The sequence below is a fragment of the Streptomyces aureus genome (assembly GCF_000725495.1).
In the GTDB taxonomy this organism is placed as follows: Bacteria; Actinomycetota; Actinomycetes; order Streptomycetales; family Streptomycetaceae; genus Streptomyces; species Streptomyces aureus_B.
The window spans coordinates 1-57671 of record NZ_JNZD01000025.1 but is presented as its reverse complement, the minus strand read 5'-3'; the positions used below and the strand labels follow the sequence as shown (position 1 = coordinate 57671).

At 73.3% G+C, this 57671-nt stretch carries 48 protein-coding genes and 1 riboswitch (1 of these 49 running past the window's edge); of the genes, 14 read left to right on the top strand and 34 right to left on the bottom strand.

Going from position 1 to position 57671, the window contains the following annotated elements; translation table 11 throughout:
• The 3 genes in view from IO36_RS43370 to IO36_RS43365 are tightly spaced (at most 11 nt apart) and all read left to right on the top strand, a layout consistent with a single transcriptional unit that may run on beyond the window.
• On the top strand, positions 1-574 hold the 3' portion of the coding sequence (locus tag IO36_RS43370; RefSeq protein ID WP_051900977.1) for a helix-turn-helix domain-containing protein. It extends 278 nt beyond the left edge of the window; only the last 574 of its 852 coding nucleotides appear in the window; its start codon lies beyond the left edge, outside the window; it ends in the stop codon at positions 572-574.
• An 11-nt stretch (positions 575-585) separates the two neighbouring features.
• A complete protein-coding gene (locus tag IO36_RS26995) occupies positions 586-1449 on the top strand; it encodes a CHAP domain-containing protein (RefSeq protein WP_037623585.1) in 864 nt (287 codons plus the stop codon).
• Positions 1407-2045 (top strand): hypothetical protein, encoded by a 639-nt coding sequence (locus IO36_RS43365; RefSeq protein WP_051900976.1) that lies wholly within the window; start codon positions 1407-1409, stop codon positions 2043-2045. Before IO36_RS26995 ends, IO36_RS43365 begins: the two co-directional genes overlap by 43 nt.
• 173 nt (positions 2046-2218) lie before the next feature.
• On the opposite strand, the gene IO36_RS26980 is transcribed toward IO36_RS43365, so the two are convergent.
• The 14 genes from IO36_RS26980 to IO36_RS26915 form a co-directional block, all read right to left on the bottom strand.
• Positions 2219-2605 (bottom strand): hypothetical protein, encoded by a 387-nt coding sequence (locus IO36_RS26980; RefSeq protein WP_037623584.1) that lies wholly within the window; start codon positions 2603-2605, stop codon positions 2219-2221.
• Between the two features lie 46 nt (positions 2606-2651).
• Positions 2652-3866, bottom strand: coding sequence for a globin domain-containing protein (locus tag IO36_RS26975; RefSeq protein ID WP_037623582.1), 1215 nt, complete (start codon positions 3864-3866; stop codon positions 2652-2654).
• A gap of 45 nt (positions 3867-3911) precedes the next feature.
• Entirely contained in the window at positions 3912-6725 is a 2814-nt protein-coding gene (gene adhE / locus IO36_RS26970) for a bifunctional acetaldehyde-CoA/alcohol dehydrogenase (RefSeq protein WP_078943459.1), read from the bottom strand.
• Between the two features lie 285 nt (positions 6726-7010).
• A complete protein-coding gene (ppdK, locus tag IO36_RS26965) occupies positions 7011-9695 on the bottom strand; it encodes a pyruvate, phosphate dikinase (protein WP_037623581.1) in 2685 nt (894 codons plus the stop codon).
• Between the two features lie 182 nt (positions 9696-9877).
• Positions 9878-10198 carry a DUF3040 domain-containing protein gene (locus IO36_RS26960; protein WP_037623579.1) on the bottom strand — a complete coding sequence of 107 codons (321 nt, stop codon included), beginning with the start codon at positions 10196-10198 and terminating at the stop codon, positions 9878-9880.
• 69 nt (positions 10199-10267) lie between these two features.
• Positions 10268-10735 (bottom strand): Asp23/Gls24 family envelope stress response protein, encoded by a 468-nt coding sequence (locus IO36_RS26955; protein ID WP_037623698.1) that lies wholly within the window; start codon positions 10733-10735, stop codon positions 10268-10270.
• Positions 10736-10877: 142 nt separating this feature from the next.
• Positions 10878-13649, bottom strand: coding sequence for a fumarate reductase/succinate dehydrogenase flavoprotein subunit (locus tag IO36_RS26950; RefSeq protein WP_037623577.1), 2772 nt, complete (start codon positions 13647-13649; stop codon positions 10878-10880).
• Between the two features lie 12 nt (positions 13650-13661).
• The gene (locus tag IO36_RS26945) at positions 13662-14429 is read right to left on the bottom strand and encodes an ABC transporter ATP-binding protein (protein ID WP_037623576.1); all 768 of its coding nucleotides are present in this window, start codon (positions 14427-14429) and stop codon (positions 13662-13664) included.
• Complete coding sequence (locus IO36_RS26940) at positions 14413-15363, bottom strand: ABC transporter permease (RefSeq protein ID WP_078943458.1); 951 nt, start codon at positions 15361-15363, stop codon at positions 14413-14415. The genes IO36_RS26945 and IO36_RS26940 overlap by 17 nt, the downstream gene beginning before the upstream one ends.
• Positions 15360-16703, bottom strand: coding sequence for an ABC transporter substrate-binding protein (locus IO36_RS26935; protein WP_037623575.1), 1344 nt, complete (start codon positions 16701-16703; stop codon positions 15360-15362). Before IO36_RS26935 ends, IO36_RS26940 begins: the two co-directional genes overlap by 4 nt.
• A gap of 15 nt (positions 16704-16718) precedes the next feature.
• Positions 16719-16946, bottom strand: a complete 228-nt coding sequence (locus IO36_RS26930; RefSeq protein WP_037623574.1) for a 4Fe-4S dicluster domain-containing protein — start codon at positions 16944-16946, stop codon at positions 16719-16721.
• A gap of 42 nt (positions 16947-16988) precedes the next feature.
• Positions 16989-17777 carry a GntR family transcriptional regulator gene (locus tag IO36_RS26925; RefSeq protein ID WP_037623573.1) on the bottom strand — a complete coding sequence of 263 codons (789 nt, stop codon included), beginning with the start codon at positions 17775-17777 and terminating at the stop codon, positions 16989-16991.
• A 202-nt stretch (positions 17778-17979) separates the two neighbouring features.
• Complete coding sequence (locus IO36_RS26920; protein WP_037623572.1) at positions 17980-18438, bottom strand: RrF2 family transcriptional regulator; 459 nt, start codon at positions 18436-18438, stop codon at positions 17980-17982.
• A gap of 58 nt (positions 18439-18496) precedes the next feature.
• Positions 18497-19771 carry an acyl-CoA dehydrogenase family protein gene (locus IO36_RS26915; RefSeq protein ID WP_037623571.1) on the bottom strand — a complete coding sequence of 425 codons (1275 nt, stop codon included), beginning with the start codon at positions 19769-19771 and terminating at the stop codon, positions 18497-18499.
• A gap of 997 nt (positions 19772-20768) precedes the next feature.
• On the opposite strand from IO36_RS26915, the gene IO36_RS26905 reads away from it, so the two are divergent.
• The gene (locus tag IO36_RS26905) at positions 20769-21905 is read left to right on the top strand and encodes an LLM class flavin-dependent oxidoreductase (RefSeq protein ID WP_037623569.1); all 1137 of its coding nucleotides are present in this window, start codon (positions 20769-20771) and stop codon (positions 21903-21905) included.
• 201 nt (positions 21906-22106) lie between these two features.
• Positions 22107-22892, top strand: coding sequence for a hypothetical protein (locus IO36_RS26900; protein WP_037623568.1), 786 nt, complete (start codon positions 22107-22109; stop codon positions 22890-22892).
• 87 nt (positions 22893-22979) lie between these two features.
• On the opposite strand, the gene IO36_RS26895 is transcribed toward IO36_RS26900, so the two are convergent.
• From IO36_RS26895 to IO36_RS26880, 4 genes are all read right to left on the bottom strand, one after another.
• The gene (locus IO36_RS26895) at positions 22980-23411 is read right to left on the bottom strand and encodes a hypothetical protein (protein ID WP_037623567.1); all 432 of its coding nucleotides are present in this window, start codon (positions 23409-23411) and stop codon (positions 22980-22982) included.
• A gap of 44 nt (positions 23412-23455) precedes the next feature.
• Positions 23456-24247 (bottom strand): hypothetical protein, encoded by a 792-nt coding sequence (locus IO36_RS26890; protein ID WP_158997525.1) that lies wholly within the window; start codon positions 24245-24247, stop codon positions 23456-23458.
• 124 nt (positions 24248-24371) lie between these two features.
• Positions 24372-25850: a hypothetical protein gene (locus IO36_RS26885; RefSeq protein ID WP_245173499.1), complete on the bottom strand. Its 1479-nt coding sequence runs from the start codon at positions 25848-25850 to the stop codon at positions 24372-24374.
• Between the two features lie 136 nt (positions 25851-25986).
• Positions 25987-27102: a cytochrome P450 gene (locus IO36_RS26880; protein ID WP_051900975.1), complete on the bottom strand. Its 1116-nt coding sequence runs from the start codon at positions 27100-27102 to the stop codon at positions 25987-25989.
• A gap of 629 nt (positions 27103-27731) precedes the next feature.
• Between IO36_RS26880 and IO36_RS26875 the strand changes: the two genes are divergently transcribed.
• The 5 genes from IO36_RS26875 (at position 27732) to IO36_RS26855 (ending at position 34066) form a co-directional block, all read left to right on the top strand.
• Positions 27732-28007 (top strand): hypothetical protein, encoded by a 276-nt coding sequence (locus tag IO36_RS26875; protein ID WP_037623565.1) that lies wholly within the window; start codon positions 27732-27734, stop codon positions 28005-28007.
• Positions 28008-28112: 105 nt separating this feature from the next.
• Positions 28113-29309: a radical SAM protein gene (locus IO36_RS26870; protein ID WP_037623563.1), complete on the top strand. Its 1197-nt coding sequence runs from the start codon at positions 28113-28115 to the stop codon at positions 29307-29309.
• Entirely contained in the window at positions 29306-30754 is a 1449-nt protein-coding gene (locus IO36_RS26865; protein ID WP_037623561.1) for an MFS transporter, read from the top strand. Before IO36_RS26870 ends, IO36_RS26865 begins: the two co-directional genes overlap by 4 nt.
• 52 nt (positions 30755-30806) lie before the next feature.
• Positions 30807-32939 carry a prolyl oligopeptidase family serine peptidase gene (locus tag IO36_RS26860; RefSeq protein ID WP_037623560.1) on the top strand — a complete coding sequence of 711 codons (2133 nt, stop codon included), beginning with the start codon at positions 30807-30809 and terminating at the stop codon, positions 32937-32939.
• The gene (locus tag IO36_RS26855) at positions 32936-34066 is read left to right on the top strand and encodes a glycosyltransferase (RefSeq protein WP_037623690.1); all 1131 of its coding nucleotides are present in this window, start codon (positions 32936-32938) and stop codon (positions 34064-34066) included. The genes IO36_RS26860 and IO36_RS26855 overlap by 4 nt, the downstream gene beginning before the upstream one ends.
• A gap of 278 nt (positions 34067-34344) precedes the next feature.
• On the opposite strand, the gene IO36_RS26850 is transcribed toward IO36_RS26855, so the two are convergent.
• The 6 genes from IO36_RS26850 to IO36_RS26825 are packed head-to-tail and all read right to left on the bottom strand — an operon-like array spanning position 34345 to position 41301.
• Positions 34345-34956: a GAF domain-containing protein gene (locus IO36_RS26850; RefSeq protein WP_037623559.1), complete on the bottom strand. Its 612-nt coding sequence runs from the start codon at positions 34954-34956 to the stop codon at positions 34345-34347.
• Entirely contained in the window at positions 34953-35813 is an 861-nt protein-coding gene (locus IO36_RS26845; protein WP_037623558.1) for a S8 family peptidase, read from the bottom strand. Before IO36_RS26845 ends, IO36_RS26850 begins: the two co-directional genes overlap by 4 nt.
• Positions 35810-38947: an AAA family ATPase gene (locus tag IO36_RS49015; protein WP_037623689.1), complete on the bottom strand. Its 3138-nt coding sequence runs from the start codon at positions 38945-38947 to the stop codon at positions 35810-35812. Before IO36_RS49015 ends, IO36_RS26845 begins: the two co-directional genes overlap by 4 nt.
• A 29-nt stretch (positions 38948-38976) precedes the next feature.
• Positions 38977-39186, bottom strand: a complete 210-nt coding sequence (locus IO36_RS26835; protein ID WP_037623557.1) for an aroma-sacti cluster domain-containing protein — start codon at positions 39184-39186, stop codon at positions 38977-38979.
• Positions 39179-39871, bottom strand: a complete 693-nt coding sequence (locus IO36_RS26830) for an iron-containing redox enzyme family protein (protein ID WP_051900974.1) — start codon at positions 39869-39871, stop codon at positions 39179-39181. The genes IO36_RS26835 and IO36_RS26830 overlap by 8 nt, the downstream gene beginning before the upstream one ends.
• Positions 39868-41301 (bottom strand): radical SAM/SPASM domain-containing protein, encoded by a 1434-nt coding sequence (locus IO36_RS26825; protein WP_245173498.1) that lies wholly within the window; start codon positions 41299-41301, stop codon positions 39868-39870. The genes IO36_RS26830 and IO36_RS26825 overlap by 4 nt, the downstream gene beginning before the upstream one ends.
• A gap of 464 nt (positions 41302-41765) precedes the next feature.
• Between IO36_RS26825 and IO36_RS26820 the strand changes: the two genes are divergently transcribed.
• Positions 41766-43553, top strand: coding sequence for an AfsR/SARP family transcriptional regulator (locus IO36_RS26820; protein ID WP_037623556.1), 1788 nt, complete (start codon positions 41766-41768; stop codon positions 43551-43553).
• Positions 43554-43741: 188 nt separating this feature from the next.
• On the opposite strand, the gene IO36_RS26815 is transcribed toward IO36_RS26820, so the two are convergent.
• Complete coding sequence (locus tag IO36_RS26815; protein ID WP_051900973.1) at positions 43742-44803, bottom strand: helix-turn-helix transcriptional regulator; 1062 nt, start codon at positions 44801-44803, stop codon at positions 43742-43744.
• A 98-nt stretch (positions 44804-44901) separates the two neighbouring features.
• Between IO36_RS26815 and IO36_RS26810 the strand changes: the two genes are divergently transcribed.
• Positions 44902-45090: a hypothetical protein gene (locus IO36_RS26810; RefSeq protein ID WP_037623555.1), complete on the top strand. Its 189-nt coding sequence runs from the start codon at positions 44902-44904 to the stop codon at positions 45088-45090.
• Positions 45091-45282: 192 nt separating this feature from the next.
• The gene (lexA, locus tag IO36_RS26805; RefSeq protein WP_037623554.1) at positions 45283-45954 is read left to right on the top strand and encodes a transcriptional repressor LexA; all 672 of its coding nucleotides are present in this window, start codon (positions 45283-45285) and stop codon (positions 45952-45954) included.
• A gap of 208 nt (positions 45955-46162) precedes the next feature.
• Here lexA and IO36_RS26800 read toward each other — a convergent pair whose 3' ends face one another.
• Positions 46163-47086, bottom strand: coding sequence for a quinone oxidoreductase family protein (locus IO36_RS26800; protein WP_037623552.1), 924 nt, complete (start codon positions 47084-47086; stop codon positions 46163-46165).
• A gap of 112 nt (positions 47087-47198) precedes the next feature.
• Here IO36_RS26800 and IO36_RS26795 point away from each other — a divergent pair, with 112 nt between their 5' ends.
• Positions 47199-47642 carry a MarR family winged helix-turn-helix transcriptional regulator gene (locus IO36_RS26795; protein WP_051900972.1) on the top strand — a complete coding sequence of 148 codons (444 nt, stop codon included), beginning with the start codon at positions 47199-47201 and terminating at the stop codon, positions 47640-47642.
• Positions 47643-48341: 699 nt separating this feature from the next.
• Here IO36_RS26795 and IO36_RS26790 read toward each other — a convergent pair.
• From IO36_RS26790 to IO36_RS26755, 8 genes are all read right to left on the bottom strand, one after another.
• Positions 48342-49394: an LLM class flavin-dependent oxidoreductase gene (locus tag IO36_RS26790; RefSeq protein WP_037623551.1), complete on the bottom strand. Its 1053-nt coding sequence runs from the start codon at positions 49392-49394 to the stop codon at positions 48342-48344.
• 14 nt (positions 49395-49408) lie between these two features.
• The gene (locus IO36_RS26785; protein ID WP_037623684.1) at positions 49409-51079 is read right to left on the bottom strand and encodes a dipeptide ABC transporter ATP-binding protein; all 1671 of its coding nucleotides are present in this window, start codon (positions 51077-51079) and stop codon (positions 49409-49411) included.
• Between the two features lie 249 nt (positions 51080-51328).
• The gene (locus tag IO36_RS26780) at positions 51329-52252 is read right to left on the bottom strand and encodes an ABC transporter permease (protein ID WP_037623550.1); all 924 of its coding nucleotides are present in this window, start codon (positions 52250-52252) and stop codon (positions 51329-51331) included.
• A complete protein-coding gene (locus IO36_RS26775; protein ID WP_037623549.1) occupies positions 52249-53208 on the bottom strand; it encodes an ABC transporter permease in 960 nt (319 codons plus the stop codon). Before IO36_RS26775 ends, IO36_RS26780 begins: the two co-directional genes overlap by 4 nt.
• 2 nt (positions 53209-53210) lie before the next feature.
• Positions 53211-54770: an ABC transporter substrate-binding protein gene (locus IO36_RS26770; RefSeq protein WP_425535553.1), complete on the bottom strand. Its 1560-nt coding sequence runs from the start codon at positions 54768-54770 to the stop codon at positions 53211-53213.
• Between the two features lie 359 nt (positions 54771-55129).
• Positions 55130-55246 (bottom strand): putative leader peptide, encoded by a 117-nt coding sequence (locus IO36_RS49395; protein WP_425535552.1) that lies wholly within the window; start codon positions 55244-55246, stop codon positions 55130-55132.
• A 34-nt stretch (positions 55247-55280) separates the two neighbouring features.
• A riboswitch (SAM riboswitch) is annotated at positions 55281-55394 on the bottom strand.
• Positions 55395-55630: 236 nt separating this feature from the next.
• Positions 55631-56455, bottom strand: a complete 825-nt coding sequence (locus tag IO36_RS26760; protein WP_037623546.1) for a DUF1684 domain-containing protein — start codon at positions 56453-56455, stop codon at positions 55631-55633.
• A gap of 109 nt (positions 56456-56564) precedes the next feature.
• Positions 56565-57488: an LLM class F420-dependent oxidoreductase gene (locus IO36_RS26755; protein WP_037623545.1), complete on the bottom strand. Its 924-nt coding sequence runs from the start codon at positions 57486-57488 to the stop codon at positions 56565-56567.
• Positions 57489-57671 lie beyond the last annotated feature (183 nt).

The following is a 57671-nucleotide window of genomic DNA, read 5'->3' as shown; positions in this document are numbered from 1 at the left end:
GTACGTCCTGCTCGGCGGACTGGTCGGCGAGCTGGGCAAGAGCGTCGTGGATCTCGGTGATCTGTTCGGTCCGGCGGGCCGGGTGCTCGCGGACCGGTTCCGCGGTGCCGACAGCCCTGCGGCCCACCTCGCGGTACTCGACGCCTTCCTGCTGCGCCGGGCCGAGGCGGGAGCCCGGCCGAACCCCGAGGTGATCAGGGCCTGGCACCGCCTGACGCGGTCCGGGGGCAGTGCGCCCGTCGCGCACCTGGCGGCGGAAGCCGGGTGGAGCGCCGACCACTTCGGCCGGGTCTTCCACCGGCAGATCGGTATGGCACCCAAGTCCGCCGGCCGTCTGATCCGCCTCGGACAACTGCTCCGGCACGCCGAACCGGGCCGCTCGCACTGGCCGGAGCTCGCGGCGGAGCACGGGTTCTGCGACCAGCCCCACCTCAATCGCGACATGCGCGAGTTCATGGGAGTGTCCCCGGCGACGTACTTCTCCCGGCTGCGGTCGTGCGGCTGCCTCGTCGCCTCCGCGCCGGAGCGGCGCGGATCGGATACGTCCAAGACGGCGGCCCCCACCCGTCCCTAGCCTCCCTGGCCATGAACTTCCGACGCCTCACCAGACCGCTGCGCCGGGGCGCGGTCGCGGTGACTGCCCTGCTCACCGCCGCCTTCTACGCCGGCGTGTCCGCCCCTCCGGCCCAGGCGGACGACGACACTCCCTGGGAAGCCCTCAACCAGATCGCGAACGTCGCGAACAGCCAGTTGTCGCTCTCCATCAACAACAACGGGCCCGGTACGGTGTGCAGCCCCGGCTACCTGACGAGTTGCAGCGGAAACGGTGGCAAGGGCGAGTACTGGTGCGCCGACTTCGCCCGCTGGGTGTGGGCCTACGCCGGATTCCGCACCGACGGCCTCGACCCCTCCGCGGTCAGCTTCAAGCACATGGCCGGCGCCTACGGCGGTGAACACTCCACGCCCAAGCTCGGCGACGCCGTCCTGTTCCACAACAGGTTCGGCAGCGACCGGGGCGTCGTGCACCACGTGGCCATCGTCGTCCGTGTCTCGGCGATCACCGGCGAGGTGACCTTCGTCAGCGGAGACGTCGGCGGGGAGGAGAACACCCGCGGTCCGGAAGGCGACGAGCAGGCCCACTACGCCCACACCGCCAAGGTCCGGCAGGACACCCTCGACTGGGCGCCGGGCACCCACTTCGGCGGATCCGAGGCGATCGACGGCTACGTCAGTCCGGTGCTCAAGGGCCGGCCCCTCCATGGCGGCGGGGGCGGCAGCACGGGCGGTGCCGGAGGCACGAGCAGCTACAAGAGCTGGGTGCGGACGTACGGCTCCGCGCCCGGACGGGACCACGTGCGCAGGTCGGTTCGGGTGGTGCGTTCAATCACTGGTGGTTGTACACGGACATGGACACGGGTGGCCGTGACTTCGTCTCCGCCTATTACCTGAGCGGTCAGGGCAACGACGTCGCCAACGACGAGAACGGCTCACCGCTGCCCGAGTGCGACGGCGAGACCAGCGGCACCGGACGCAGCGGCGGCAGATACTGGGTGCGCACCTTCACCGGCGCACCGGGCCGCGACAACGGCGGCACGCTGAACGCGGGCCGGAACTACGTGTTTGCGCAGGTCGGTTCGGGTGGTGCGTTCAATCACTGGTGGTTGTACACGGACATGGACACGGGTGGCCGTGACTTCGTCTCCGCCTATTACCTGAGCGGCCAGGGCAACGACACCGCCAACGACGAGACCGGAGCACCCGTCCCGAACTGTGGTTCCGGGGACGACGGCGGTGGCCGCTCCTGGGTGACCACGTTCGCCTCGGCTCCCGGTCGGGACCACGGCGGCACGCTGTACGCGGGGCAGAACTACGTCTTGTGCCGTGTGTGGGGTGCGCAGGTCGGTTCGGGTGGTGCGTTCAATCACTGGTGGTTGTACACGGACATGGACACGGGTGGCCGTGACTACGTCTCCGCGTACTACCTGAGCGGCCAGGGCAACGACACCGCCAACGACCAGAACGGAAACCCGATCCGGAACTGCTGACGAACGGTTGCGGTCCTGCCCCGCGTCGGGGGACGGGGCAGGACCGCGACGCCGGGATCGCCGGTTCTTCCGGGCGGGCCGCTAACGGCGGTGCATGGTCTCCTCCTCGGCGCGCGGCCACGGCCGCGTCGGGGGCCGGGCCGGCGCGTGGGCGCCGGCCCGGCCCGTGCTCCTCACGGGCTCACACGGTCGTCGAGCGCACCGCCGCGCCACGGCGGGGCCGTGGTCCCACGGCTGTCGTCCCACGTGTGGACGGCCCTGTCGGTCTGGCGGCGCAGCCGGTCCTGGAGCCGGTCGACCAGCTCGGTGCCCGTCGACTCCTCGGCCGCCGCCACGACCTGACGGCGTCCGACGCGCACGTCGGCGGTCGCCGACCACGGGTGGCCGGAGTGATGGGCCCCGGCCCGGACGATGCGCACCTCGCCGGTGACGGCGGGAAGGCCGGGGCGGCCGAGGACGGCGTCGATCTTCGTACGGGCGTACTCCAGGGTGGCCGCGTCCACGGCGCCCTCGGAACGCAGCCGGACCTGGGGGGTCGGCCGCGTGTTGTCGTTGGTCACAGGGATCCTTCTTTCGGATCGGTACGGAACGGAACGACAGGGGAGGTCAGGCCGTGGCGTCGGGCAGCCACAGGTCGGGGCCGAAGACCTCGTAGCGGATGTGGCGCGGGGACACACCGGCGGCCAGCAGCTGTCCGCGCACGTCCCGCATGAACGGGAGCGCGCCGCACAGGAACACGGTGGCCTCGTCGGGGATCTCCGTGCCGCCCAGGTCCATGAGACCGGTCCGCGCGCCGGGCTCCTCCGGCCCCGGACGCTCGTACCAGAACACCGACCGGGCGTCCGCCAGCCGCTCGACCAGCTCGTGCGTCTCGGCGCGCAGGGCGTGGTCGGCGGGGGAGCGGTCGGCGTGCAGGACCAGGACGGGCCGGGTCGAGCCGAGGGCCGCGAGGTGGGCCAGGATGCCGGTCATCGGGGTGCAGCCGATGCCCGCCGACACCAGCACGACCGGCGTGTCCGCGTCGGCCGGGTCGTCGAGGAACACGTCGCCGAACGGCGCGGACAGGAGCAACTCGTCGCCCTCGCCGACAGTCTCGTGCAGCAGGGTCGAGACCTCGCCGTCCGGCTCCGCCCCCTCGCCCGCGGCCCGCTTCACGGTGATCCGGCGCAGCTCGCCGCCCGGGTCCGAGGACAGGCTGTACTGGCGCACCTGGTGCACCCCGTCGGGCATCCGCACCCGGACGCTCACGTACTGGCCGGCGCGGGCCCGCGGCGCCGGTCCGCCGTCCGCCGGGCGCAGCAGGAAGGACACGGCGTCGGAGGTCTCCGGGCGCCGTTCGACGACCGTCCACGGCCGCCAGGTCCCGCCGGGCCGGACCCCCGCGTCCTGGTAGAGCAGGGCCTCCCGGCCGATCAGCGCGCCGGCCATCAGCCAGTAGACCTCGTCCCAGGCGGCCGCGACCTCGGGGGTGACCGCGGCCCCGAGGACGTCGGCGATCGCGCCGAACAGGTACTTGTGGACGATCGTGTACTGGTCGTCGGTGACACCGACGGCGGCGTGCTTGTGCGCGATCCGCGACAGCAGGGCGTCGGGCCGAGTGCCGGGGTTGTCCAGGAGCGCCGTGGCGAACCCGGCGATCGATCCCGCCAGCGCCCGGCGCTGTGCTCCGCTGGCCTGGTTCCCGCGGTTGAACATCCCGTCGAGCAGTTCCGGCCGGTCGCGGAACATGGTCGCGTAGAAGCGGGTGGTGATCTCGTCGAGCGCCCCGGCCACGGCGGGCAGGGTGGCCCGTACGAGGGCTGCGGACTCCGCGGACAGCATCGAACCTCCAGGGAAGGGTGGTGTGAGGGAAGGAGAGGGGGTCGGTCAGACGGTGGCGCCGGCGGCGCCACCGCGCGCCGCGCGGCCGTAGTAGGCCGTGCGCATGAGCTCCTGCATGTCGTCGAGCATCGGCATGCGCGGGTTGGCGGGCGCGCACTGGTCCTCGTAGGCGTTGAGAGCCTGCCGGGGCAGCGCGTCGAGGAAGGCGCGCTCGTCGACGCCGAGGGCCCGGAACGTCGGCTCGATGCCCACCTGGTCCCGGAGCCGCTCCACGGCCGCCGCGAGGGACTCGACGCCCTCGGCCGGGGTGGCCGCGGGCAGGCCGAGGACGCGCGCGATGTCCTGGAAGCGTTCGGGCGCCTGGTAGTTCTCGTACTTGGGCCAGCCGGTGAGCTTCGTGGGGACCGTGCCGTTGTAGCGGATGACGTGCGGCAGCAGGACGGCGTTGGTGCGGCCGTGCGCGATGTGGAAGGTGGCGCCCAGGGTGTGGGACATGGCGTGGACGATGCCGAGGAAGGCGTTGCCGAAGGCCATGCCGGCGATCGTGCCCGCGTTGTGCATCTTCTCCCGCGCCCGCTCGCTCGCCGCGCGGTCGTCGACCGCGGCCTCGATGTTCTCGAAGACCATCCGGATCGCGTGCAGGGCGAGACCGTCGGTGAAGTCGTTGGCGTAGACCGAGACATAGGACTCGATGGCGTGGGTGAGGGCGTCGAACCCGCTGTCGGCGGCCAGGGTCCGCGGCAGGTTCGCGGCGAGCAGCGGGTCGACGATCGCCACGCTCGGGGTGAGCGCGTAGTCGGCCAGCGGGTACTTCTTGCCGGTCGCGGGATCGGAGATGACGGCGAACGGGGTCACCTCGGCCCCGGTGCCGGAGGTGGTCGGGACGCACACGAGCCGCGCGAGCTTCCCGAGGGCCGGGAAACGGAAGGCGCGCTTGCGGATGTCGGAGAACTTGTGCCGCATGTCCGCGAACTCGACGTCCCTGCCCTCGGCCTGCTGTTCGTACAGCAGCCACATCACCTTGGCCGCGTCCATCGGGGAGCCGCCGCCGAGGGCGATGATGGTGTCCGGGCGGAAGTCGCCCATGAGCCGGGCGCCGCGCCGCACGGAGTCGATGGTGGGCTCGGGTTCGACGTTGTCGATGACTTGGACGGTGACCGGCTCCCGGCGCCTGCGCAGGACGTTCTGGACCCGGTCGACGAGGCCGAGGCGGGTCATCGTCGCGTCGGTGACGACCGTGACCCGGTGGACGTCCGGCATCGAGGCCAGATAGCGGATGGACTGGGGCTCGAAGTAGATCTTGGGCGGCACCTTGAACCACTGGAGGTTGTTGCGGCGCACCGACACCCGCTTGATGTTGAGCAGTTGGGCGGCCGAGACGTTGTTCGACACCGAAGTGCTCCCCCACGAGCCGCAGCCCAGGGTCAGCGAGGGCAGCAGGCTGTTGTAGATGCCGCCGATGGCACCCTGCGAGGAGGGGGCGTTGACGATGATCCGTACGGTCTTCATGCGGCGGCCGTACGCCTCGGCGAGTCCGGGGTCGCCGGTGTGGATGACGGCGCTGTGGCCCTGGCCGTGGAAGGCGACCATGTCTGCCGCCAGGTCGAAGCCCTGCTCGGCCGAGCCGGCCCGCAGGACGGCGAGGACCGGGCACAGCTTCTCGCGGGTGAGCGGCTCCTGCGGGCCGACGCCGTCGGCCTCGACCAGGATCAGCGAGGTGTCCTTCGGTACGGAGAACCCGGCCTGCTCGGCGATCCAGGCCGGACTCCGGCCCACGGCCGCGGAGTTGACCTTTGGTTCACAGCCCGCGCCCGCGGCACCGGCCGGGAACAGGTAAGCCTCCAGCTTCGACTTCTCCTCGGCGGTGGCCAGATGGGCGTGCAGGGTGCGGAACTCGGCGAGCACCGCGTCCCGGATCTCCTCGTCCAGGATCACCGCCTGCTCGGAGGCGCAGATCATGCCGTTGTCGAACGACTTGGACAGCACCAGGTCGTTGACCGCGCGGCGCACGTCGGCGCTGCGGTGGACATAGGCGGGAACGTTGCCCGCGCCGACCCCGAGGGCGGGCTTTCCGGCCGAATAGGCGGCCCTGACCATCGCGTTGCCGCCGGTGGCCAGGATCAGCGCGACGCCGGGGTGGCGCATCAGGACGCCGGTCGCCTCGACGGACGGCGTCTCGATCCACTGCACGCAGTGCTCCGGGGCCCCCGCCGCGACCGCCGCGTCGCGCACGATCCGAGCGGCCCGCGCGCTGCAGCGCTGGGCCGAGGGGTGGAAGGCGAACACGATCGGGTTGCGGGTCTTCAGCGCCATCAGCGCCTTGAAGACCGTGGTCGAGGTCGGGTTGGTGACGGGGGTGACCGCGCACACCACGCCGACGGGCTCGGCCACCTCCGTCATGTCGTCGATGTCGTCCCGGGCCACGACGCCCACCGTCTTCATCGGACCCATGCTGTGGGTGACGTACTCGCAGGCGAACATGTTCTTGGCGGCCTTGTCCTCGAAGACACCGCGTCCGGTCTCCTCCACCGCGAGCGCCGCCAGGGAGGTGTGCTGGTCCAGGGCGGCGACCGAGGCCTTCTTCACGATGTGGTCGACCTGCTCCTGGTCCAGCGACTCGTACGCGGTGAGCGCCTTGAGCGCGTTCTCCACCAGGAGGTCGACCGCGAGGGCGATGTCGGACGGAGCGCCCTCGGGTTCGGCCGGCACGGCCGTAAGCGGTGACGTCACACCTGTGGGGTCGGCCGGTACGCCCGCGGCCGTGGACGGTACGCCTGCGGGTTGGGAGGGCACGCCCGCGGCCGGTGACGGCACGCCTGCGGGGTCGATGGTCGCGGTGCGGTCGTCGTGGCGGGTCATGGGGACGGGCCTCCGTGGTCGGGTGAGGGGCGCAACGCGGGTGGGGCGCTGGGGCGGGAGCGGTGCCGCGGGGGCCGCGGGCCGGTTCCTGCCGCACTCACACCGTCTCCTGCCGACGGCACCGGTGATCAGGTCCCGATGGGTCCTCACCGGGGGCCGAACGGCCCCGAAGTACGGGGCCGGGTCAGCCCGTTGACGTCGGGTGCCTCCGGGGGCCGGTCGGGGCGGGCCGACTGAGGCCAGGGGCCCGGGGCTGTCGACCCGGGCCCCGCGCGAGCGCCCCGTTCACCTGCTGTCGCTCGGCTCCGTCCCGGTCAGTGCCGCGCGGCCGGCCTCCAGGCGGGCCACGGGGACGCGGAACGGGGAGCAGGACACGTAGTCCAGGCCCGCCGCGTGGAAGAAGTGCACGGACTCGGGGTCCCCGCCGTGTTCGCCGCACACGCCGATCTTCAGATCGGGACGCGTGGCGCGGCCCTCGTCCACGGCGATGCGGACCAGCCGGCCCACCCCGTCGCGGTCGAGGCTCTCGAAAGGCGAGGTGGCGAAGATGCCCTTGTCGAGGTAGGTGGAGAAGAACGCGGCCTCGACGTCGTCGCGGGAGAAGCCCCAGGTGGTCTGGGTGAGGTCGTTGGTGCCGAAGGAGAAGAACTCGGCCTCCTCGGCGATGCGCCCGGCCGTGAGCGCGGCCCGCGGCAGCTCGATCATGGTGCCGACCGGAAGCCGCACGGCGATGCCGGACTCCTCGGACACCTCAGCCAGGACGCGCTCCACCTCGGCCCGCTCGATGCGCAGTTCCTCGACGGCTCCCACCAGCGGCACCATGATCTCGGCCCGGGGGTCGCCCCCGGCGCGGGTGCGCTCGACGACCGCCTCGGCGATCGCCCGCACCTGCATGGCGACCAGCCCCGGAACGACCAGTCCCAGACGGACGCCACGCAGCCCGAGCATCGGATTCTCCTCGTGCATCCGGTTCACCGCGCCGAGCAGATCGGTGTCGTGCGGGTCCGGCCGCTCGCCCCGGGCCTCGGCGGCGGCGATCCGCACGGCGAGTTCGGTGCGGTCGGGCAGGAACTCGTGCAGGGGCGGGTCGATGAGCCGGATGGTGACCGGCAGCCCGTCCATCGCCTCCAGGATGCCGCTGAAGTCCCGCCGCTGGAGGGGCAGCAGGGCGCCGAGGGCCCGCTCGCGCTCGGTCTCGTCACCGGCCAGGATCATCGCCTCGACCAGCTTGCGGCGCTCCCCGAGGAACATGTGCTCGGTGCGGCACAGCCCCACGCCCTGCGCTCCGAACCGCCGGGCCCGGGCCGCGTCCTCGGGCGTGTCGGCGTTCGCCCGCACCTCCAGGCGCCGGGCGCCGTCGGCCCGCTCCATGGCGTCCGCGACGGCCCCGACCAGCGCGTCGGAGCGCTCGCCCGTCTCGAAGTACCGCATCACCGCGGAGTCGACGAGCGGGGCGGCACCCAGGTACACCGCACCCTCCGAGCCGTCCACGGAGACGACCGTGCCCTCCTCGACGACCGTGGACCCCACGGTGAACCGGCGCGCCCCGGTGTCCACCGCGATCTCCTCGGCCCCGCACACGCACACCCGGCCCATGCCCCGGGCGACGACGGCGGCGTGACTGGTCTTCCCGCCGCGGCTGGTCAGCACCGCCTGCGCCGCGATCATGCCGGGCAGATCGTCCGGGGTGGTCTCCTGGCGCACCAGGACGACCCTCTCGCCCGCCGCGGCCCGGCGTACCGCCTCGGCGGAGTCGAACACAGCGGCGCCCACGGCCGCGCCCGGAGAGGCCGGCAGCCCGTGCGCGAGGGCCTCGCCGACGGCCGCGGTGTCGAACCGGGGGAACATCAGCCGGGCCAGGCCCTCCCCGGTGACCCGGGTCAGCCCCTCGTCCGGGCCGATCAGTCCCTCGTCGGCCAGCTGCGCGGCGATGGCGAACGCCGCCGCGGCGGTCCGCTTGCCGACCCGGGTCTGCAGCATCCACAGCCGGCCGCGCTCGATCGTGAACTCGATGTCGCACAGGTCCCGGTAGTGCGTCTCCAGCGTGCTCATGTGGGAGCGGAGGTGGTCGTACGACACCGGGTCCAGCTCCGCGAGGGCCGCCAGGGAGACCGTGTTGCGGATGCCCGCCACCACGTCTTCGCCCTGCGCGTTCGCGAGGTAGTCGCCGTACAGTCCTGGCCGCCCCGTGGACGGGTCCCGGGTGAAGGCGACCCCGCTGCCGGAATCGGAGCCGAGGTTGCCGAAGACCATGGTCTGCACGGTGACCGCGGTGCCCAGGTCGTCGGGGATGTGCTCGCGACGGCGGTAGATCCGGGCGCGTTCGCCGTTCCAGGACGCGAAGACGGCGAGCACCGCCTGCCGCAGCTGTTCGGCGGGGGACTGGGGGAAGTACTCACCGGTCTCCTGGCGGACGAGGTTCTGGTACGACTCGACGAGCCCGGCCAGGTCCTCGGCGGCCAGGTCCAGGTCGGTCGCCGCGCCGCGGGCCCGTTTCAGCTCGTCGAGGACGCCCTCGAACAGGGAGGCGTCCACGCCCATGACCGTGCTGCCGAACATCTGCACCAGACGGCGGTAGGAGTCCCAGGCGAAGCGGTCGTTGCCGGAGACCTTCGCCAGCCCGAGGACCGACTCGTCGTTGAGACCGACGTCGAGGATCGTCTCCATCATGCCGGGCATGGAGAACCTGGCCCCCGAGCGCACGGAGAGCAGCAGGGGGTCGTCGGGCTGCCCCAGCCGCCGTCCGGCCGACCGCTCCAGCGCCGTCAGATGGTCGGAGACCTCCCGCATCAGACCGTCGGGCTCGGTGCCGGTGGCCAGAAAGGCCCGGCAGGCGTCCGTGGTCACGGTGAATCCCGGCGGGACCGGCAGCCCCAGCCGGGTCATCTCGGCGAGGTTGGCCCCCTTGCCGCCGAGCAGCCCGGCGAGATCACGGCTGCCTTCTGCGAAGTCGTACACGAAGCGGACCATGACGCCGGTCTCCTTTGTCGGGCGGTGGGCTGGATCGCGAGTCCAGCCTCCGGCCCCCGGGGACGGACGAGCAGAGGCCGTCGGGCCCCGTCCTGGGGCCGGTCGGCCCACCCGGGGACGCCGGTGACGTCCCCGTGCCCCGCCCGCTCACCCGCCCCGGTGCCGGCTCCGGGGCGGGCCGGTCAGAACCAAGGGGTGAACGGGCCCGTGGATCTGATCCAGCGGCCCAGCAGCCTGACGAGCTGCAGCACGGTCAGCGGCCACATGACCGCGAAGCACCACAGGAGCGCGGGTTGCGACGTGCGGATGCCGACCACCGCGAGGACCACCGAACACACCGACATCAGGGCCACCATGAGGGGGAGGCGACGCCCGCCGGACCTGCGCCTCGGCTCCGGTGCGGGGTCCTCGTCCTGGTGCCGCAGCCCCTCCTCGATCTCCGCGAGCGCGGCCCGTTCGCGCGCTGTGAGACGGACACCGTCCGTCCGGTCGCTCTCGTCCACGGCGACGCACCTCCTGTGGGTCTTCCACGGCGGCCGGCGGACAGGGGCCTCCGGCGCCGGAGCGGCGGGTCACGTCACCCGCGGGCCTTCCTGCGGCTCCTCCTCCGGTTCGTCCGGCAGACGGACGTCCCCGACGGCGACGTTCACCTCGACGACCTCCAGGCCGGTCATGCGCTCGACGGCGTCGATCACGGCGACGCGCAGGTCCGCGACGACGTCCGTGATCGGGTAGCCGTATTCGACGACGACATCGAGATCCACGGCAGTCTGCCGTTCGCCGACCTCGACGCTCACACCACGGGTCTGCCCGGGGCGCCCGGCGGGCACCCGGTCGCGGACGGACCCGAGCGCCCGGGCCATGCCGGTGCCGAGGCCGTGGACGCCGAGGACCTCGCGCGCCGACGCCGCCGCGATCTTGGCCACCACGCCGTCCGCGATGGTGGTCCGTCCCTTGCCGCCCGGATCGCCGGTGCCGGGGCGCGGGGTCTCGCCCGTCGCCTTGGTGGGGGTCGCGGAGCGGGTGGTCAGGTCCGTCATCAGGACCTCCTCGGTCTTCCGTGCGGACACCTCGCGTGGCTCAACGGGGACGGTCGGACTCTGCCCCTCCAGCCATCGTCACACGAACGGCTCAATTCGTGCGATCCGGGGCAAAGGGATCAGCGCTCGCGTCAGGGTGCTGTCACAGGGCGCGCGCCGCGTAGGCCCGTACGTCGGCGTCCGTGTCGGCGGTCGCCAGGGACAGCGCGGCGCGGGCCTCCCCGTCGGCGCGGTGCCGGGCCAGCGCCAGGACGGCGGCCTTGCGCACGTCCGCGTTCGGGTCGGCCAAGGCCTTGGCGAGCGCGGGCACGGCCAGTGCCGGGTCCGCGGCCGACAGGGCGGTCGCGGAACCCGCCCGGACCTGCCAGGCCGGATCGGACAGGGCGGCCACCGCCCGGGTGGCCAGCGGAGCCGGGCAGCCGGTGCCGCCCAGCGCCTCGTAGGCGGCGGCGCGCACCAGCGCGTCGGGATCGTCGAGGAGCACGGTCAGGGCCGCACGGGCCGTGTCCGGCCGGGAACCGGAGGGCACAGTGTCGCCGGGTCGCCCCGAGGCGGTGCCGAGCGACCTGGCGATCGTCACCCGGACCTCCCGGGACGGGTCCGCGGCGGCGCGGGCCAGGTCCGCGGTGGCGTCGACGGACACGAGCGCCCGTACGGCCTCGATGCGCACGGCGATGCCGGAGTCCGACAGCGAGGCGCGGAACAGATCGGCGTCACCCAGGCGCAGCGCGCGCAGCACGTCCAGGGCCGCGGCCCGTACGACCGGGTCGTCCCCGGCCAGCCCCGCGGTGAGGCCCTCACGCAGTGCCCGCTCGGCCGGGAGCGTCTCGACGAGCTCTCGCAAGGAGTTCGCCGCGGCCTCGCGCACCGAGGGGTCGACGTCGACGAGTGCCCCGGCGAGGGCGGGTCCGGCGCCGGGCGGTACGGTCTCCGTCAGGACGGTGACCGCCGTCCGGCGGACGACGGGATCGGCGTCGGCCAAGTAGGGCTGGACGGAGGCGAGTTCGGGCTCCTCCTCGGCGAGCGCGAGAAGCCGGAGCAGCCGCGGGGAGGCTGGTGCGCTCGCCTCCGTGTCACGGCGGGTGGCCGCGGCGTGCAGGGGCGACGGGGCCACCGGCGCGGCCTCCCGGGCTCCCGCCGTCGCCACCTGCTCGGCGTGGACCTCCCCGAGGCTCCGGGAGGGGCCGCCGACCGGGTCGAACCCCTCCACCGGGACGAGATACGGAGCCACCGGACGAGCCGTGAACTCCATAGCTCCGGAAGGCGACTTGTACAGGTCCAGGTGGTGGAACCAGGACGTGTCGTCGCGCTCCGGATGGTCGATCCGGTCGTGGTAGAGGCCCCAGCGGGACTCCGTACGGGCCAGCGACGACCGGGCGGCCATCTCCGCGCAGTCGCGGATGAAGGTGACCTCGGCGCAGCGCATCAGCTCGTGCGGGGTGCGGGCACCCATCGCCGCGACCTCGGCGCGCATCCGCTCGAACGCCTCCAGGGCGAGGGACAGCCGGGCGCCCGACTTCGGCGGGGCCACGTAGTCGTTCACGAAGCGGCGCAGCTTGTACTCGACCTGGGGCTGCGGCGGGCCGTCCGGGTTGCGGTAGGGGCGGTAGACCAGCTCGTGCGCCTCGCGCAGCTGGTCCGCCGGCAACTCGCCCTCGTACGAGGTGTACTGGGCCGCGTCGGCGCCCGCCAGGTCGCCGAACACGAAGGCGCCGATCATGTAGTTGTGCGGGACGCAGGCCAGGTCACCCGCCGCGTACAGGCGCGGGACGGTCGTACGGGCGTGCTCGTCCACCCGCACCCCCGAGGCCGAGTGGCCGCCGCACAGACCGATCTCGGAGATGTGCATCTCGATGTCGTGCGTCCGGTAGTCGTGTCCCCGGCCCGAGTGGAACGTGCCCCGGGTCGGGCGCTCCGTCGAGTGCAGGATGGACTCCAGGGCGGCGACCGACTCCTCCGGGAGGTGGCTCAGCTTCAGGTACACCGGGCCGCGGTCGGAGGTCACCTCGGCGGCGAACTCGGCCATCATCTGCCCCGACCAGTAGTCGGAGTCGACGAACCGCTCACCGTGCCGGTTGACCTGGTAGCCGCCGAAGGGGTTCGCCACGTAGGCGCAGGCCGGACCGTTGTAGTCCTTGATCAGCGGATTGATCTGGAAGCACTCGATACCCGTGAGTTCGGCGCCCGCGTGGTACGCCATCGCGTAGCCGTCGCCCGCGTTGGTCGGGTTCTCGTACGTGCCGTACAGATAGCCGGAGGCGGGCAGGCCGAGCCGGCCGCAGGCGCCGGTCGCCAGGATCACGGCACCGGCGCGGACCGTCACGAACCGGCCGGTGCGGGTGTTGAACCCGGCCGCGCCCACGGCCCGCCCGTGGGCCGTCAGGACGCGCACCGGCATGACCCGGTTCTCGATCCGGATCCGTTCGCGCATCTCGCGCCGCCGCAGCTGCCGGTAGAGGACCTTCTTGACGTCCTTGCCCTCCGGCATGGGCAGCACGTAGGAGCCCGAGCGGTGCACCTGGCGGACCGCGTACTCGCCGTGCTCGTCCTTCTCGAACTTCACCCCGTACGCCTCCAGCCGCCGCACCATGGCGAAGCCCCGGGTGGCGGTCTGGCGGACGGTGGACTGGTCGACGATGCCGTCGTTGGCCCGGGTGATCTCGGCCACGTAGTCGTCGGGTTCGGCGCGCCCGGGCACGACCGCGTTGTTGACGCCGTCCATGCCCATGGCGAGCGCGCCGGAGTGCCGCACGTGGGCCTTCTCCAGCAGGATCACCCGCGCACCGTGCTCGGCGGCCGTCAGCGCCGCCATGGTGCCGGCCGTGCCGCCGCCGATCACGAGGACGTCGCAGGCGAGTTCCTCGGCGTCGGCGAGGGCGGGAACGACGGGCGGGGTGGTTTCGGGAGTGGTCACCGCGGGTGCCTTTCAGGTGCCGAGCGAGGAGAGGACTGTGCGGCGCAGGGCCACGCGCGCCGGATCGTCGTGCGCCGTACGGTCGCGGGGGCGCGGCACGTCGTGCAGCGCGGAGAGTCCGCCGGAGCCGAGCAGCGCCACCCGGTCGCCGAGGAACAGGGCCTCCTCGACGTCGTGGGTCACGAACACCACGGTCGCGCCCGTGCCCCGCAACACGTCGACCAGCAGCTCCTGCATACCGGCGCGCGTCTGGGCGTCGAGCGCCCCGAACGGCTCGTCCATGAGGACGGCGCGCGGGGCCGGTGCCAGGGCCCGGGCCAACTGCGCGCGCTGGCGCTGGCCGCCGGACACCCGGTGCGGCAACTGGCGTGCCTGCTCGGCGAGTCCGACCCGCGCGAGCCAGGACTCGGCCTTGCTGCGACGTTCGGTGCGCGACAACCCCTGGATGGCGAGGGGGAGTTCGACATTGGCGCGCAGGCTGCGCCACGGCAGCAGGGCGTCCTCCTGGAAGACCAGGGCGCGGTCTGCCGAGGGGCCGGTCAGCGGCTCCGTGTCCTGGGCGGCCTCACCGGCCAGCGGAGGCAGCAGCCCGGCGAGGGTGCGCAGCAGGGTCGACTTGCCGCAGCCCGAGGGGCCGACGACGGTGAGGATCTCGCCGCCGGCCACGTCCAGGTCCACCCCGTGCAGCACGGGAGCGTCCGGGTGGCCGAGGCCGGCGTCGGTCAGGGTGAGCCGCGCTCCGGTGCGCGAGGCCGGAAGGACGTCAGACGAGCTGGTCATGGGGTACCTCCTTCTCCGTCGCCGGTGCCGCCGGGACGGCGGTGGGGGCGCCGGGCTTCCGCCGCGGGGCCCGTGCGCCGGGGACGTACGACGTACGGGGCAGCCAGCGGGTCAGGCGCCGGCCGAGGATCTCCACGGCGGTGGAGGTGATCCAGCCGAGGACGCCGATGGTGACCATCCCCACGAACACGCCCGGGTAGTTGACGATCGTGTAGTCCTGCCAGGTGCGGTAGCCGACGCCGTACTGTCCGGAGATCATCTCGGCGGAGATGACGCAGATCCAGGAGACGCCGAGGCCGACCGAGAGGCCGCCGAAGATACCGGGCAGCGCACCCGGAAGGACCACCGAGCCGAGGATCCGCAGACGGCCGGCGCCCATGGTGCGGACCGCCTCCTCCCAGACCGGCGTCAGCGCCCGGACGGCGTGACGGGTGGAGACCAGCACCGGGAAGAAGGCGGCGGTGAAGGTGATGAAGACGATTCCCTGTTCGTCGGAGGGCAGCAGCAGGATCGCCACGGGGACGAGCGCGATGGCGGGGATCGGCCGGATCACCTCCACGAGCGGTCCGAGCAGGTCCTCGGCCAGGCGCGATCGGGCCACGAGCACGCCCGTGGCCACGCCCAGGACGGCGGCGAGCAGGAAGCCGCTGAGGATGCGGGTGAGACTGTCGCCGAGGTCTGTCCAGTAGTCGGGGCCCGTCAGACGGTCGGCGAAGGCGCGCGCCACGTCGGCGACCGTCGGGAACTGCGAGAAGCGCAGCCACAGGTCGACGTCGAGACCCGTCAGCAGCTGCCAGGCGCCGAGGGCGGTCGCCAGTGACGCGAGGCGCAGGGCGAAGCGGCCGTAGCGGCGCGGATACCGCGGTGCGAACCGGCCGGCGTGCCGGGGGCGGCGCGGCGGCAGCCGGTCGGCCCCGTGCGCGTTCCGGGTCATGAGGCCCGCCGCAGCGCGTCGGCGTAGGTGACGACGCGGGCGCCGGTGTGTCCGGCGGTGTACGCCTTCGCGGTCGCCGGTGCGACGAAGGGGAGCAGCCGCTCGCCGTCGGCGACCCAGACCGCCCGGTCGGCGAACCACAGGGTGCCGGTGGTGGCGTCGGGCACGTAGGCGGCGCGGATGCCGGTCCTGTGCCCGGCGAGATAGCCGAGCAGTTCCGTCGGCGACGCGAAGGTGCGGGTCTTCCGGGCGCCCTTGGGCCAGACCTCGCTCGCGGCCGGTGGGGGAGTCGCGGCGAGGCGTCGGGCGTAGCCGGGTCCGAGGGCCTTCCTGACGTATCGGTCGTCCACGAAGGCGTCGACGTCCACGTCGCCGGTGAGCTTCGCCGACCGCAGGATCGACACGTCCTGTTTCAGCGCGGAGACGAGCCGCGGTTTGACCGCCGGGTCGAAGGTGGCGATGCCGTGGGCGCCGTTGTACAGATAGACGACCTCGGCGGGCAGTCCGGTGGCCTCGGCGACCTTCTCGGCGGCCGGCACGGGGTGGGCGTCGAGATAGTCGGTGGTCTTCGCCTGGGCCTTGAGGAAGGCTTCCAGGACGGCGGGCCGCTTCTTGATGAAGTCCTCGCGGGCGGTGACGCCGTGGAAGGTGGGCAGGTCGAGCTCGGCGCCGTCGTACAGGGCCTTCGCCTTGCCCTGGAAGGCGAGCAGACCGGGCCAGGCGACGAACTGCGACAGCGCGTCGACACTCCCGGCGGACAGGGCTGACGCTCCCACGGCCGGCTGTTGGTTGAGTTTCCGGACGTCCTTGTCGGGGTCGACACCGGCACGTCGCAGGGCCCGTACGAGGGTGCCGTCGGCGGCGGATCCGATGCTCGTCGAGACCTTCTTGCCCTTCAGGCCCTCGAGCGAGGCGATGCGCGAACCGGGTGCGGTGACGATGGTGTTGAGGCCGCCGCGCAGGTTGTACCCGGTGACCGACACGAGGTGGGTGGGGCGGCCGAGCTGCCTGCCCCGGGCCGCGTTGATGAGGAGGGGGAAGTCGCCCATCGAGCCGATGTCGATCTTCCCTGCGGTCATCTGGGCGGTGATGGGGGCGCCGGTCGCGTAGTCCTGCCACTCGACCTTGTAGGTGTGCCCGTCGTGCAGGGCGTCGAGCTCCTTCTCGAACAGGCCGAGGGAGCGCAGCAGGGTTCCGGCGGTGACGGTGTTGATGGTCTTGGACTGGTAGCCGACCGTGACGGTGACGGTGGATCCCTCCCCTCCCGCCGCGGCCGTGCCGCCGCAGGCCGTCAGGGGGAGGAGCAGCAGGAGGCTCGCGGCAAGAGCTGTGCGCTTCATGGGAGTTCGGACCTTTCAGCGGAGCAGATAGGGCATGTTGACCGTGACGGCTCCGGTGGGACAGCGGGCCGCGCACGGGCCGCAGTACCAGCACTCGTCGACGTGCATGTAGGCCTTGCCGCTGCTGTCGTCGATCGCGAGGGAGTCCAGCGGGCACATGTCCACACAGAGCGTGCAGCCGTCGATGCACTTCGACTGGTCGATGGTCACGGGCACGTCGGCCCGCTGGGGCGCCAAGGGCATGGCTGTCTCCGGAAAGGTCGAGCGGAGGAATGGGGGCGGTGTTCAGTGGGAGCGGTGCAGGAGGCCGCTCATCGTGATGCGGTCGCCGCGGAACCGGATGAACTCCAGGTCGACCGGGCGGCCGTCGGCGAGATGCGTGAGCCGTTCCAGCATGAGGACGGCCGTGCCGCGCGGGGCCTCGAGGACGGCGGCGGAGTGGGCGTCCGCGGTCACCGCCTCCAGAGTGATCTCGGCGTGCCCGAGGGGACGGCCGGTGATGCTCTCCAGGAGGCGGAAGACGTCGGTGTTCTCCAGGTCGGCGCCGAGCAGGGCGGTGCCGATGTCCAGCGGGACGTACGTGAGGTCGAGGGACAGCGGGAGCCCGCCCAGGCGGCGCAGGCGTTCGATGTAGAGGACGTCGGTGCCGGGCGGCACCTGGAGCCGTTCGGCGACCGGCGCCGGGGCGGGCGCGGGACCTGCGGTGCGGACCTCGTTGGTGACCCGGCCCTGTTCGTGGAGGGTTTCGGCGAGGCCCATCAGACGGTCGAGGCCGTGCTGGTACTTCCGTGCCACGACCACGGTGCCGACGCCCGGCTGGCGGTCGACCAGACCTTCGGCGCGCAGCAGGTCGAGGGCTTCGCGGACGGTGTTGCGCGAAGCTCCGTAGTCACCGGCGAGGATCGACTCGTGCGGCAAGGTGTCCGTGGGGAAACCGCCGGTCAGCAACTGGCGGCGGAGGAGATCGGCGAGCTGTCGGGCCCGGTCCGCGCGCAGCCGCCGCCGCGCACGGTGGGCGGCGACGGTGGTCGCGCCCTGGCCGGCGTGGTCACGGATGCGGTCGGTGGAAGGCACGGATGAAACCCTACCGATCCGATAGGGATGGCCGTGTTGCCGCGGTGTTGCGCCACTTGATGGGGCGTCAGATCACTGTCCGGGCTGGGGTTTTCCGGGGGAAGGGGGTTGGATGCGCCGGTGACGCGGTGGGCGGGCGGGTCGTCGGACGATGGGCGTAACGCCGGGACCCTGGGTGCTGGGTGCTGCTGCGCACCTGGCCTCAGGGGTTGGTCCAGGCCCCCGGGGTGTCGGTCAAGGCGCTGACGTCGGCGGGGAGTTGGGCGGAGGCCACGTCGGCGAGGGAGACTCCCTCCAGGATCTCGCGCACGTTGGACCGCAGCGCGATCCACAGCGGGAGCAACGACTGGGCGGGACCGGTGTAGGAGAGGTCCGGAGGGCGGACTCCGCGCACCGAGACCAGCGGTCCGTCCACGGTGCGGATGACGTCGGCGATGGTGATGGACGCGGCGGGCCTGGCCAGGCGGTAGCCGCCGTTGCCGCCGCGCTGGCTCAGGACGAGACCGCCCCGGCGCATGTCGTTCAGGATGCCCTCGAGGAACTTGTGCGGAATCTCCTGCGCGTCGGCGATCGCCTCGGCCTTCAAGGGTGCCTCGTCCCGGGACGCGGCGAGCTGCAGTGCGGCACGTACCGCGTAGTCCGCCCTGGCTGAAATCCGCATGCGCGCATTATCCCGTACGGCTCGGACCGGTATCCACGCCCTCCCGTCGCCGTCCCGCTCAGACGGGCAGTACGAACGGAGGGTGCGCCCCGTTGAGGAAGTAGTCCCCGACGTCGCGGAGCCGGTGCCCGACGGGCTCGTAGAGGGTGTGGGTCCGTGCGTTGCGCCAGAAGCGGTCGAAGCCGAGCCGGGAGGACGCGGAGCGGGCGCCGATGACGTCCAGGGCGCGGGTGGTGGACTCCTGCGCGGCCCTGGACGCGGCGGCCTCGGCCATGGCCACGAGGACGGAGATCTCCGCGTACTCCTCGTAGCTCAGGTCCTCGCCGCGGGCCAGTCCGCCCTGCACCGCCTGGACGGCCTGCTCGGTGAGCGCCGCGGCGGAGCGGGTGAGCACGGTGAGTTCTCCGTGCAGGGTCAGGATCCGCGGGTCCGAGGGCGAGCCGACCGGCCAGGCGGGATGCCAGAGCGACTGGCCCGCCCTGCTGTACTCGCGCACCTCGGTGAGCACTCCCTCCGCGATGCCGAGAAGGATCTGGACGGAGAGAAGACGGCCGACGGGCGAGGTGAAGGCGGTCCGGGGAGAGAGGACCTCCTCGTCCGCGGACAGCGAGCCCAGGACGCCGGCGGCGGCGACCGGTACAACGTCGAAGTCGACGCTGCCGCCGCCCGCGAGCCGCTGGCCGAAGACGTCCGCGTCCGCGTCGATCCGCACACCGGGATGGGCCGCGTCGACGACGACGGCGAAGGGCTCGCCGGTGTCGGACCGCTCGCCACGGACCGCGAGGCGGTCGGCGACCAGGACCCCGGTGGCGTAACTCTGCCGCCCCTCCAGGACGTAGCCGCCGGCCTTCCTGGTCAGCCGCAGCGGCGGTTCCTGGCGGGCGAGACCGCCGCCCCAGACGAGAGGCTTGCGCGCGGAGCGGCGCACGGCCTCGGTGGAGCGGGCGGAATCGGCGAGGGACAGCGCGCTCCAGGACAGGAAGTAGTGACAGCCCAGCAGTTGACCGATCGCGCCGTCGGCGCCGGAGATCTCCCGGACGACCGCGTACGCCGTCGTCCAGTCGGCGCCGCCCCCTCCGGCGTCGGCCGGCACCAGGAGCGTCAGCAGTCCCGCCTCCCGCAGCCGGGACACCTCGTCGAACGGGGCCTTGCCCGCCTGCTCCCTGGTGACCGCGTCCGTGGCCAGGTCCTCCGCCGTCTCGCGGGCCGCGCGCAGCCAGTGCGCGTGGTCCGGTCCGGCCGGGTTCGCTTCCTCCGGGTCGAGTCCCGTCGCATGCGGTCCGGTCGGCTCGGCTCCGGAGGGGGCTCCGGACGGCGCGGTGGCTACGCCCATGATGTCGGTTTCCTCAAGGTCGGCGGCAAGGTGCCGCGTTGGGGGTCTCGTGCCGGGCAGGGCGCATACGCGGGGCCGCACGCCGTACGGTGACGACCCGGCGCCGATGGGCCTCCCCCGCTCGGCGGGGCGGAGGCGGACGCGCCCGGTCGCCTCGGGACGGGGGATGGGGCGGCACGCGTACGACGTGGGTGCCGGGTGCCCTACGCGCTACAACAGACGGCGCTGGCGACGCGACCGAAGTCGACGTGCCGACGGCGAACCAGTCGCTGCTGTGTGGGGGGCATGTACATCATCCTGCGCACTCGCCGGACGTCCGGTCAATGCTTTCCTAGTAAATCGATAGGAAATGGCGAGAGGTGAGCGCGCGGACCGCGTGGCGACCCGACGCGTACCGGCCACGGCCCGAGGTCCGGCATGCGGGCCACAGTTGACGGGACGCCAGATGTCCTGCTCAATGAGGTGGATGAACGCCGATCAGCGCCTGGTCACCCGCGACCACATCGACTTCGGTCGGGTGTGGTCCGCCGCGTGTCGCGCCTGACCTGACGCCGGCCCGTCCGGGCTGCCCGTCACTCCTCGGGTGAGGTCGCCGGGAGCGGACTGCTTTCTCCGCGGCACCGCTGCTTCCCGTGTGGTGAACGGACGCCGAGCTCAAGCGTCTTCGGCTCGAGCGATCCCGTCCCGCGGGCCGTGGCCCCGAGCGATTTCGACACGGCCCGAACCGTGCTTTCCCACCCCTGCGCCCTGTCAGTGAGCGCGGTTGTGCGCCCGCGGCCGAAGCCGTGCCGGTGGTCGAAGTCGTCCGCGGCCGAAGCCGTGCCGGTGGTCGAAGCCTGCCCGGGGCCGACGGCCGCGCGGGTCACCCGGACAGCCGCCCCCACGCATCCCCGGATCACCCCGAGGGCCGGTCGGTCGTCCCACCAGTTCGTCCCCGCCCTCCCCGATCGACCCGAACCGGCCACCCCAAACCCGCACCCCAGAAAGGCCATTTCCCATGCCCGTCGAGTTCCTTGGCATCGCCGCCACCCATGACGGCTCCGAGACCACCCCGCGCTCCGGCGCCGCCTTCGACAAGGAGTACACACTCCGGCTCGCGCGGGCGCACGAGGACAACGGCTGGGACCGGGTGCTGTTCGCCTACGGTTCCGGATCGCCGGATCCCGCCCCGGCCGCCGCCTATATCGCCAGCCGGCTGGACCGCCTCCAGATCCTGCTCGCCCACCGTCCCAACGTGTCCTACCCGACCTTCGCCGCGAAGACCTTCGCCACCCTCGACCAGATCAGCGAGGGCCGGCTCACCGTCCACTTCATCACCGGGGGCAACGACCACGAGCAGGGCCGCGAGGGCGACACCCTGACCAAGGACGAACGCTATGCCCGCACACGCGAGTACATCCGGGTCGTCAAGAAGATCTGGACCACCCATGAGCCGTTCGACCACGAAGGGGAGCACTACCGCTTCCATGACTTCGTGAGCGACGTCTTCCCGGTCCAGCTCCCCCGCCCCGGCGTCTCGTTCGGCGGCTCCTCGCCCGCCGCGTACGCCGCCGGGGGCGCCGAGGCCGACATCTACTGCCTGTGGGGCGAACCGCTGGAGAAGACCGCCGAGCAGATCGAGTCGGTGAAGGCCGCCGCGCGGGCGGCGGGCCGGACCGACGTCCCCCGCATCCAGGCGGCGTTCCGGCCGATCATCGCCCCGACCGAGGAACTGGCCTGGGAGAAGGCCCACCGTACGGTCGGCGCGATCAGGGCCCGCAAGGAGAAGGGCGAGCTGCCCAACCGGCGGCGCGGCCTCGACGGCCGGCCCCAGAACTCCGGCTCGCAGCGGCTGATCGCCATCGCGGAGGCGGGGGAGCGGTACGACCGCGCCCTGTGGACCCCCACGGCCGCCGCGACCGGCGGCGCGGGCAACTCCAACGCGCTCGTCGGAACCCCGGAGACGGTCGCGCGGGCACTGCTGGACTACTACGACTTGGGTGTCGACATTCTCTCGGCCCGCGGCTACGACCTGCTGGACGACGCCATCGACTTCGGCCGGTACGTGATCCCGATCGTCCGCGAGGAGGTCGCCAAGCGCGACGCCGAGCGAGCGGCGCGCGAGACTCAGGAGCCCGCGGCGGTGCGTGCCTGATTGCCGACGTTCAACTGCTTCTTACTGCGGGTGAGTTGAAGGAGGACTCCGCGATTGCGCGCAGACGACACCGGCCGACCCGGTGGTCCGGAAGACGCCTCGGGGTCGGCCGGTGCCGTGGGGATTCGCGGACCCTTCTCCTCCGCCGGTTCCATGGTGCAGACTGCTGGCCGAGTCGCAGCCGGGGGTGGGAGGGCGTTCGTGGGGGAGGACCTGACGGTCAACCTCGTGGCCTCGCTGCTGGCGTTCACGGTGGGCTGGCTGGGCCGTGCGCTGGTGCACTACTACCGCACCCGCCTGCCGGCCGCCCGCGTGTGGCGGCTGGACCGCGACCGGCGCGTGGTGGTGATCGTCGGTGAGTCGGGCCGGGCGACGTCCGCGTATCCGAAGCTCCATGAGGCCGACGCCCTCGCCGCCATGAATCTGCGGCAGTTCCTGTCCCAGGACCTGCGTCTGCACGAGGCGCTCACGGTCAGGGCCCGGGCCTTCGTCATGGCCTCCGACGCCGAGGAGAACCTGGTGGTGATCGGCGGTCCGGCGCACAACGGGGTCTGGCAGCTGATGGCCGACCGGCTGGATGTTCCCTACGCCTTCGAGGAGCGCTCCGGCGACTACTGCATCGTGTCGGCGCAGGACGGCGCGGAGTACGGCGAGTCGGAGCCGGGCGCGACCACGATGGTCGACCACGCCATCGTCGTGCTGGCACGCAACCCGTTCGCCGCCGGGAGTCGCCTCGTCATGATCGCGGGCTGCGACACCCTGGCGACCGCGGGGGCGACCCAGATCTTCGCCCGCGCCGAGGTCCGCCGGCTGGCGAAGGCGTACGACACGAGGTCGCCGCTGGCATTCGTCGTACGGGTCGAGAGTGTCGGGGGATACGTGCGGCCGCCCGTGGTGGTGGCCGCCGCCACGTTCCGCCAGACCCGGCCGTCCGCACCGACCCCGCGGCCCGGCCCTGAGGGGCGAACGGATAGCACCCGGCTCTGAAGAACCGGTCGGACGAAGCGGTCGGACGGTTCCCTGGCGCTCAGGAGCGGCCGGCCGGAGGGTACGACCATCAGGCATTCGGACCGGTCAGGAGAGTTCGGCCTCGATCCCGTCGAGGAACCTCCGCTCCTCCTCCCGGACCCGGTTCCGCTCCCGGACCTCGGCGCAGAACACGGCCAACGCTTCGGTATCCGCGGCGAGTTCACTGCTCACGACCGTGCGGGTCCCGTCACCGACGTCGACGATCTTCTGGTCCATACGGCCACTGCCCAGGATGCCCAGGACGATCAACCACTCGTCGTGGACGGCCGGGGTCAGCTCGATGTCCAGGTGGACCCGGGCGGGCGGGTCGTCCGGACCGTTGGGCTCGGCCAGTGCCCCGATGAAGGTGAGGACGAGGGTGCGCAGGTCCGCGTACTCCTTGGGGTCCATGAGGTCCTCGAGCGTGTCGAGGTAGAGCCTGACGAGTTCGTGGGCCTCGGGTGCGGGCGGGTCGTCTGGGGACGCGTGATCGCTCAAAGGTCGGTGGCTTTCCTGTCGTACGGCCGGACGGGTGGCCGAGGTTACCCGTCGATCGGAGGCCACTGCGTGAGTGCGTAACCGGCGTACGCGCTCCCGGCGGTGCAAGGTCCTGCCCAGGGCGCCCGCCAGATCTGCGTTCCGTCCGGTGCGAGCACGCCGTAGACACAGGAGTGTGCGGAGCCGATGGCGAAGACCTGGATGCCGTTCCTGGCGGCGATGGACCGGGGTGTGTCGGAAGGCAGGTCGGCTTCGCGCAGCAGGGCGTCGACGGTTCCGGCGGCGGAGGAGGAACCGGGCAGTGCCGACGGGCCGCGTCGCGTGATCCTCGTCGCGAGGTCCACCGTGTCGTCCTGTGGCCGCGGACCGCGGGCAGGCTGGGGGAGACCCTTCGGGCAGTCCACGATGCGGTGCGTGATCGTGTACACGTAGCCCTGCCAGGCGTACCGGTAGCAGACCAGGACCTCGGTCACGTCCTGTGCGTCGAAGGAGAACTTCGGTGTGGCGGAGCCCGGTACGGAGAGAACGACGTCGAAGTCCCGGCGCCCGTCGTCCGTGCGGGCCTGCACGGAGACCAACGTACCGCCGAAGCGGTCCGCGACCCGGTCCAGGACGTTCTCGCTGCCGCGGCTGAAACCCCCCAGCGGTGAGCTGAAGTTGGCGTGCAGCGCATCCTCCAGCGACTGTGCCCGGCGCCCGGCGTCGGACCGTGCCCGGCCGGTGTTCTCGGGATCGTGGAGGGGGCTGACCCAATAGAGCCCGAAGACCAGGATCGCCACCACCGCGATGCACCCCACACCGCGTCCGCGCGTGCGCCCCATTCCATTTCTCGTCACCGGGTCAGTCTGGTGTCGGCGACGGTCGCCGTCCTGAGTAGGAGTACTCAGGGCAGCCGCGTGACCGGCGAACCGGTCTCGGGTGAACGCGTTCTCATCGTCGGCCGGTTCGCCGTGTGGTGGCTCAACCGCGCAGTCCTGCCTCCCACTTGCGTCGGATCAGGACGTAGTCGCTGAAGAGGTGTCGGCTCCGGTCGAGCAACTCGCCGACCTCCTCGACGTTTTGACCCCACAGGTCCGGCGACGGGTGCCAGCGTTGTACGGACTGCCCGGCCCAGGTACGGAGCTTCACCTCCTGGTCCTCCAGCAGCGCGACCGCGGCCCGGAGCGCCGCGATGCCTCCACTCGCGTCGAGCAGCCGGAACGCGCCGAGCCGCACATGCCGCGCGTGCCCGGGGCCGGTGCGCTCCGCGAGCCAGTCGGAGGGCAGGTCCGCCGCCCCGGGCAGCAGGGTGGTCACCGCCTCACGGACGACGTGGGCGGAGGGATCATCGAGGAGCGGCCGGATCTGTCGTGGGTCCACGCAGTCCAGGGTCCGCAGTCCGGCCACCGCCGACGCCCGTACCCGGGCGTCCGGGTGGGTGAGCAGCGGCCGGAGCAGCTCGGCGTCCGCTCGGTCGCCGCATTCGGCCAGCCCGATGACCGCACCCGGCGGCGGTCCCGGTGTTGCTCCCGGTGTTGCTCCCGGTGTTGATCCCGGGGTGTCCGCCGTCGCGCACCGCCGTCGGTACCAGTCCGCCGGATCCACGCCGTGCTGCCGTACGACATACCGGGCGCACGCGCGGACCAGCCCGGAACCGTCGGTGAGGTACGGCTCCGCCCGCCCCGGCCGACCCGCCCGCCGCAGCCCGGTCACGCCCGCCGAGCGGGTGCGCGGGTTGCGCGCGGACAGCAGGGCCGAGAGCACTTCCTCGTTCACGTCCTTCTCGTACGCGTCCTTCTCGTCGCCCAGGGCCGACAGGGCCGCCGTGGCGCACACGTCCTGGACGACGGAGTCCGGGTCCCCGACGGCGGCCCGGGCCAGTTCGGCGGGACCGAGCAGGCCGCCGTCGACGGCCAGCCGGTACGCGAACCGCCGTACGTTCCGGTCCGGGTCGGCGAACAGAAGGGCCACGTGTTCCCGGGAAGCCCCGCGCAGCACCCGGCCGAGGAGCTCGGTGCCGAAGGCGCCCCGCTCCCTTCGGCCGACCCGCAGGAGCAGCGGCGCGACGCGCACCGCGGAGTCCGCGTCCAGCGTCTCGCGCAGCACCTGCCGGGCGGCCTCGCGCACCGGGCCCGCCCAGTCGGCGCTTCGGACGACGACGAGCGGCAGCAGCCGGGGATACCGGACCGCGCGGCTCACCGCCCCCTGGCGGGTCCAGCCATTGCGGTGGCACAGGGCGAGGGCGAGCCGGGACTCGTCGAAGCCGTCCAGGTCGGCGGGCAGCGGAAGCGAGGGGTGGCCATCGGGCTTGGCTGCCCCCCGATACCAGGCCACTTCCCGCACCGCCGCGTCCAGCGCGAGCCAGTCGCCGGGGTCGGTGACATCGAGCGTGGTCTCGAGCGGTGCTCCGCCCGCGAGCCGCGTAGCCGCCGTCATGCCGCCGTCGATGTCCCTGATCACTGCTGTTCCTCCGGAAGTCGGTCGAGTGATCGTAGGACTCCCGGTCGGTGTGGGTCGCACGAAATACGGCCGCCGGCGGGACGGCGGTGAGGCGCCGGTGTGTCATGTCGGGCCGGCAGCGCGCCCCGGCGTCTCCTCAGACCGCCCCGTGCGGCAGCACCGGCAGGGCCGCCAGGCGACGGTGCAGATAGCCGCCGCCCCAGGACAACTCGTCAAGCGGCACCGCCGGCTCCAGGTGGTGCCAGCGGGCGAGTACGGCCGTCAGGGCGACCGTGAGCTCCAGGCGGGCCAGTGCCGAGCCGGGGCAGTAGTGCGGGCCGAGGCCGAAGGACAGGTGGCGGGCGGCCGTCCTGCGGTCCGGGTCCAGCGTGCCCGGGTCGGCGTGGCAGCGCGGGTCGTGGTTGGCCGCCGCCACGGACAGCAGCACACCACTGCCCGCCGGAATCACCGTGTCCCCGAACCGGACGTCCTCCAGCGCCACCCTCTTCGTGCTGAAGGGCCCCGGGGTGTCCCAGCGCAGCAGTTCGTCCACCGCGCGCGGAATCCGTCCCGGCTCGTCGCGCAGGGCGTCTTGGACGTCACGGTGGCCGAGGAGCGCCACCACGCTCATGCCGATCGCCTGCACCGTGCTGTCGAAGCCGGCCAGCAGCAGCATCGCCAGGAGCGAGGCGACCTCGTCCTCCGACGCGCCCCCCTGCTCGTGCCACGCGGCGAGGACGCGGGAGACCAGGTCGTCCCCCGGAGCCACCTCCCGGCGGGCCATCTCGGTACGGACGAACGCGTCGATGCGGGCCACGCTCGCCTCGACCGCCCGGGCGGAGCAGCCCGTCTTGTCCGCCAGGAGCGCCACCGGCGCATACAGGGCCGCCCGCTCCTCCTCCCGTACGTCGAAAACTTCGCACAGCGACCGGAAGGCGAACGGGCGCGCGAAAGCGTCCATCAACTCGACCGGACCCCGTCCGCGGGCCGCGTCGGCGGCGTCGAGGAGTTCGGCGGCGGCCCGTTCGATCCGTTCGCGCTGGGTCGCCATGCGTGCCGGGGTGAGCGCCGGTGTCGCGAGACGGCGGATCCGTGTGTGGTCCGGCGGGTCGTAGTTGACCAGCGTCACGTCCAGGGCGCGGCGGCGAACGTCGGGGTCCGGCACGCGGCCCCCGCTCAGCGAGAGCCGGGGGTCCATGAACCCGGCGCGGACGTCCTCGGCGCGGGTGACCAGCCAGGCCGGCCGTCCGGCGGGCGTCCTGATCCGGGCCACGGGGCACGTCTCCCGGATGCCGGCCAGCGTCTCCTCCGGCCGGGCGAGGAAACCGGCGCCGAGGGGCTCCGGCAGGCGTTGCCTTCCTGCCGGTGCTGCCGGTGCTGCCGGTCTTGCCGGTCCTGCCGATCCGGCCCGTGCCGTCGTCGTTCCGGCTGATGCGGGAGGGGCGGCCGTGACGGCGGGCTCGGTGTCCATACGGAGGCGTCCTCTCGCGGTCGCGGAGCGTGCGGCCGCCACCGTAGGAACGGGTGGTTGCCCGGCGGTTCGGGGCCGGTGCGATTCCGGTATGCGCCGCCCTCGCCGGACCTGCGTCGGGGTGCCGAGGCGTTGACACGTCGGCGAGGGTCGCCCCGAGGTCGTCGAGGCGCAGAGATGCCGGGGGTGCCGCCCTGGCCGGCGACAGCCATGGCGCTGAACCGCACCCCCCACGGGGCGACCCAGGGCGCCCGCTCACCCCCGACGCCCGCGACCGTACCCCACCACCGCCGCGAGCAGCCCCCGACCAGCGGATTCACCACCGTCCAACCGCCGTCGAACCGCTCCCGAACCCCGGCCTCCTAGCTTCCTGCCGGTCGGTGCACCGCTGCCGTCCGTCGTCCCGAACGCCCGTCGTATGGAGGACCATCATGGCCGAGAACGTCGAGCCCAACGAGGAGACCACCGAGACCCCCGCGGAGGAGACTCCCGAGGTCGTCGCGCACTCCGCGTCCAACGTGGCCTGGTGCGGTGTGCACCAGGAGACCGCCGCCGACGAGCCCGAGGTGGTCGCCCACGCCGCGTCGAACGTGGCCTGGTGCGGCGTGCACCAGGAGTCGGCCGTGGACGAGCCCGAGGTCGTCGCGCACTCCGAGGAGGGCGAGGACACCCCGTGGTGCGGTGTCCACCAGGAGCACAACGCCTGATCGGCACATCACCGCTGCGGTCCTCCGGTCACGGTGGCGTCCCGACGCCACCGTGACCGGGCCGCGCCCGCCACCCCGACTCCCGCCCCAGCTCCGGAGGTTGCCGTGCCCGGTACCCAGTCCGTCGCCGTCCCCGCCGCCGGGGCCCGTCTGATCCAGGCCGACAGGGGGTGGTGGTTCCTCGGCGCCGGCGGATACGCGCTGATGCGGCCCGGCCAGGTGCAGACCGACGGCACCCTGCGCCCCTCGGCCGAGCGCTATCTCCGCGAAGCGGGCCTGTACGACATCAAGCCGTACACCTCGTACTCGCTCACCGTTCTGACCAGCACCGACTGCAACCTCGGCTGCGGGTACTGCTTCCAGAACACCGCGCAGGACCCCAAGGGCGGCAGCAGGCCGCCGCGCATCCGGCACGCCCGTCTGACCCCCGAAGGGGTCGGCCAGGTACTGGACTTCACCCGCGATCGCATGGCCGCGGCCGGCATGGACAAACTGTCGCTGCTCCTGTTCGGCGGCGAGCCGCTGCTCAACCCGCGCGGCTGCCGCGACCTGCTCACCCGGGCCGGTGAACTCGGGGACCTCACCGCGTCCATGACCTCCAACGGCACCCTGCTCACCCCGCTGATCGCCAAGGAGCTCAACGCGGCGGGCCTCGGGTCCGTCCAGGTGACCTTCGACGGCGACCGGGCCGACCACGACGCCATTCGCGTACGGCGCTCCGGCGGCGGCACCTTCGACGTCATCGTCTCCAACATCGCCCGCGCCATCGAGAAGACCTCCCTGCGCTGGATGCTGCGGGTCAACGTCTCGCACCTCAACCGGAACGGCGTGGACGAGCTCGTCGAACGGCTCGGCACCCAGCTGGACTCCGCGCGCTGCGGCATCCACTTCGCCCGCGTCGGCGACGTCGGCGTGGGCTACGCGAACAACCTGATGCACGAGGACGGCCTCGTCGAGGACTTCGTCCGCTGGCACGCCCGCGCCCTGGAACTCGGCTTCACCGTGGCCCGGCCGCGCGCCCATGTGCCCTGCCAGGCCTGTTCGTTCACCGACGGCCGCTTCGGCGCGGTCGTCAACGCCGATGGTGTGCTCGCCAGTTGCTGGGAGACCGCGGGCAAGCCCGGCATGGAGGTCGGCACCATCACCGACGGCTACCTCGACGCCGAGCAGACAGAGGGCCGTTGGCTCAGCTGCCACGACCACTACCAGTACGACGAGGAGGCGGCCGTCCGCGCCGTCTTCCAGGACCGCGTCGACGCGGGTGTCCTTGACTGCCTCAACGCCGTCGGACGGCTGGGATGAAAGGCGCCGGCATCCTGCGGACCAACGCCGACTTCCGCCGCTACTGGATCAGTTCGTCGCTGTCCACCCTCGGTTCGCAGCTGTCCCTGCTCGCCTTCCCGCTGCTCGTCCTGTCGATCGGCGGCAGCGCCGCCCAGGCCGGTACGGTCGCCACCTGTTCGCTCGTGACCCGCACCGTGCTGCGCCTGCCCGCCGGCCATCTCGCGGATCGGCTCGACCGGCGCATGATCATGGTCGGGACCGATCTCGTACGGCTCGTGGCCCTCGCCAGCATCCCGCTGGTGTCGGCCCTGGGCGAGCTCGGGCAGCTGCACCTGCTCGGCGTCGCCGTGGTCGAGGGCGCGGCCACCGCCCTGTTCGCCCCCGCGGCCACCATCGCCGTGCGCGACGTCGTACCGGAGAAGGACCTCACCGACGCGCTGAGCCGCAGCCAGGCCGCCATGGCGACGAGTTCGCTCATCGGACCGTTCCTCGGTGGCTGGCTGTACACGCTCGACCCGATCCTGCCGTTCGCCGCCGACGCCCTCTCCTACGGGGTGTCGGCCGTGCTCCTGATGCGGATCGCCACCCGGCCCGCACGGCAGGCCGCCGCGGCCGAGCGCGACAACCGGCTCACGGCCGGGCTGCGGTGGCTGACGCACCAACGGGCGCTGCTGGCCGCGCTCCTGTTCGCCGCCGGCATCAACGTCGTCTCGGCGGCGGCCCAGACGACCATGGTCGTCTCCCTGCGGCAGAGCGGCATCGGAGGGACCGCGATCGGAGCGGTGATGGCCTGCGCGGGCATCGGCGCGATGCTGGGCGCCGCCGTGGCACCGCGGCTGATCAAGAGGATTCCCGCCGCCCGCCTGTTCCTGCTCATCGGTACCGTCTGGGCCCTCGGACTCGCCGTCTTCTCCGCCACCACGCATCCCTGGACGATCGGTCCCGTCCTGGTCGTGGTCGTCTTCTTCAGCCCGCCGGCGGGCATCGTCGTCGGCCGCGCCATGCTGGTGCTCGCCCCCCGGGACCTGCTCGGCCGGGTCAGCACCGCCACCGGACTGGTGATGGCCGGTCTCGCCTCCCTCGGACCGCTGCTCGCGGGCTCCTTCGTGGACTCCCTGGGTGCGGGCCGCACCTGGCTGGCCCTCGCGGGGACCGCGGCGGTGGTCACGGTGGTGTCCTCGGTGCCGCTGCTGCGCGAGACCAGCCTCGACGCAGTGACCGACGACGCGAAGGAGACCGGTCCCGCGGTTCCTTCCCCCGGCGGGCCGGAAGCGCACGAGCCGGCGGACAGCGACGCGCGTTCCGCGTCCCCGGCCCCCGCGGGCGGTGCCGACCGGGAGGACCTGGAGCACGACCGCATGGCGGTCCAGGCCCACATCGAGCGGCCCCCGGGGGAGGACTCCGGATCGGAGGAACCCTTCCCGGCGCCTCCGCTACGAGGCCCGGGCGCCGGCGAGGCCTGAGCACCCGCCCCGCACGCGAACCGACGTGACCCTTCCTTCCAGGAGCGCCGCGATGACCCAGTCCCCACCCCGCGACGCAGGGCCGTCGCCCGCCTCGTACGCCTACCCGCCCGCCCCGCGCAGCGGACCGGTGGAGGTCGTCCACGGACTGCGGGTGGCCGACCCCTACCGCTGGCTCGAGGACTCGCGGGACCCCGCCACCATCGCGTGGTGCGAAGCCCAGGACCGGCTCTACACCGAGGAGGAGTCCCGGTGGCCGGACCGGGACCGACTCCTCGCGCGGATGACCGCCCTGCTCGCCGGGGGCGGCGCCCGCCCTCCGGTGGCGCGCGGCGGCCGGGAGTTCCACGTACGCCGGGAACCCGGCCGTGAACTCGCCGCGCTGGCCGTCCGCGAGGGGGACAGGACCCGGACCCTGCTCGACCCGCTGGACGCCGACCCGTCCGGCACCACGGTCCTCGACGCCTGGGAGCCGTCGTGGGAGGGCGACCTCGTGGCCGTCCAGCTGTCCTCGGGCGGCACGGAGCACTCGGTGCTGCGGGTGCTCGACACGGCGACGGGCGAGACGGTCGACGGGCCCGTGGACCGGGTCCGCCGTTCCCCCGTGGCCTGGCTGCCGGGCGGCCGGGGCTTCTACTACGTGCGCCGGCTGCCGCCCGGGCCCGGCGACGGCGGACTCCCGCCCCGCCGTGTCCGGCTGCACCGGGTCGGCACGCCGGCCGACCAGGACGTGGAGATCTTCGGCGCCGGGCGGTCGGCGACCCAGTACTACACCGTGGCCACCGCCCCCGACGGCCGGATCCTGGTCGTCGGCGCCAGCGAGGGCACCTCACCGCGCACCGACCTGTGGACCGCCGACCTGACCCGGACCGGCCCCGAACGACCCGACCTGCGCCCCCTTCGGCACGACGCCGTCGGCCGCACCGCCGTCCGCCTCAGACCGGGCGCCGGACCGCTCCTGCTGCGCACCACCGACGGCGCCCCGCGCGGCCGGATCGCCGCCGCCCCGTACGACGCCTCGGACCCCGGCGGCTGGCACACCCTGGTCCCCGAACAACCCAGCACCGTGCTCCAGGACTTCGCGGTCCTGGACGGGCCGCGACTGGACCGGCCGCTGCTCGCCGTCGTACGAACCCGGCACGCGGTGGGCGAGTTGACCCTGCACGACGCCCGGACCGGCGCCCGCACCGGAACCGTACCCCTGCCCGGACAGGGCACGATCACGGCTCTGACAGCACGTCAGGAGGCGGGACACGAGCTGTGGTTCGGGTACGGCGACCATGTCACCCCCACCACCGTCCTGCACTTCGACGCCGTCACCGGACACCTGCGCCCCTGGCCCGGCGGCGTCCCCGGCGTGGCCCCCGTCGCGGGCGTGACGGTCACCCTGGAGGTCGTCCGTTCCCGTGACGGCGCCGAGGTCCGCATGTTCGTGCTGTCGCCCGCGGGCCGTCCCGACCGGCCCCGCCCCGCCGTCCTCACCGGCTACGGCGGCTTCGGCGCCTCCATGACCCCCGGTTTCACCCCGCAGGCCCTGCCCTGGGTGCGGGCGGGCGGGGTGTACGCGGTGGCCTGCGTGCGCGGCGGGGGCGAGGAGGGCGAGGAGTGGCACCGCGCCGGACGCCGCGAGAACAAGCTCAACACCTTCGACGACTTCGACGCGGCGGCGGACCACCTGCTCCATGAAGGATGGGCCGCACCCGGCCGGCTCGGCGTGCTCGGCAGCTCCAACGGGGGCCTGCTCGCGGGGGCCGCCCTGACCCGTCGCCCGGAGACCTACGCGGCCGTCGTCTGTGCCGCACCCCTGCTCGACATGGCCCGCTACGAGCGATCGGGCATGGGCGCGAGCTGGTGCGACGAGTACGGAACCGCGGCCGACCCCGACCAGTTCGCCCGCCTTCTGTCGTACTCGCCCTACCACCAGGTCCGCGAAGGCGCGCGCTATCCCGCCGTGCTGCTGGCCGTCTTCGACGGCGACACCCGCGTCGATCCCGCTCACGCGCGCAAGATGTGCGCGGCCCTGCAATGGGCCGGCACCGGCGACGCGCCCGTCGTGCTGCGCACCGAACGCGGCGTCGGACACGCCGCCCGAGCCTCCTCGCGCAGTGCCCGCCTCTACGCGGACGTCATGGCCTTCTTCGCCCACCACCTGGGGCTTCACCTGCCGGAGGACCCGCTGCCATGAAGGTGCTCCTGTGCCCGCTCGACGACCCCGGCTACCTGTACCCCGCCCTGGCCGTCGGCCGTGAACTGCGCCGCCGCGCCCACTCGGTGCACGTCCTCGCCGGCCCGGGCGCGGCGGCGACGGCGGCCACGGCGGACCTGGAGGTGTCCGCCGTCCCCGACGCCACGACCCTCTCGGTCACCCACTGGACGGTGCGCGGGCCCGAGCAGTACACGACGGTGGCGCGCGCGGTCCGGCGGCTGCGGCCCGACGTGCTGGTCACCTCCGTGCTCCACCACGGCGCGCTCGTGGCCGCCGAGGCCGCGGGCCTGCCGGTCGTGGTGCTCGGCCTGACGGCGCACCTGTGGCCCTACCGCGACGGGGGCGCCGGACCGGCGGACGCACACGACCGCACCTGGCGCCTGACGGAGACCCTGAAGCACTACGAGGCGGTACGAGATGCGGCCGGCCTCGCGCCCCGGCGCGACCGCTTCCCCGACACACCCCTGTTGGGCACCACCTTCCTTCTGCGCGGCCACCCACTGCTGGAGCCGACCCACGCCGAACTCCCTTCGGCCGTACGGCATGTGGGCCCCTGCTGGTGGGAGCCCGAGCCCGCGGAGGCCGAGGAGGTCGAGATGCCGCTGGACGCGAAGGCCCTGGCGTACGTCCACCTCGGCCGGACCTTCGGGGGCACTTCCCTGTGGCCGCGACTCAACGCGGCCTTCACGTCCGGCAGTTACCGGGCCGTCGTGGAACTCGGACGATCGGGCGCCCCGGAAGCGGCCCCGGACGCCGACCTGATCGTCGGCCGCCGCCCCTGGATGGGCCCCCTCGTCCGGCGGGCGGACCTCGTCCTGACCAACGCGACCTCCGCCCCTGTACTCGGCGCGCTCCTGCACGGCAAGCCACTGCTCGTCGCCCCCAACGGCTCCGAGCAGCAGGTGCTCGCCGCCGCCTGCCTGCGCGCCGGCGTCGCCGCCAGGCTTCCGGAGCCCGGCGCGTCCGCCGCGGAGCTGCGCGCGGCGGTCGAGCGCACGGCTCACGATCCCCTGCTGCGTTCGCGGGCCGAGGAGATCGGCGGATTGTTCGCCGAGGGCAAGAGCGAGGCCCGCGCGGCGGACGCGGTGGAATCTGCGGCACGCTGAACTCGGGGCTCGGGGCTCGGGGCTCGGGGCTCGGGGCTCGGGGCTCGGCCCGCGCCCGGTGTTGTCCAAGGGCGGTACCACACGCGGAGGTGAACAGCGGGCGGGCCGCCGCGCGCTGTCCCCCCGGCACGAGGGGAACTCCGGCCATCGTTCCCGGCGACCGGCGACCGGCGACCGGCGATTGGCGACGCGCGACCCAGACCGCCGGCCGCCCTTCCCCGCGCCCGGCAACGGCCACTGACCGCCCGATCACAGGAAAGAGCGCCGCCCCGCCGCCCTCACCCCTCGTTCGCCCCCTGGGCCGGCACCCCCTCCAGCAGGACGTCCCGCAGCGCGGCCACCAGTTCCAGGCCCCGTGCGCGGACCGCCGACGGCGGCTCCTCCTGGCGTCGGTCGGTGATGACGGCCAGGGCTGCCGCGGCCTGACGGGCGAAGAGCGCGAGGAGGTCGAGTTCGGAGAGGCTTGACCTGGACTGCTGGGCAGGGTCGAGGACCTCGAGGACACCGAGGACCCGGTCGCGGTGGGCGAGCGGCGCCGCCATCAGCGCGTCCGGCACGTACCCGGTCGCCTTCGCGACGTCCTTTGCGAACATCCCCTGTTCCCGCAGATCGTCCGCGATCATGGGCTCGCCCGAGACCAGCACCCAGCCCGCCAGCCCCCGGCCGGCCGGGAATCGCGAGCCCACCAGGGACTCCTCTCCCTCACCCGCCACGGCCTGGAAGACCAGTTCGTCGGTGTCCCGGTCGTGCAGCAGTACGGAGCTGGCGGCGGCGCCGAAAATGGCCCGCGCGGTGTCGACGACGGATTGCAGCAGATCGTGCTCCGCGCTGCCGGCGCGTGTCGCGGTGCCCGCGCCGGTGGCGGGGACGAGGCCGGGGGACTGGGTCATGCTTCACCTCGGGTTCCTGGTTCGCCGATGCGCACGTTCGCGGCGGAGAGGTACAGCGCGTGCTTGATCTGGAACGGCGTCAGCTTCGGGTGGGTGCCGAGCAGGCGTGCGCACATCCCGCTGATGAACGGGGTGGCGAAGCTGTTGCCCGTCGTACGGATGGTCTTGCCGCCCGTCCAGGCCACCTGGACGTTCTGGCCGGGTGCGAAGAACTCCACGGGTGGTGCGGGGTTGTAGAGGAAGAGTCCGGAGTCGTCCTCGCGGTGCGTGCCGACCGAGATGACGGACGAGAACCGCCAGGGGAAGCTCTCCACCGGCGTGTTGTGGGCGGACGCCACCAGCGTGGTTCCGGTGAAGAACGCCTGGTCGGCCAGGGCCCGCAGGGTCTCGAGGAACTTCGGGCGGGTCGTGGACAGACTGAGGTTGACCACGTCGAAGCCCTGGTCGACGGCCCACCGCAGCCCGGTGAGCAGGGCCTCGCCACTGCCGGTGAAGCCCTCGCCCAGCACCCGCACGCTGTACAGCTCGCAGTCCGGCGCGACTCTGCGGACGATGCCGGCGCACGCGGTACCGTGCCCGCAGGCGTCACCCGCGCCGTCGGGCAGCGGCCCGCTGTCGACGACGCCGAGGGTTCCGTCGGGGCCGGGCGCCACCTCGTACGATCCCTGGACCGAGCCGACCGAGGGGTGGCCGCACTCCACGCCGGTGTCGACCACGCACACGCGCACCCCGCCGCCGCCCGACCACGCCGAGGGGTCGGCGGGCAGGTCCGGCACCGTGTCGGCGAGCATCGCGAGGTCTTCGGGGGAGCGGTCACGCAGGCTCCAGGTGAGCCCTCCCGCCGTTCCTGTGGTCATCGGCTCCTGCCTTCCCGTGCGTCCGGGCGCTTGCCGTCCCGGGCGGTGGCCGTCGTCTCCTCGGCGAACGCGGACGCGCGGTCCGCGCCCGGCCTGTGCCCCTTGGCGGCGAAGTGCTCCCGAGCCGTACGGGCCTCGCGCGCGGCCTCCGCGGTCTCGCCGAGCGCGTGCAGTGCCCGGGCCCGGTCGAGGGCCGCGGTGCCCCGCACGAGCGGGGAGTCCGTCTCGTCCGCCGCGGCGACGGCCCGGCGCGCGCAGTCACGCGCGGGTTCTGCCGCGCCCACGAGGGCCAGTGCACGAGCCCGCAGGCCGTAGGCGTCGGCGGACTCGGCCGGGGCCAGGTCGGCTCGCGCGGGGTCCGGCAGTGCCAGGGCCTCCGCGGGCTCCCCACGGTCCAGCAGGACCCGGGCCCGCTCCCGGGCGATGCCGGGCAGGGCGCCCGTGGCGCCGAGTTCACGGCCGGCGCGGGCCGCCTCCTCCAGCAGGGCGAGCCCCTGGGAGGGGGTCCCGCCCAGTGCCTCGACCTCGGCGGCGAACAGCGGGACGAACAGGGCGCTCTCCGCGTAGCCGAGGCCGCGGGCCAGGCGCGCCGCCTCGTCCAGCCGCTCGCGCGCCTCGGCGTGGCGGCCCTGGAGCGCCAGGAGCACCGCCAGCGGACAGCCAAGCGTGGCCCGGACGGTCGGCCGGCCCGCGCCGTGAACCGTCAGCAGTTCCTCGCAGCGGGCCACGCCCCGGGCGACCGGGGTGGGGCCGCGCCACAGGGAGATGCCGACCGCGCCGAGGGCGAGGGCCCGTTCGGGTTCGGCGTCGGTGCGGTCGGCGTGCTCCAGGGCCCGGTGGAGCAGTTCCTCGGCCTCGGCGTGCCGTCCGCGGCGCTGACGGTCCTGGGCGATGCGGACGCAGGCGCGGGCGATGCCCTGGTCGTCGCCCGCCCGGGTGAACAGCGGGAGCGCGGCTTCGGCCACCTCGGCCGGGGACCCGTGCCGCGGGTCGAGGGCGGTCAGCGCGAGCCGGGCGTGGGCGGCGGCCGGCGGATCACCGGCCCGCTCCGCCGCGTCGAGCGCCTCCGTGAGCAGTTCCCGGCCGCGCTCCGGCTCGCCGCGGGCCACCTTCGTCTCGCCGAGCCGGCGCGCCACCTCGCCGGCGGCGGGCTCACCGGGAGCGGTCAGAGCGAGGGCCTGGGTGAGCAGGTCGTCGGCCCAGGGCAGGTCGGAGCGGGCCAGGGCGGCCGTACCGGCCCGGGTGAGCAGGGCGGCGGCCCGGGTCCGCAGCGCGTCGGTGTCGCCGTCGTGGACCCCCAGTTCCGCGAGCAGCCGGTGGGCGCGGGCCAGATGGGAGCCGACGGCCGCGTCACCGGCGTCGTGGCGGACCAGCACCTCGGCGGCGTGCTCGTGCCGCCGGGCCCGTACCTTCTTGGCCATCCCCCGGTACGCGGTCTCCTGCACCAGACCGCTGCCGAACCGGAGGAGCGGACCGGTGGAGCGGGCGCGGCCGCCGGCCTCGATGAGCCGACGGCGTACGAGACCGCGCAGCAGACCGCCGGGTGACTCCGCGGGGTCCTCGGCACCGGCCAGTTCGGTCAGGTCGGCGCGCCGGAACTCCCGCCCCAGGACGGCGGCCACCTGGAGCAGGGTCCGTTCCTCGGGCGGCAGCGCGTCGATCCGGGCGCCGAGCAGGGCGTGCACGGTCAGCGGCAGATCGTCGCCCTCGGCGGCCATTGCCGTCAGATGTTCCAGGTACAGCGGATTGCCCTCGGCGCGGTCGAGTACGCCGTCCAGCACGTCGTGGCGGTGGGCGGTCACCTCGACCAGTTCCCCGGCCAGAGCGGCGGCCTCCTCACGGGTGAGCGGGGTGAGCAGCAGGGACGCGGACCGCATCCGTCCGCTGCCCCAGCCGGGGCGGGTCTCCAGCAGCTCGGGCCGCGCGAGACACACGAGGGCCACGGGGCAGCGGTCGAGTTCGTCGAGCAGCCGGTCGGCCAGGTCGAGCAGCGGTCCGGACGCCCAATGGCAGTCGTCGAGGACGAGCACGACGGGCCGCTCGCGGGAGAGCGCGTCCAGCAGACAGGCCAGCGCCAGCAGGGTGTCGTCGGCCGACGGACTGGGCGTGCCGTCCGCGAGGAGGCCGCTCCGCAGCAGCCGCAGGGCCGCTTCCGCCTCCGTCCGCTCGACGGCGGGCAGTGCGGCGAGGGCCGCGTCCGCGCCGACCGAGCCGAGCACCTGGCGCACGGCCTCGGCGAGCGGCGACAGGGAGCCGGTCTCGCCGTACGGGCGGCACCGGCCCGCTCCGTACGCCGGGCAGTCCCGCAGCCACTCGCGCAGCAGCCGGGTCTTGCCGAGGCCCGCCTCGCCGTACACGGTCACCAGATGCGCGCGTGGATCGGTCTCCAACTTGCGCAGCAGGAGGCCGAGTTCGGCCATCTCCTGGGTGCGCCCGACGAAGGGCGTGTCGAACCGGCGTACCCGCTCCGGGTCGTCCTGGTGCAGCGCGAGCAGGCGGTGGGCCGGGACCGGGACACCGACCCCCTTGAGGGTCAGCGCGCCCGCTGCCTCGGTGACCGCCGAGGGGCCGGCCGCGTCCAGCGTGGCGGGGCCGATCAGGATCTCCCCGGAGCCCGCGTGCTGTTCGAGCCGCGCGCCGATGTTGACGACCTCGCCGGACACCAGCGCCTGCCGGGCCGCGGGATCGACGCTGACCACCACCTCGCCGGTGTTCACGCCGATGCGCACGGCGAGCCGCACTCCGTGCGCCTGCTCCAGCTCGGCGTTGAGTCCGTCCAGGCCGGCGACCATGCCGCGCGCGGCGGCCAGCGCCCGGTGGACGTCGTCCTCGTGCCGCACGGGCACGCCGAACACCGCCATCACCGCGTCGCCGATGAACTTCTCCACCGTGCCGCCGTGCTCCTCGATCCGCGCCCGCATCAGCGCGAAGTAGCGGAGGGTGACCGTGCGCAGGGTCTCCGGGTCGAGCCGTCCCGACAACGCCGTCGATCCGACGAGGTCGCAGAAGAGCACGGTCACCACCCGGCGTTCCTCGGCCGCGGCGGTGTCGCCCGCGGGGACGCAGGCGGTGCCGCACCGGGGGCAGAACGCCGCGCCCTCCGGCGGGGGTTCGGGACACTGGGGGCACTTCACGCTCGCGCCACCGGTCGTCGCGCCGGTCATCAGAACAGCGCTCCGCCGGCGATCTCGCTGTGCGCCTGCACCTCCGGCTCGGCCGCGTCCAGCCGCTCCTTCAGGCCCAGCAGCAGGGTCAGTTCCTGGGCGCTGAGGTCCTGGAGCACCTCCCGCTGCTCGGGCGAGAGGCTGTGCAGCGGGAACCCGGCGTCCTCCAGCGCGCGGAGGCGGTCGCGGTCGGGTGCGGGGTCAGTCATCGGGGCTCTCCCATTCGGTTGGTGCCGCGGTGATGCGGTCGAACAGCTCGGCGAGGGAGGCGACCGTGTGCAGCGCGCTGACGGCGACCAGGGAACGCTGTGCGGCGTCCAGCGGCAGGCGGTCGAGCAGCAGGTCCAGGTCCGCGCTGTGCCCGTCGTCGAGGTCCAGGTGCAGGCGTACGGTCTCGAAGGCTTCGTCCGGAAGGCCGGTCAGCCGGGCCAGCCGGCCGGCCAGGCCAGGCGCGGGGGCGTTGCCCTCCAGGACCGCGATGTAGCCCAGCAGGGCCACCGGATGGCTGTGCTCGACCCAGTAGTACTGGGCTCCCACCAGGGCGGCCAGATGGGGCGGGGGCACGCCGTCGGTCAGCTCGGCCGGCGCGGTCCCCGTGGCCGCCGCGTCGGCGAGCAGCCAGTCGTCGTGGCCCCGCTCCTCCTCGGCGTGGGCCCGCAGATACCGCGCGAGCGGCTCCGCCACGGGGTCGCTCGGCAGCGCCTCGCAGCGCCCCGCGGCCCGCTCCATCAGCGGAACGGAGGCGCGGATCACCTGGTGCATGGCGCGCAGGTACTGCCGGTACCGGTCGGGAAGCCGGGCGTCGGACCGCCACATGCGCGCGGTCGCGGCGTGCAGGACCGGCTGCACCAGCGCCAGTTGGCCCCGCAGACTCGCCACGGCGGACGGACTCACGCGGACGCCTCCTGACGACTGGAGCCACTGGAGCCACTGGAGCCGGGGGCGCTGGAGCTACTGGAGACGGTGGAGCGCCGGGAGCTGCGGTGACTGCTGGAGCCGACGGCGCCACCAGGGTCGGACGCGCCACCGGGGCCGGAGGCATTGCCGGGACCGGAGGCTCGGCCAGGGCTGCCGGGCCGATCGGAGCGGCCCGAGTCCCCGAAGTCGTCCGCACCGCCCGAGTCCGAGATGCTGTCCGAGTCCCCGGAGCCGTCCGCACCGCCCGAGCCCCCGTGGCCGCCGGGACCGGCTGCACCCCCGGCACCGTCAGAGTTCCCGGCACCGCCACCGCCCCCGCCGAGCAGCACCAGCGGTGCGTACCGCTCGCTGCCGTACCGGCGCAGCAACGCGGCGGCCCCCGCTTCGTGCTGGAGGCGGGCGCCGAGCATGTCCACCGCGGCGGCCGCGGGGCGTGCGCCGGCGCGTTCGGCCGTGGCCAGGTCCGCGGGCCGGTCGGCCAGGGCGCGGCAGTCCGCGCACGAGCCGACCCCGGCGGTACGGATGGTGCGCAGCACGGGCGACTGCCGGCAGCGGCGGTGTATCGCGGCCCAGTCGTCCTCGGCGATGTGGCCCAGGCGCAGGTGCCGGGGCACGGGACGGGCGTCCACCACACGCTGGTTGCAGCAGGCGGCGACGGTGCCGTCGAAGGCCACCGTCGGCCAGGCCGCCATCGCGCACGGAGTCGGCGGCGGCTGCACACCGCCTTCCTCCCCGGCACCAGGCAGGGTGACCGTCCGGGCGGTGGCCCACGCGGCCGCCCGGCCCACCGGCCGGATGTGGTTGACCAGGACGGCCGCCTGATCACGGAAGGTGCTGCGGATGGACGTGGTGACGTCCGCGAGATAGGCGTCGTCCGCGGCGGTTCCGGTGACGTGGAAACTCACGTCGATTCCGCGGTCCATGATGCGGTGCATCGCACGGAAGACCGCCGAGCGGGGAACCTCGCGTTCGTGGAAGACGTCCATGCTCGCCGAGAAGTGATCGACGTGCCGCAGCGCGTCCATGATGCGGGCGGGCACCCGGCCGTCGCCGGCGAAGAACATGCCGCTCAGCACCGTCGTCCGTGTTCCGGCCGCCGAGGCGAGGGCGGCCAGGTCCGCCACGAGCCTCGGCCGCAGCATCGGTTCGCCCCCGGTGAGCATGAGGACCTCCGGCCGGTCCGCGGGGGCGAAGCCGCCGACGAAGCGGCGCAGCGCGTCGCCGGGGGTGTCCTCGCCGCGCGGCCCCGACGAGGTGGAGCAGTGGGCGCAGCTCAGCGGGCAGCGCCTGGTGAGGGTGGCGAGGAGCCCGGCCGCCGGCACCGGACGCAGCGCGATGATCTCCGCCAGCCGCATCTCGTCACCTCCGTAGGCCACCACGACGTGCGGGCCCAGCCTGCGCGGCACCGGTTCGGTCGCGGTTGGCGGGCGGTTCGAGGCCGGTACGCGGCACGGTCCTGACCAGTCGGAGGACGGAAAGGGGCAACGGCGGTCGATTCACGGCAGTTTGCGGGCATGCTCGGTCTTTGTCCCGCCGGGTGCGTTGCTGCATGCACCTTGAGCCATCCTCGAGTCCATGGCCCCGGCATCGGCCCGTGCGCATGCTGTGAAGGCCGGAGGAATTCCACCGAATTCCCGAAGGCTCACGGCTCCTCGCGGATTCCCTCACCCCCTGCCGCTCCTCGGAGGCTTTCGTGCACAGAATTCATTTCCCCTGCTGTCAGAACTCCGACGACACCGGCTGGGGACGGGGCTGAGGGCGCGAGATGACCGATTCGCTCACGGAAAACCGCGGCGTGGCGTCGGATCCCGCAATTCCCGGAGAGCCCGCGGTCGACATCGGAAACAAAAACGCCGTCACCAATTTACGATTGAACGTTCTCGGTCCTTTACGGGCCTTCCGTGGCGGCCGGCCCCTCGCGCTCGGCCCCCTGAAGCAGCGCCTCGTCCTGGCGGTCCTGCTCACCCGCCCCAACACGCCCGTATCCGTGGAGGAGTTGACCGACGCCGTCTGGCCCGACGACCCGCCCCGCACCGCCCGTAAGAACCTCCAGGCGTACGTCTCCACCCTGCGCCGGGTCCTCGACCCCGACGACCTGGGCCGGCTGCGCCACGGCCCCGGCGGCTACGTCCTGCACCTCACCGCGGAGGAGTGCGACACCCTGCGCTTCGAGGAACTGGCACGGCGCGGCGACGCCGAGGCCCGGGCCGGCGTCCCGAGCCGCGCGGCCCGGTCGTACCGCCAGGCCCTGGACCTGTGGCGGCACGATCCCTTCAGCGACCTGGCCCCCCGGGCCGACGTGCTGCGCGCCGCCGTCGAGCGGCAGCACGCCCGGCGCCTGGCCGTCTACGAGGCCTGGGCCGAGGCCCAGCTGGACATAGGGGACCCGGGCCCGGTCGCCGACACCGTGGACGAGATGGTGAGCCGCCACCCGCTGCGCGAGCGGCTGCGCGCCGCCCAGCTGACCGCACTGCACCGGGTCGGCCGCAGGACGGAGGCGCTGGCCGCCTACGACGACTGCCGGCAGCGTCTGTCGCGCGAACTCGGTCTGGAGCCCGGAGCGGCCCTGCACGGCGCCCACCGGTCCCTGCTCGACGACATGGCCCCCTCCCGGCCGCGCGGCGGCCCCACCGGCTCACGACTGCTCCCTCCGGACCTCGCCGACTTCACCGGGCGAGCGACGGAACTGGACGTCGTGGCGGCGCAACTGGACTTCGAGGGCGGGCCGCCGGTCCTGGTCACCGGCGCGGTCGGCGTCGGCAAGACGGCCTTCGCCGTCCACGTCGCCCACCGTCTCGCCCCGCGCTTCCCCGACGGGGTGGTCGCCACCCGGCTGTGCGCCGAGGACGGCTCCGCCCGGCCCTGGGCCTCGGTCCTCGCGGAACTGGCCCGCTCCCTCGGCTGCACCGAGCGGCTGCCCGCCGACCGGGAGGAAGCGGCCACCGCCTGGCGCTCCTGGCTGTCCGGGCGCCGCATCCTGCTCCTCCTCGACGACGCCCCCTACACCGCCGCCCTCGGCCCGCTGCTCCCGCCGTCGGGCCCCGCCGCCGCCCTCGTCACCTCCCGCGGCCGGCTGCCCTGTCTGGACCCCGCGCACCGGGTGGAACTCCCCCCACTGTCCGGGGAGGAGGCACTCGACCTGCTCGGCGGAATCATCGGACGGACCCGGCTGACCGCCGAACACGCCGCCGCCCTCCGCATCGCCCGTGCCACCGGGCACCTCCCGTTCGCCCTGCGAGCGGCCGGAAACCGCCTGTCCGTGCTGCGGCACGTGTCGCTCGGCCAGTACGCGGACCGGCTCGAACATCCCCTGGAGGCCCTGGACGAGCTCGCGTCGGGCGGGCTCGGCGTCCGCGCCCGCCTCGCCGGGGCCTGGACCCGGCTGCCCGCACCCGCCCGGGACTCCCTCCAGGCCCTGGCCGCACTGCCCGACGTCTCCTTCACCCTGCCCGCCGCCGCCCGCGCCCTCGGCAAGGACGGGCGGGGCGCACAGCGTGCCCTGGAGGAACTCATCGAGGTCGGTGTCCTGCCGCCGCCCTCCCTGCCCGAGGTGACCGCGCACACGGCCGTGGCCCCGGAGGTGATGCGCTACGAACTGCCCTGGCTGTCCCTGCTCCTGGCGCGGGAACAGGCGGCCGCGTCGGGAGAGCGGTGCTAGGTCGGGTTCGCGGCGTCGCGCCTGTCCGGCGGCACGACCCCGGGCGAGATCCGGGGTGCCGGCGCCCGCGGCTGGACGGTCGTCCCGCGGCGCCGCGGTCCCGGGGCGTGCCCTTGGGCGGGCGGCTCGCGGGTCCGTCCGTCGCCCTGCTCGTCAGGGTGCGCCCGGCACTTGGTCCCGCCGCGCCCTCAGGCGCCGCCCGCGGCCGCGGAGGCCGGGCCCGAGGACTGCACGCGGGCCAGATACCCGGCCTGGAAGCGGCTCGCCGCGCCCAACTGCTCCATGATCTCGGCGATGTGCTTGCGGCAGGTCCGCAGCGACATGCCCAGCCTGCGGGCCACCATCTCGTCCTTCATGCCCTCGGCCAGCAGCCGCACGATGGCCTGCTTCACCTCGTCGCGGGCCGAACTCTCCGTCCACGCCGGGTGATAGGGCTCGGCCAGGGACCAGGCGTGGTCGAAGGTCGCGCAGAGATAGGAGACCGTGGACGGGTCCTGGATGACGATGGCCGCGTCCAGATCGTCCTGGTGCGGGATGAACACCGTCTCCCCGTCGAAGGCCACCATGCGGCCGAACAGTTCGCTCAGCGTCCTGATCTCCGCGCCCTCGTCGGTCATCCGCCGCGCGTACTCCTGCGTGGGCAGGTGATAGCGGGCCGTGTGCTGGTACAGCGTGCGCATCCGTATGCCGCGCCGCAGCATGTCGCGGTCCTGCACGAACGCCTGCTCCAGCAGAGCGGGGGAGCGGCCGCCGCCGGGGTGGCAGGTGCGCACCTCCTTGCGGCACCGCATGGTCGCCTCGGTGATCATTCCCACGACGGTCTTCAGCTCCGTGATCTCCATCAGGGGCGCCCGCCCCTGCCACTGCCGCCGCCCGTCCGCGTAGAAGGGCGTCAGCAGGGAGAGTTCCGCCCGCAGCCGGTCGAGTTCGGCGAGCTGTCTGCGCAGCCCCGCCTCCCGCGGAGCGACCAGCGCGGCGAGGGCCGCGTCCGGGGCCTCCGCCACGAACCGGTCGGGGTCGCCGGGCAGCCGGCGCAGCAGCAGGAGCTCGGTCAGCGTGGCCACCGCCGAGGACGCCACCTCCTCCGGCACCCCCAGGGCCGCGGCGAGCGTCACCACGTCGCACGACCCCTGGGCGCTCACCCACCGGAACACACGGACGGCGTCCTCGGACAACTGCGTCTCGTGCGCCGGCCGATGTGCCGCCGTACGGACGTCCTGGAGCCCGCCGTCCTCACCGATGCCGCCCACCCGACCCCCTCATCAGCCGGTCACCCCCGACCGCCGCCGCCGTGGCCATTGTCCAGATGCGCGATGGAGTTTCCCAGACCCACCCGGAAGGAATCACTGTGAAACAGGCCAAAGGAGCATTCGTCCTGCTCCTCGAACGGTTCACCCTCCTCGGCCACCGGATGCGCACCCGGCAGCGCCGGCCCGGCGGGGACGGAGCCGCGGCCCGCGAGATCCTCGACCAGCCCCCGCGCCCGGTGCGCGAGGCCGACGGCGACGCACCGACCGTCCCCACCCCGCACTGGTGATCATCCCGCACCGGTGGTCACCGGGTCCGCCCTCCGATACCCCCCTGGTGGCACGCCGGGCGTCGGCCGCGCCCGTGCCGGGCGGTCGGTTCCGCGCCCGGAAGAGGCCATTTCCCGTCCCGGCGTTCCCTGTGCGTCGGATGACGGGTTAGGGTCAAGTTCCGCGAGGATCTTGCACGGAGGTGTCCGGAGATGGAGAACAGCGCGCCGGCACGGCGGGGACGCCCCCCGGGCGTACAGACCGTCGAAGGTGAGCTGACCGCCCGCCAGGCGGCCATCGTCCGGTACATCACGGAGTCCGTCGCCCGGCAGGGCTACCCGCCGTCGATGCGGGAGATCGGCCAGGCCGTGCAGCTCTCCAGCACCAGCTCGGTCGCGCACCAGCTGGGGGCGCTGGAACACAAGGGTGTTCTCTACCGCGACCCGCACCGTCCCCGCGCCTACCGCGTGCGCCCCTCCTGGGCCCCGGACCTCGGCGCCCGGAGCGCGGCGCCGGTCGAGGTGCCGCTCGTCGGGCGCATCGCCGCCGGTGCGCCGCTCCTCGCCGACGAGATGGTCGAGGACGTCTACTCCCTGCCGCGCCAAGTCGTCGGCGAGGGCGAGCTGTTCGCCCTGACCGTGGCCGGCGACAGCATGATCGAGGCGGCGATCTGCGACGGCGACATCGTGACCGTGCGCAAGCAGGACAGCGCCGAGCACGGCGACATCGTCGCCGCCCTGCTGGAGGACGAGGCCACCGTCAAGGTCCTGCACCGCAAGGACGGACAGGTGTGGCTGATGCCGCGCAACCCGGCCTTCGCCCCGATCCCGGGCGACGGGGCGCGCATTCTCGGCAAGGTCGTCGGAGTCCTGCGCCTGCTGTAGGGCGGTGGTCCCGGAGCCGCGCCCGTGTTCGCAACGGGCGGCGGCGCCCGGTGATCCGCGGCGGGCGGCGGCCCCAGATCGTCCGCGACGGGCGGTGGCGCCCGGTGGTCCGACACGCGCGGGGCCCCGGTGATCCGCAGCGGCCGGCGGCGGCCGATGGCGATCCCGGCGCTGAGCGGCACGCCCGTCCGGCCTCCCCACCGGTCCCTCAGGGCCGCAGCACGACCTTGCCCAGATTGCGGCGCGACGCGATGACCTCGTGGGCCCGCGCCGCCTCGGTGAGCGGGATCTCGGCGTGCACGCGGGTACGCAGGGTGCCCTTGCGGTGGAACTCCCACAGTTCGTCGCGCCACCGCGCGTACACCTCGGGCCGGTCCCTGGCGACGGCGGCCATCTGGAAGCCGACGACCGAGGCGCTCCGGACGAGCAGCTCGAAGGCGTCGACGGTGCCGCCGCCGGAACTGAAGGCGACCAGCTGGCCGCCGGGAGCCAGGGCGCGCACCGCGGGTCCGAGCAGTTCCCCGCCGACGCCGTCGACGACGACATCGACCGGAGCGCCCCAGGACTCGTCCTCGTAGAGCACGACCTCGTCCGCGCCGAGCGAGCGGACGAACTCCGCCTTGTCCGCGCTGCCGACGGCCGCGACGACCCGGGAGGCCCCGCCCGCCTTCGCGTACTGCAGGGCGAGCGTGCCGACCGCGCTGGCAGCCGCGGTGACCAGGACCGCGTCGCCGGGACGGGGACGTCCGGCCTCGTGCGCGCCGCGTGCCACCAGCCCGCTGCGGACGAGGGCCACGGCGTCGACCGCCGTGGCCCGCTCGGGGATGAGGGAGGCCATCTTCTCGTGGACGACGGCCAGTTCGGCGTAGGCGTGCGAGAAGCAGAGGCCGGTGACCCGGTCGCCCACCGCGAAGCCGGTGACACCTTCGCCGACCGCGGCGACGACACCGGCCACCTCGCCGCCGAGGGTCACCGGCCCGGCGCCCTCGCGCAGCTTGCGGACGGTCGGCAGCGTGACGCCGATCGCCTCGCACCGGACGAGCACCTCACCCGGGCCGGGCTCGGGAACGGGTACCTCCTCGACGACGAGACCTTTCCCATCGCCGCCGGGCTCATGGCGGACGCGACGCATGGACACCTCCGGACGTGACGGACACACGAAAGGAATCGTTGGGATCCCCCATGGATTTCAGCGTAGGAGGATTTCGTTGGGAAGTCCAACGAGTTCGCGGTACGGTTCTCCCATGACGCGTTTCGAGGGGCCGGACGCCCTGGGGCACATCCAGTCACTGCCGAGCTGGCTGGTCGGCCGGGTGGCCGCGCGCGGCCGGAGCCTGGTCGCCGACGCCATCGCCGAGGAGGGCCTGAGACTGCCCCAGCACGCCGTGCTCGCGGCGGTCGCCGAGTACGGCCCGGTGGCCCAGGCGGACCTGGTGCGCCGGCTGGGATTCGACGCCAAGGACGTCGTCCTGCTGCTGAACCACCTGGAGGACGCGGGACTCGCGGTGCGTCGGCCCGATCCCCGCGACCGCCGCAAGAACGCGGTCACGGTGACGTCGACGGGCCTGCGCACCCTGGAGCGCTGCGCGGAACTGGCGGAGCGCGCCAACGCCGAACTGCTGGCACCGCTCAGCGAGGCGGAGGGCAGACAGCTGATGGAGCTGCTGGGCCGGGTGTACGAGGCGTAGCAACGCCCGCCGCACCGTCTCGCGTTCGTCCACGCCGCATCGCCCGCGCGGAGTTCGCCCACGCGGGTTGGGCGCGGCCCCGACGCGCGGCCGGGGCCGGGGTCTGTGTGGACGGCACGGTTGTGCTCCGCTCCGATCCGGCCATGAGCGTGTGGCGGAGACAGGGGTGCCGAAGCCCTCGTTCCTGCGGGAGAATGCGGCGTTTGCGCCGTCATGGAGGGACTGTCGTGGAGGGGCTGTCATGGGGAGAAGTCGTTCGTCCTGGGCAGGCGGGGCCGCCAGTGCGATGGTCCTGACAGTCGCTGTGTGCGGTGTGTCCGCGTGCTCGGGCAGTTCGGAGGTCGAGTGCACCGGTGGCGCGTACGAAGCGGAGTGCCATCCCGTGAACCCTGCGTCTACGGGTACACGGTCGGCCACCGTGTCACCGGGGACCGTGCCGGCTCCGCGAAGTGCCTGCCCCTCGGACTGGAGCGAGATCTGGAAGCAGGTGCGCGACAAGAAGTGGGACCAGGACTGTCCGCTTCCCAGCCCGATGACCTCCGCAGTGCCGTCCGCCGTCCCCTCCTCGGTGCCGGAACTGTCGGACGGTGGGCAGACCTGACCCGGAGGGGAGCCTCCGACGCCGGCTCCGCACCAGCCCCCAAACCGCCCGGGACAGTCCCGGCCTGCCCGGACGTCACGCCAACCATCCTCGCCCAACTAGCCCCCCAGGACCGGCAACGCATCCTCGGTGGCCGGGGTCCAGCCCAGTTCGGGGGCGATCAGATGGCGCGTGTCGTGCAGGATCTGCTCGTACTCCTCGCGGTGGAACTCGTACGGCAATTCCAGCCGCAGCTCGGACACCTGGGCGAGCACCGGGTCGGTGGTCAGGTGCTCCAGGATCTGTTCGGCGGTGCCCACCACATCGGGGGCGAACAAGGTCCGCTTCGGGCCCTGGGGCGCCAGGGTCCGGGCGTGGCGGGCGGCCGCGTAGGCGCGGTAGCGGGCCCGTCCGGCGGCGTCCGCGCTGTCGAAGGGCACGAGCACCCGGCCCAGCGCCACCCGTGCCGGACGCTCGACGTCTCCTGGGGGCAGCGCCCGGCGGTACGCGGACAGCAGATTCAGCTGGGCCGTGGTGAAGTCGTCGGTCCCCTCGCCGGTCACGATGTTGCCGGACAGCAGGCTCAGGTTGCTCTCGCCGGCCCAGCGCGCCGAGCGCAGGCTCCCGCCGCCGTACCAGATGCGCCCGGACAGACCGGGACTGTACGGCTGCAACCGCGGACGCTGGACGTTGCCCGGGGAGTGGATCACCGTGTCCGGGCCGCCGAGGTGGTCGCCGCGCAGATGGCCGAGGACGCGGTCGATCCTGCCGTACGACAGGTCGAAGCCGCGCCAGTCTCCGTCGTGCACCAGGTCGCCGAGCAGGTCGGCGTGCGGCATCCCGGTGCTGACGCCGATCTGGAGCCGGCCCCTGGACAGGACGTCGGCGAGCGACAGGTCCTCCGCGAGACGGAACGGGTTCTCGTAACCGATCGGGATGACGGCGGTGCCGAGTTCGATCCGCTCGGTGCGCTGGCCCGCCGCGGCGAGGAACACGGCCGCCGAGCCGACGCCGTGTTCGAGATGGCGCTGCCGGATCCAGCCCCCGTCGAACCCAAGACGTTCGCCGTACTCGAAGAGCCGGAGCGTCTCCTCCAGACCGGTGTACGGGTCGTCGTCGGCGAAGTTGCCCGGGGTCAGGAACGCCAGGGACGTGATGGTGGGAGTGGTCATGGGAGGCGGGCCCTTCAGTTCGTGATGGTCGCGGCGGCCGGCGAGAGGACGTGCCCGCCGGGGATCGCCGCGAGGAGTTCGCGGGTGTACGCGTGGCGCGGGCGGGCGAAGAGGTCCTCCGCGGGCCCCGACTCCACCACCCGGCCGGCCCGCATGACCGCGACCTCGTGCGCGATCTGCCGCACGACGGCCAGGTCATGGGAGATGAAGAGGTAGGCCACCCCCGTGTCCGCCTGCAACTCGGCCAGCAACTCGAGGACTTGGGCCTGCACCGACACGTCGAGCGCGGACACGGGCTCGTCGCACACCACCAGGTCGGGGGACAGCGCGAGCGCGCGGGCGATCGCCACCCGCTGACGCTGTCCGCCGGACAGTTCCGCCGGCCGGCGCTCCAGCACGGACGCGGGAAGCGCCACCCGGTCGAGCAGGTCGCGGGCCCGCGCGAGCCGGGAGCGGCGGTCACCGACCTTGAACGCCCGCAACGGCTCGACGACCACCTCACCGACGGAGAAGCGCGGATCGAGCGACGCGTACGGGTTCTGATAGACGAGCTGGGAGCGCCGACGCAGCTCCCTGGCCCGCGCGCCGCCGGCGGCGGTGACGTCGGTGCCGTCGAACAGGACCCGCCCGGAGGTCGCGTCGGCGAGCCGGAGCACCAGCCGGGCGGTGGTGGACTTGCCCGACCCCGACTCGCCCACCAGCGCCAGGGTCCGTCCGCGGCCGAGGGTGAAACTGACGTCGTCGACCGCGCGCAGCGTCCGGGGACCGTCCCCGGAGCCGGGCAGCCGAAACTCCTTGACCAGGTTGCGCGCCTCCACCAACGGCGCCGCGGCCCCGGCGGGTGCCGTATCCGCCGTATCTGCCGTGTCCGCGGTGCGTACGGTCGCGGTCGGCCGCCGGCGGGCGGAGGCCAGGCTCGGGGCACTCGCCAGCAGGTGCCGGGTGTACGGGTCCTGGGGATCGGCCAGGACGTCACGCGTCGGGCCCGCCTCCACCACCCGGCCCCGGGACATGACCACCAGCCGCTGTGCCCGGTCGGCGGCGACCCCGAGGTCATGGGTCACCAGCAGGATTCCCGTGCCCGACTCCTCGGCGAGGCGCTGGAGATGGTCGAGGATGACCCGCTGCACGGTGACGTCGAGGGCGCTGGTCGGCTCGTCGGCGATGATCAGCTCCGGCCCCGCGGCGATCGCGACGGCGATCAGGGCTCGTTGCCGCATGCCGCCGGACAGTTCGTGCGGGTACTGCCGGGCCCGGACGGCCGCGTCGGGCAGTCCGGCCCGCTCCAGGACGGCGACGGCCTCGGCTGCGGCCGAGCGCCGGGTTGCCTTCGTGTGCAGACGCAGCACCTCGGCGACCTGTTCGCCGACCCGCTTGACCGGGTTGAGCGAGACCGTCGGATCCTGGGGGACCAGACCGATCCGCGCCCCGCGCACGGCACGCAGCTCCGGCTCCGACAGCGTGGCCAGGTCGTGCCGGCCGAAGCGGACCGTGCCCGCTTCGAGGACGCCGTTGTCCGGCAGGAGCCGGGTGATCGCGTGCGCGGTGGTGCTCTTGCCCGAACCGGACTCGCCGACCACCGCCGTCACCTGTCCCGGCCACACGTCGAGGTCCACGCCCCGCACGGCCGCGACGGTGCCGCCGCGGGTGCGGTACGAGACGGACAGACCCCGGATCTCCAGCAGCGGAGCGGTCGGAGGGTGGCCGCTCCCGGCACGACGATCGCCGGCCCTGCCGTGAACGCCGTTCGTGGCGTGGTGAGTTCCGGTTGGTCTGTCGTGAACCCCGCCCGTGCCGACGTGTGTTCCGCCCGCGCGGTCGTGAACCCCTCTCGTACCAATTCGCGTTCCGGCCGCTTCGTCGTGCGTCCCGCTCGTACCGTCCTCACGCCGTTCACCGGTGCCCGGCATGCTCACCCCTCTCGCCTCGGTCGGTCATCGCTGGCGGGACCATTCGCCGTCCAGGGCCCTCGCGACGCGGTTGGTGGACAGGACGGTCGCGGCGATCGCCAGACCGGGCAGCGCGGTCAGCCACCAGGCGTTGGCGAGGTAGTTGCGGCCCTCGGAGATCAACGTGCCCCACTCCGGAGCCGGCGGCGGCGCGCCGTAGCCGAGGAAGCTCAGCGCCGACACCGCGAGGATCGAGGAGCCGAAGTCGAGGGTGGCCAGCACGATCACCGGTCCCGCCGCGTTGGGCAGTACGTGCCGGCCCAGCACCGCGTACCAGCGGGCCCCGCACGAGCGGGACGCCTCTACGAACAGCGCCTGGCGCACCCGGAGCACCTCGGCGCGGGCGACCCGGGCGAAGGAGGCCACGCTGGCGATGCCGACGGCGACGGCCACCTTCACCGTGCCGTACCCCAGCGCGGTCACCAGGGCCAGCGACAGGAACAGCGCGGGGATGGACAGCAGCACGTCGACGCAACGCATCAGCACGTCGTCCACCCAGCGGCCCACGAACCCGGCGACCACACCGAGCAGACCGCCCACCACGAACGCCACGAGCACCGCGATCAGCGTGGCTTTGAGGGAGAGCTGGGCACCGTGCACGACCCGGGAGAACACATCGCGTCCGAGCTCGTCCGTGCCGAACCAGTGCGCACCGCTCGGCCCGCGGAAGTTCTGCGCCGGCACCCCCTGCAGCGGGTCCTGCGAAGTGAACAGGCCTGGGCGGAAGGACGCCAGCACCACCAGGACGAGCACCCCGGCCGACAGCAGCAGACCGGGGCGCCGGACCAGGAACCGCAGTACCCGCCGCAGGTCGACGCGACGGCCCGGCGGGGGAGCCGGCACCGGGTCGGCCGGACGGGCGGGGGCGAGCGCCGTACCGGCCGGATCCTCGACAAGACTCCCGCTCATACGGCACTCGCCCTTCCGCCCGCGGCCACCACGATCCGCGGGTCGAGCAGCGGATACACCAGGTCGACGACCAGGTTCGTCGTCACGAAGATCAGCGCGCCGAACGCCACCACCCCCTGGACCACGGGGATGTCCTGGGCCGTGACGGCCGCCGCCGTCACACGGCCGAGGCCGTCGCGCGAGAACACCGTCTCGACGACGACCGATCCGGCGATCAGCTGCCCCACCAGAAGGCCGACGACCGTCAGTGCCGGCAGGGACGCGTTGCGCAGCGCGTGCCGAAGGTGCACCCGCCACCGGCCGGCGCCCTTGGCCCGGGCGGTCTCCACGTACGCCTGGTCGAGCGCGGTGAACAGACTCTTGGCCAGCACCTGCGCGATCTGCGCACCGGTCGGGACCGCGAGCGTCAGCGCGGGCAGCACCAGCGCTCTCGGCCCGTCGTTGCCGAACGCCGGGAACCAGCGCAGCCGGAAGGAGAACGACTCGACGAGCAGCAGCCCCACCCAGAACGTCGGGACCGACACCCCCAGTGGCGGCAGTGACAGCAGGAACTGACGCAGCCAGCGCCGCGTGGTGTACGTCGCCGCCACCGCCAGACCGCCGCCCAGGACGACGGCCAACAGCAGCGCGGAGGCGGTCAGTTGCAGCGTCTGGGGCAGCGCGTCGGCCAGGGTCGAGGTGACCGGGCGGCCGGTGGCCACCGAGTCGCCGAAGTCCCCGCGCACCGCCCGGCCGAGGTACTGCGTGTACTGGGTGAGCACCGGCTGGTCGAACCCGTACTCGTGCCGCAGGGCGGCGATCTGCCGAGGATCGACCTGCCCGGACTCCATCCCGGCGCCGGCCATCGCCGTGACGGGGTCGCCCGGCAGGTAGTCCAGGACCAGGAACGCCACCGTGTACGCCGCCCACAGCACCCCGGCCGCCTGCGCGAGTCGCTTGATCACATAGCCGCGCACGGTCAGCCGATCCAGGTGTCGTGCAGCTGGATCCGGCTGGAGGCGTCGAAGGCGAGGCTGTGCACCTTCGTGGACAGGCCCAGCTGGGTCTGCAGTTCCACCACCGGCACGTTGTAGGCGTCCCGCACGATCGACCGCTGGGCTCGCTCCACCAGCCGGCCGCGCTCGGCCGGGTCGGTGGTCGCGGCCTGTGCCGCCAGTGTCGTGTCGAGCCCGCCCGCCGGAACGCGGTAGAAGTTGGCCAGCTTCGTGGAGAACGAGCTGCGCAGGATGTCGGGGTCGGCTCGGGTGATGTTCCCCCAGATCGCGTCGTACTGGCCGGACTGCTGGATCGGTGTCAGCTGGGGCAGTTGAAGCTGCTTGAGGGTCACCTGGACGCCGACCGCCTTGAGTTGCTGCTGGATCAGCTCCAAGGCGGGCTGGTTCGTGGCCGCGTTGGGAACCCAGTCGATCGTGAGGCTCAGCCGCTTGCCGTCCTTGGTGCGGACGCCGTCGCCGCCCGCCTTCCAACCGGCCGTGTCCAGAAGGGACTTCGCCCTGGCCGGGTCGAAGGCCAGATCGGTGCCCAGGTCGGTGTAGTCGGGCGTGGTGTGCGCGAGGACGCTGGTGGCCGGCCGGGTGCCGGTGGGGAAGACGGTGTCGGCGATCTGCTTGCGGTCGACGGCGGACCGGATCGCCCTGCGGACCCTGGCGTCCTTGAGCACCGGACGGGCGTTGTTGAAGCCGAGTCCGAAGACGATCCCGGGGTTGGCCCGCCGCTGGAGGGTGACCGGGCCGCCCTTGAGCGCGGCCTCGTCGGCCCGGCCCACGCTGCCGATGGCGTCCACCTGGCCGGAACGCAGACTGCCGGCCCTTACCCCGGCCTCCGGCACGACCTTGAACACCAGCCGGTCCAGATACGCCTCGCCCTTCTTGGCCCAGCGTGAGGAACCCCAGGCGTAGCCCTTGCGCCTGGCCAGGGTGATCGACTGGTTCTGCACGTACTGCTTCAGCACGAAGGGGCCGGACCCGACCACCCCGTCACTGCACTTCTGCTGCGGGGACCTCTTCACGCTCGCCGACGACTCGATCCCGAGCGAGTGGGTCGAAGTCGCCTGCAGGAACTGGGCGTTGGGCTGACGGAAGGTGACCTTGACGGTGAGCGGGTCGACGACCGTGGTGCTCCGCACGCCGCTCAGATAGCCCTCGGCCAGGGTTCCCAGGACCCCGAGCTTCGGCACCGCGTCGAAGTTGTCCTTGACGACCTGGGCGGTCAGCGGGGACCCGTCGCTGAAGGTGACGCCCGAGCGCAGGTGGAAGGTGAAGGCGGTGGTGTCGGCGCTGATGTCCCAGCTCCTGGCCAGCCACGGCACGATCTTTCCGGTCCGCGGGTCCTGGTCCGTCAGGGAGTCCACCACCTGGCGCACGGAGTAGATGGTGTCGTTGCTGCCGACCTGCTGGGGGTCCACGCAGCCGGCGTCCGAACCGACCGCGAAGGTCAGGGTGCCGCCCGAGCGCGGCTTACCGCTCCCGGTGTCGTCGGTGCCCGACCCGCAGGCCGTCAGCAGCGCGCCGGTGGTCACCAGCGCGGCGAGGGTCGTCCATCGGGGAGATCTGGCAGGGGGAAGTGCTCTCACGGCGGGTTCTCCTACGGGTGTCGCCCGGCCGGGGACACCGCTCGGGGCACGAGCGCGCAGGGGCGCGCGGACCCGTCCGGCGTCACACCGGGTACGGGGGAGTGCCCTGCGGACAGGGGCCGGGCGGAAGGCGGAAGGCGGAAGGCGGAAGGCGGAAGGACCGGCGGGCCGGAATGGCGACCGGAAGGGTCACGGAGACCAGGAGGAGGAGGAGCCAGCCGGGGGCCGACGCGTGGAACGACGGTCGGTCGGGGACGTCGACCGTCGGTGGGGAAGCCCGTCGGCGCCCGGCTGCGGGCGGACCGTCAGGCGCGACAGAAGCTGCTGGTCGAGCGCTTCAGATCGATGTGGCGCCGCCGCGCCAGCCGGGAGAACACCATGGCGACGGCCAACGAGGCGCCGGAGCAACCGTCGTGCCGCATGAGGGTCCTCCCCGTCTCCGGCCCCGGACACGGGGCCACGCGCTTGCGGGGATCGTCGGTGATCCCGCCGGGCTTTCACCTGGAGCACCCCACCGCGGGGGAGGGTTGCCGGTCAGCAAGCCAGGGCTTGACGCTGACGCTCGATGCCGTTCGTGATCGTACGGAGCCGTTCTGACGTACGTCAATGGCGGGGGCGGCCGCCCGGGTTGGGGCGTCCGGGTGCCGGAAGCGGGATGAGCCGCGTCCCGGACGGCGTGCCAGGTCCCGGTCCGTGGGCGTGCTGTGTCTCGGTCCGGGGATGTGCCGCGTCCCGCTCCCGGCGTGCCAAGTCCCGGTCCCGGGGTCTGCCGGGGTGCGCCGGCGCCCCGGGACCGGGACGGTCGGTCAGGAACCGCCGCGCTCGCGCGGGATCTTCAGCCCCGCCTCGATCGCCACCGGCAGCCGGTTCTCCGCCGGCGGGAGCGGGCACGTCGCCAGGTCCGTGTAGGCGCACGGCAGGTTCGCTGCGCGGTTGAAGTCCAGGACGACCGTGCCGTCGGCCGCGGGTTCCTCGACGGCCAGGGACCGGTTGGCGGCGTAGGTCGTGACCCCGGACGTGGCGTCGGTGAACAGGAGGCTCAGCCGCCCTCGTACATGGCCGGGGAACGCGGTCAGCGCCAGCCGCTGCCCGTCCAGCTCGAACTCGATCCTGCCGGGGGCCTCGTACACGTGCTCAAGTCCCTCGACCGCAGCGCCCACCGTGGTGGGCCGCGGCTCGTCGAAGGGCACGTAGCGGCCCGTCACGGTCCAGCGGGGGTCGGGGGCGTAGGCGGGCGTACCGGTGAACGCCGTACGCAGGGGCGCGTTCGGGTGCCGCGGGCGCACGATGTCGTGACCGCCCCGCTTGGCGACCTCGATGACGGCGGCCTTCCAGAGAGCGTCCACGCCGCCGCGCTCCGGCAGGACGCCGAACCGGTGCTCGCCGCGCACCGGGGTGCCGTCGACGATCAGTTCCTCGCCGTCGTCCAGGGTGACGACGACCCCGTCGGGGCCGGTGTGCCAACTGCCGGGCGCGTCGGGGAAGCGCTGTGGGGTCTCGTCGAGCCAGTGCAGCCCGGTGATCGCCAGGAACCCGTGCGGGTGGGCGAGTTGGGCTTCCTGGGCGCGGTACCACTCCAGCCACTGCTCGGTGAAGGTGTGGAGGTCCGTCGAGGTCGCCTCGGTGGTCATGAATGCTCCTTCGGGGTGCGGGTGCGGGGGTCGTTGTGAATGTGCGGGGTGGCGGTGGGGAGGGAACACGGGGAGGGTGGACCGGGGGGTGGTCAAGGGGCGCCCGGGCTCAGCGGGCCAGTTCGCCCAGGAGGGCCCAGGTCCGGCGCCGGTCCGCCGGACCCGCCAACTCGGTGCTGGAGAAGACGACTTCGGTGGCCCCGGCGTCGCGATAGCGCCGTACCTCGGCCTCCACCGCCTTCTCGTCGCCGATCACGGCCAGGTCGGCGGCGCGCCGGCCGCCGGAGAGTTCGATGACCCGGGCGTAGGACGGGATCTGTTCGTAGAAGGCGAGGTTCTCGGTGGCCTTGGCCCGTACGGCGTCCACGTCGTCCGTGACCACGCCCGGGACCAGGGCGACGATCCGGGGCGCGGGCCGTCCGGCGGCCTCGGCCGCGGCGGTCAGGGCGGGCACGATGTGCTCCTCGAGGGCGCGCGGTCCGGCGAGGTAGGGCAGGATGCCGTCCGCCAGTTCGCCGCTGACCCGCAGTGCCTGCGGACCCATCGCGGCGACCAGCAGCGGAACACCGTCCTCGGCGCCGGGCACACGCGCCGGGACCGGGGTCGTGGCGGTGAGCAGCTCGCCGTGGAACTCGGCGGTGCCGGTCTCGGTCAACTGCCGCAGGATGGTGAGGAATTCACGCAGACGGGCGATGGGACGCTCGAAGGGCAGGCCGAAGCCGGACTCCGTGAGGAGTTTCGTGCCCAGGGCCAGTCCGAGGTGGTAGCGGCCGTGGGTCGCGGCCTGGGCGGTCTGGGCCTGGCTGGACACCAGCAGCGGGTGGCGGCCGAAGACGGGGATCGCGGAGGTGCCCACCTGCAGTTCCGGCACCGCACGCCCGACGATCGCCGCGAGCTGCGGCGAGTCCGCGCCGAAGGTCTGGCCGAACCACACGGACCGCAGACCGGCGGCCGCGGCCTCCCCGGCCAGTTCCACACTGGCGTCGACCTGGTTCCGCGCGTCGGATGCGTTGAGTGCTACGCCAACAGTCATGTCAGTAGGAACGGGCCGCTGGTGAGCGCGCATTCCGTTCGAGTGTGACGTCTGTATGTCAGTCGTTTGACATCCTCCCCGCCCCAAAGGACGGGGATTCCTGGCTCAGGCCGCCCCCGGGAGCAGCGCTCCCAGAGGACTTCCACCATCAACACCAGCCGGGTTGAGACCAGCCCGGACGAG

What these genes read in the sequence shown, in the direction of transcription:
- adhE (WP_078943459.1), bottom strand. Translation starts at nt 6,725, where the DNA reads ATGACCCGCCACGACGACCGCACCGCGACCATCGACCCCGCAGGCGTG.
- lexA (WP_037623554.1), top strand. Translation starts at nt 45,283, where the DNA reads ATGGAGAACAGCGCGCCGGCACGGCGGGGACGCCCCCCGGGCGTACAG.
- IO36_RS26995 (WP_037623585.1), top strand. Translation starts at nt 586, where the DNA reads ATGAACTTCCGACGCCTCACCAGACCGCTGCGCCGGGGCGCGGTCGCG.
- IO36_RS26875 (WP_037623565.1), top strand. Translation starts at nt 27,732, where the DNA reads ATGGCCGAGAACGTCGAGCCCAACGAGGAGACCACCGAGACCCCCGCG.
- IO36_RS26855 (WP_037623690.1), top strand. Translation starts at nt 32,936, where the DNA reads ATGAAGGTGCTCCTGTGCCCGCTCGACGACCCCGGCTACCTGTACCCC.
- IO36_RS26800 (WP_037623552.1), bottom strand. Translation starts at nt 47,086, where the DNA reads ATGCGTCGCGTCCGCCATGAGCCCGGCGGCGATGGGAAAGGTCTCGTC.
- IO36_RS26930 (WP_037623574.1), bottom strand. Translation starts at nt 16,946, where the DNA reads ATGCCCTTGGCGCCCCAGCGGGCCGACGTGCCCGTGACCATCGACCAG.
- IO36_RS26860 (WP_037623560.1), top strand. Translation starts at nt 30,807, where the DNA reads ATGACCCAGTCCCCACCCCGCGACGCAGGGCCGTCGCCCGCCTCGTAC.
- IO36_RS26755 (WP_037623545.1), bottom strand. Translation starts at nt 57,488, where the DNA reads ATGACTGTTGGCGTAGCACTCAACGCATCCGACGCGCGGAACCAGGTC.
- IO36_RS26865 (WP_037623561.1), top strand. Translation starts at nt 29,306, where the DNA reads ATGAAAGGCGCCGGCATCCTGCGGACCAACGCCGACTTCCGCCGCTAC.
- IO36_RS26920 (WP_037623572.1), bottom strand. Translation starts at nt 18,438, where the DNA reads ATGCGGATTTCAGCCAGGGCGGACTACGCGGTACGTGCCGCACTGCAG.
- IO36_RS26850 (WP_037623559.1), bottom strand. Translation starts at nt 34,956, where the DNA reads ATGACCCAGTCCCCCGGCCTCGTCCCCGCCACCGGCGCGGGCACCGCG.
- IO36_RS26915 (WP_037623571.1), bottom strand. Translation starts at nt 19,771, where the DNA reads ATGGGCGTAGCCACCGCGCCGTCCGGAGCCCCCTCCGGAGCCGAGCCG.
- IO36_RS26975 (WP_037623582.1), bottom strand. Translation starts at nt 3,866, where the DNA reads ATGCTGTCCGCGGAGTCCGCAGCCCTCGTACGGGCCACCCTGCCCGCC.
- IO36_RS49395 (WP_425535552.1), bottom strand. Translation starts at nt 55,246, where the DNA reads ATGCGGCACGACGGTTGCTCCGGCGCCTCGTTGGCCGTCGCCATGGTG.
- ppdK (WP_037623581.1), bottom strand. Translation starts at nt 9,695, where the DNA reads ATGGTCCGCTTCGTGTACGACTTCGCAGAAGGCAGCCGTGATCTCGCC.
- IO36_RS26945 (WP_037623576.1), bottom strand. Translation starts at nt 14,429, where the DNA reads ATGACCAGCTCGTCTGACGTCCTTCCGGCCTCGCGCACCGGAGCGCGG.
- IO36_RS26790 (WP_037623551.1), bottom strand. Translation starts at nt 49,394, where the DNA reads ATGACCACTCCCACCATCACGTCCCTGGCGTTCCTGACCCCGGGCAAC.
- IO36_RS26845 (WP_037623558.1), bottom strand. Translation starts at nt 35,813, where the DNA reads ATGACCACAGGAACGGCGGGAGGGCTCACCTGGAGCCTGCGTGACCGC.
- IO36_RS26940 (WP_078943458.1), bottom strand. Translation starts at nt 15,363, where the DNA reads ATGACCCGGAACGCGCACGGGGCCGACCGGCTGCCGCCGCGCCGCCCC.
- IO36_RS26935 (WP_037623575.1), bottom strand. Translation starts at nt 16,703, where the DNA reads ATGAAGCGCACAGCTCTTGCCGCGAGCCTCCTGCTGCTCCTCCCCCTG.
- IO36_RS26795 (WP_051900972.1), top strand. Translation starts at nt 47,199, where the DNA reads ATGACGCGTTTCGAGGGGCCGGACGCCCTGGGGCACATCCAGTCACTG.
- IO36_RS43365 (WP_051900976.1), top strand. Translation starts at nt 1,407, where the DNA reads ATGGACACGGGTGGCCGTGACTTCGTCTCCGCCTATTACCTGAGCGGT.
- IO36_RS26835 (WP_037623557.1), bottom strand. Translation starts at nt 39,186, where the DNA reads ATGACTGACCCCGCACCCGACCGCGACCGCCTCCGCGCGCTGGAGGAC.
- IO36_RS26780 (WP_037623550.1), bottom strand. Translation starts at nt 52,252, where the DNA reads ATGAGCGGGAGTCTTGTCGAGGATCCGGCCGGTACGGCGCTCGCCCCC.
- IO36_RS26905 (WP_037623569.1), top strand. Translation starts at nt 20,769, where the DNA reads ATGCCCGTCGAGTTCCTTGGCATCGCCGCCACCCATGACGGCTCCGAG.
- IO36_RS26955 (WP_037623698.1), bottom strand. Translation starts at nt 10,735, where the DNA reads ATGACGGACCTGACCACCCGCTCCGCGACCCCCACCAAGGCGACGGGC.
- IO36_RS26760 (WP_037623546.1), bottom strand. Translation starts at nt 56,455, where the DNA reads ATGACCACCGAGGCGACCTCGACGGACCTCCACACCTTCACCGAGCAG.